Origin of the sequence: Massilia sp. CCM 8734, assembly GCF_011682155.1 — a bacterium.
Lineage (GTDB): Bacteria > Pseudomonadota > Gammaproteobacteria > Burkholderiales > Burkholderiaceae_D > Telluria_A > Telluria_A rubra.
Genome location: NZ_WHJI01000006.1, coordinates 56,788 through 113,421, shown reverse-complemented (window position 1 = coordinate 113,421; position 56,634 = coordinate 56,788). Strand labels below are relative to the sequence as shown.

Here is a 56,634-nt window from a genome sequence, read left to right as displayed (position 1 = left end):
ATCGTCGCCCGAGGCGCAGCCGATGTGCACGTGCTGCCCGAACACCGTGAACTGCTTGGCCAGGTAGCCGTACAGGGACGAGAGCTCCTGGAAGCGCTGCTTCGGATAGATTTTCTGCTCCGACCAGTGCTGGAACGGATGCGTGCCGCCGCCGCACAAGCCGATATTGAGCCGGTCGCCGGCAGCGACCAGGATGTCGCGGATCTCCAGCAGTTCGGCCAGCAGCGGCAGGTGGCTCGAATGCACGCTCGAATTAATCTCGATCATGCTCTCGGCGATTTCGGGCGTCACATTGCCGGGGAAGGGTTTTTGCGCGAGCAGGTGCAGCAGGTCGGGACTGGCGGCGGTCAGGTCGAAGTCCGACAGGCTGACCAATTGCAGCTCCAGTTCCACGCCAAAGGTCAGTGCCTTGGAAGTGGCAAACGGTTCAAGCGCCATCTCAGGCCTCCGTGGTTTCGCGGGCCCAGATCAGGGCGCGCTGGATGATAATGGGGCCGAATACTTCGAGCATCATGGTCACCGCGGCCATCGAGCGCAGTTCCTGCACGTCGATCCCGCGCGAACGCGCATGCTCGAGCAGCAAAATGACGAACACCGACACCGGCGCGAGCGCAAGGCCGGTCAGCACGCCCTTGCGCCACGATATGCCGGACAGCTGCGAGAAGACCGTCACGCCCAGCGTCTTGGTGAGCAGGCGCACGATCACCACCGTCACCGCCAGGGCGCCGCCGGCCATCAGTTCGCGCCATTCCAGGGTCGAGGCGGCGTACACGAACAGCAGCACGGTCAGCAACTCGCCGAGCGCGCCGAAATTGCGCTGCGCGCCGCTGAAGGCCACGCGCCGGTGGCGCGCCGTCAGTCCGAAGGCCAGGGTGGCCATTACCGGCGAGAGGTGCATGGTGTAGGTGATCGAGACAATCAAGATGACGGCCAGTGCAAAGGCCACCGTGGCGTCCTGCGCCAGGTTGCCGAGGTGGCGCAGCATGGCCGGCACCACCACCCCGAATACGGCGCCGATGACGCCCGAGATCAACAGCGCAACCAGGCTGTTGATGGTGGCGTCGCCGATGTCCGACGAACTGTGGAACAGCCAGAAGCCGACGATCACGTTAAACGTAAACACCGACAGCACGCAGTTGATCGCCGACAGGTGTAGCACCCGTTCGGTCACCTGGCCGGAGCTGCGCTGTTCATTGATGATGCGTACCACCGTGGCGGGCGAGGTGGACATGGCGAGCGAGGCGAGCATCAGCGCGGTCATGGTGGTCACGCCGAACCACAGGGCGACGAAATACACGGCCACAAAGGTGCCCAGCGCTTCGACCAGCGAGGCCATGGCGAACCAGGGATTCATGCGCAGCCAGCGCAGGTTGATGCGGTAGCCAAGTTCGAACAAAATCAGGCCGAAGGCCACGTCGGCCATGAACAGGACCGTGCCCGTTCCGGAGGTCGATGCGGGCAGCACGCCGATCTGGGTGCTGGCCAGCGCAAAACCGACAATGCCGTAGAAGCTGATGCGCGGCAGGCCGGTCCAGCGCTTGCCGAATTCGCCGGCCATCCAGGCGATACAGATCGCGAAGGGCCAGGCGAGATTGGTGAGGATCGTCAGCAGATCGGGCATGAATTCCTTTCGTTCCACCGGTCGATGGGTGCGCCAAGATTCTACAAGACGAGGCCGTGCGCACGATTCCGCATAACGAAAAATATTGCCCAAAGTGCAAGCGGGCGCCCCAGGCGGCGTCGCAAAAAGCTATTTGCTCAAGGTGCGCATGGCGCGCTCGAGGCCGTCGATCGTCAGCGGGAACATGCGGTTGCTCACAATCTGGCGGATCACCGAAATCGACTGGCGGTACTGCCACACGCCTTCCTGCTCGGGATTGAGCCAGGCGAATTTGGGGAAGGCATGGCAAAAACGCGCCAGCCAGGCGGCGCCGGCTTCTTCGTTGTTGTATTCGACCGAGCCGCCCGGATGCAGCACTTCGTAGGGACTCATGGTGGCGTCGCCGACGAAAATGAGCTTGGTGTCGGCCGGGTACTTGCGCAGGATGTCCCAGGTCGGAAAGCGCTCGGCGTTGCGGCGCCGGTTGTTCTTCCACAGGTAGTCGTAGACGCAGTTATGGAAGTAGAAGAACTCCATGTTCTTGAATTCCGTCTTCGCCGCCGAAAACAGTTCTTCGGTGCGTTCGATATGGTCGTCCATTGAGCCGCCCACGTCGAGCAGCATCAATACCTTCACCTTGTTGCGGCGCTCGGGCCGCATCTTGATGTCCAGGAAGCCGGCGTTGTTGGCGGTGGCGTGGATGGTGGCGTCGAGCGCCAGTTCATCTTCGGCGCCTTCGCGCGCGAACTTGCGCAGGCGGCGCAGCGCTACCTTGATGTTACGCGTGCCCAGTTCGCGTTCGGCGTCGTAGTCGCGGTAGGCGCGCTGTTCCCACACCTTGACGGCGGTGCGGTTGCCGCCCTTGCCGCCGATGCGCACGCCTTCCGGATTGGTGCCGCCGTTCCCGAACGGGGAGGTGCCGCCGGTGCCGATCCATTTGCTGCCGCCTTCGTGGCGCTCTTTTTGTTCCTTGAGCAGTTCGTTCAGACGGTCCATCAACTTGTCGTAGCCGAATTTTTCGAGCTGGCGTTTCTGCTCGTCCGACAGTTCGCGCTCCATGCGCTTGACCAGCCAGTCGAGCGGAATGGCGGCATTGGTCTCGAAGGCGGCGTTGATGCCCTTGAAGTACTGGGCAAAGGCGCGGTCGAATTTGTCGTAGTGCGCCTCGTCCTTGACCAGGGTCAGGCGCGATACATAATAGAAGTCGTCCATCGATGCGCCGACCACGTTGCGCTGCATCGCTTCAAGGAGCGTGAGGAACTCCTTGATCGTAACCGGGATTTTGGCGTCCTTGAGGGTAAAGAAGAAGTCGATCAGCACCTTATGTTTCCCCCCTCGTCCCCGCCCCCGCGCGTTGCAGCTGGTAGTGCAGGTGCGACTTGATTTCGGGCCATTCGCCGCGCGCGATGCTGTACATGACCGTGTCGCGCACGGTGCCGTCGCGGCGCACGGCGTTGTGGCGGATCACGCCATCTTTTTTGGCGCCGAGGCGCTCGATGGCCGCCTGCGAAGCGTGGTTGAAGTTATCGGTGCGCAGGCCGACCACCGCGCAGCCGAGCGTGTCGAAGGCGTGCGAGAGCAGCAGCAGTTTGCAGCTGGTGTTGACATGGCTGCGCTGGCGGCTCTTGGCGTACCAGGTCCAGCCGATGTCGAGCCGGTCGACCTTGGGCAAGATGTCGTGGTAGCTGGTCGAACCGACAACGTGCCCGCTGCCGATGTCGATCACGGCGAAGGCCAGCCGGTCGTGCGTCTCGAGCGCATGGCCGATGTACTGCTCCACGTTGTGCAGCTCCGGCACCGAGGTGACGCGGATGTTCCACAGTTCGCCGTCGGCGGCGGCCGCGCGCAGGCCCTCGGCGTGCGCCAGCGACAGCGGTTCCAGGCGAACCCCGTTGAACTCGAGGGTGAGGGCGTCGACCTGGATCATCAGCGGTTGGTCCGCGACATGTAGACCAGGCGCTCGAACAGGTGCACGTCCTGCTCGTTTTTCAGCAGGGCGCCGTGCAGCGGCGGCACGATGGCCTTGGCGTCATTGCTGCGCAGCGCTTCGGCCGGGATGTCTTCGGCCAGCAGCAGCTTGAGCCAGTCGAGGAATTCCGAGGTCGAGGGCTTTTTCTTCAGGCCCGGCACGTCGCGCACTTCGTAGAAGCTTTGCAGCGCCTGCGCCAGCAGGTCTTGTTTCAAGGTCGGGTAATGCACCTTGACGATCTGCTCCATCGTGTCCTTGTCGGGGAATTTGATGTAGTGGAAGAAGCAGCGGCGCAAGAACGCGTCCGGCAGTTCTTTTTCATTGTTCGAGGTGATGATCACCAGCGGGCGGTGCTTGGCCACGACCATTTCGCGCGTCTCGTAGACGTAGAATTCCATGCGGTCAAGTTCGCGCAGCAGGTCGTTGGGGAACTCGATGTCGGCCTTGTCGATTTCGTCGATCAGCAGCACCACCGGCTCGGGCGCGGTGAAGGCCTGCCACAGCACGCCCTTGACGATGTAGTTGTGGATGTCGCGCACGCGCTCGTCGCCGAGCTGCGAATCGCGCAAACGCGACACCGCGTCGTACTCGTACAGGCCTTGCTGGGCCTTGGTGGTGGACTTGATATGCCACTGCATCAGCGGCATGTTCAGGGCGGCCGCGACTTCTTCGGCCAGCATGGTTTTGCCGGTACCCGGCTCGCCCTTGATCAGCAAGGGACGCTGCAAGGTGAGGGCGGCGTTGACCGCCAGTTTCAGGTCGGCGGTGGCGACGTAACTGCTTGAGCCCTGGAAGCGGTGCGCCTGCGAAGTCGATGCGTGCATGTGCGTGTATGGTCAAAAGTGGAATTATTTCGAGTATATGCCAGAACCGGAAGGGCGGCACTGCAACACCGTGGAAGTGGACGCGTCACGTCAGTTCGGTTAAACTCTCAGGTTGATAGTGCAAAACATAATAAGTTTGCACGTGCGATACCCGATTATCACTTACCCTCGCCACCATGAAAAAACTCATCGCACTCCTCGTGCTCGCCTGCGTCGCGAACGTGTCCGCCGCAGCGGACATCGTTGGAAACGCCAAGGCTGCCAAAGTTGAACAATGTATCGGCTGCCACGGCATCCCCGGTTACAAAGCGACTTTCCCCGAAGTCTATCCGGTGCCGATGATTGGCGGCCAGTCGGCCAAGTACATCGAAAACGCGTTGAACGCCTATAAAAAGGGCGACCGCAAACATCCTTCGATGCGCGGTGTGGCCGGCAGCATGACCGACCAGGATATCGCCGACGTCGCTGCCTACTACTCGCAGCAAGTGAAAAAATAAGGACAGAGCCATGAAAAAACTGATGATCGCCCTGTTCTGCGGCGCTGTATCCCTGAGCGCAAGCGCCGGCGGCAATATCGCCAATGGCGAAGCCCTGGCCAAGAAATACAACTGCGCGTCCTGCCACGGCGCCGACTACACCAAGGCGACCGACCCGAGCTACCCCAAGCTGGCCGGCCAGCACGCCGAATACCTGAAGCACGCTTTGACCGCCTACAAGCGCGGCGACGGCCCGAACGGCCGTAACAACGCCATCATGGGCGGCTTCGCCAAGCCATTGTCCGGTAAAGATGTCGAAGACCTGGCAGCCTACCTGCACAGCCTTCCTTCGGGACTGGTGCTGCAGCGCTAAGCGGCACCCACCCGCAGCACCCCGGGCGCCTTCCACCTTCTCTTTATCGGGAAGGGGAGGGCGTTTTGTATTGGTACCCCGCTTACGGAGCCGCGTTTGCCTGCCTTGTCGCCCCACTACCTCAAATCGAACCTGCTCAGCGGCCTGACCGTGGCGCTGGCCATGGTGCCGGAGGCGATCGCCTTTGCGCTGGTGGCGCATGTGTCGCCGCTGACCGGCCTGTACGCCGCCTTCATGGTGTCCTTGATTACGTCGGCCATCGGCGGGCGGCCGGGCATGATTTCGGGCGCGACCGGTGCGCTGGCGGTGGTGATGGTGGCGCTGGTGGTCTCGCACGGGGTCGAATATTTGTTCGCCACGGTGGTGCTGATGGGGTTTTTGCAGCTGCTGTTCGCCGCCGCGCGGCTGGGTAAATTCATCCGCATGGTGCCGTATCCGGTCATGCTCGGCTTTGTGAACGGGCTGGCGATGGTGATCTTCATGGCGCAGTTCGGGCACTTCAAGGTGCTTGGTGCCGACGGCGCGCGGCACTGGATGGTTGGCGCGCCGCTGTATACCATGCTCGCCCTGGCGGCGCTGACCATGGCCGTGATCTACCTGCTGCCGCGCGTAACGCGCGCGATTCCCTCGACCCTGGCCGCCATCCTGCTGGTGTCGGTGCTGGTGGCGACCTTGGGTATCGATACCAGGACGGTGGGCGACCTGGCCTCGATCAAGGGCGGCCTGCCAGCCTTTCACCTGCCCGACGTGCCGCTCAATTGGGCGACCCTGCGCATCATCTTCCCGTACGCGCTGGTGCTGGCCGCGGTGGGGCTGATCGAGTCGCTGCTCACGCTCACCTTAATCGATGACATGACCGACACGCGCGGCCAGCCGAACCGCGAAAGCATGGCGCAGGGCGTGGCCAACGTGGTCACTGGCCTGTTCGGCGGCATGGGCGGCTGCGCCATGATCGGCCAGAGCATGATCAACGTCAACAACGGCGCCACCGGGCGCCTGTCGGGCATCGCCACCGCCGTGTTCCTGCTCTCGTTCATCCTGTTCGCGTCCGCATGGATCGAGCGCATTCCGCTGGCCGCCCTGATCGGCGTGATGTTCGTGGTGTGCCAGAAAACCTTCGCCTGGGGCAGCTTTCGCCTGTTCGGCAAGGTGCCGCGCGCCGATATCGCGGTCGGCCTGCTGGTCGCCGTGCTGACCTTGATCTTCGACCTGGCCATTGCGGTGGTCGCCGGCGTGATCGTCTCGGCGCTGGCGTTCGCGTGGCAGCACGCCAAGCGCATCCGGGTCGGCATCCATCCGGACCAGCAGGGGGCCAAAGTGTATGCACTGGAGGGAACGCTGTTTTTCGCCTCGGTGGCGCAATTCAACCAGCTGTTCGCCCCCAAGGACGACCCGCAGGACGTGGTGGTCGATTTTGCCCGCGCGCGCGTGGTCGATCATTCGGCGATCCAGGCCATCGACGCGCTGGCGTTGCGCTACCGCCAGGCCGGCAAGCGCCTGCACCTGCGCCACCTGAGCCCCGATTGCCGCGAACTGCTGGAAAATGCGCGCGACATGATCGAGGTGAACCTGGCCGAGGACCCGCGCTACCGCGTCGCCGACGACAAGCTGGCCTGAGCATCATGACGCAAAGCGCGCTCTCCGTACTCCTGCTGCTGGCGATGGGGCAGGGCGTGTTCCTGGCGATCGCCTTGCTGGCGGCGCGCCAGGCCGAGCTGCGCGGGGCCAACCGCCTGCTGGCGGCGCTGCTGCTGGGGAGCGTGGCGGTCATCGGGCACGCCTGGCTGGGCATCAACCATTTATATACGACCTATCCGCACAGCGCCCTGGCGATTGCCACCATTGGCTTGCTGAGCGGACCGCTGTTGTATTTATATCTGCGCAGCGCGCTGACCGAACGGCGCCTGGCCGCGCGCGACTGGCTCCACGGCGCGCCGTTTCTGCTGGCGACAGTGGCCATGCTGCCGTTTTACCTGCAAAGCGCCGCGGCCAAGCTGGCCTGGATGCAGCACCGCCCGGTGCTGCCCTGGTATATCGGGCTGTCGGTGCTGGTCAAGACGGCGATGTTTGTCTGTTATGTCGTCGCCAGCTACCGCCTGATGCGCGGCGCCGCCGGCGGTCCGCTGGCCGGCGGCCTGGCGCGCCTGGCCAAGATCTGGGTGATCGGCGCCGCTGGCAGTGTGGCCGCCTTCGGCATCGAATTTTTCGACGTGGCGCTGCCGCTGTCGTCGGACGCGCTCGGCGCCATTGCGCTGGCCTGTTTTGTCTACGCCACCGCGTTCCTGGCGATTCGCCTGCCGCTCGGGTATCGCGCGCAGGTGCCGATACCTGCGCCGTTGCCGGAACCGGAACCGGAACCGGAACCGGAACCGGAACCGGAACCGGAACCGGAACCGGAACCGGAACCGGCGCCGCGCTACGCCAACAAACGGCTGTCGGAACCGGACCGCGCCAGCTTTCTCGATGCACTGAAACGGTGCATGGAAGTCGACCAGGTGTATCGCAACGGCGAACTGACGCTCGACGAACTGGCCGCGCTGCTGGCCATGACGCCGCACGAACTGTCGCAGCTGATCAACGATGCCTGTGGCGTCAACTTGCAGGAATACCTGAACCGCTACCGGGTCGATGCGCTCAAAGTGGTTTTGCTGGCGCCCGGGCAGGCCAATGCCAGCATCCTCGAGCTGGCGCTGGCGTGTGGCTTTAATAGCAAGACCACCCTGAACCGCGCATTCAAAAAGCAGACCGGCCTGACCCCGTCCGAATTTCGCCGCGGCGGCGCCAGGACAGGTACCGAATCATCATCTGGGACGACTGCCGCGGGCTAAAGCGTGAAAATGGGTCCATTCGCCCCTTTACTTAACGCCACGGAGATTTGATGAAACCTACCCTGTTGCCGGCCTTTCTGGCCACCCTGCTGCTGTGCACCCCGGCCGTTGGCGCCGGCAAGATCTGGATTTCGAACGTCAAACTGGTCTCGCCCGAAAAGCTCGACCGCGTCGAAACGGGCGCTGTGCTGATCGAGGACGGGCGCATCGCCCGGGTCGAGCGCGGCCCGTCCAGCCCCGCCCCGGCCGGCGCCAGCGTGGTCGATGGCAAAGGCTACTACCTCACCCCCGGCCTGATCGACTCGCACGTGCACCTGCACGCCGTGCCGGGCATGAGCATGGAGCAGGGCGCGTCCGGCGACAGCATGGCCCAGGCTTACTTCCGCCAGCTGCCGCGCTCCTTCCTGTATTACGGCTTTACCACCGTGATCGACCTGGCCGTGTCGGATTACGGCGTGATCGAGCGCTTGCGCAAGGCGCCGCTGCATCCCGACGTATTCCATTGCGGCGAGCCGCTGGTGCTGGCCAACGGCTACCCGATGTCGTTCTACGCGCCCGATAAACGCTTCCAGAGCTTCGGCAACTACCTGTTCGATCCGGCCATGCCGAGCGCGGTGCCGGAGCAGTTTGCGCCCTCGGCGCACACCGTGGCGGCGGGGGTGGCGCGGGTGGCCAAGGCCGGCGGCATCTGCGTGAAAACCCACTTCGAGCGCGGTTTCGGGGCCGACCGCAACCTGCCGGTGATGAGCCCCGCCAAATTTGCTGAAGTGCGGGCCGCGACCACGCAGGCCGGCAAGGTGCTCGTCACGCACGCCAATTCGTTCGAAGCGCAGTCGTTCGCGGTGGCCGGGCGGGCGGACGTGCTGGCGCACGGTATGTGGCACTGGGGAGCGCTGAACGGGCGGGCCGGCCTGCCGCCGGAGATCAAGGCGCTGCTCGACAAGATCGTCGACCAGCGCACCGGCTACCAGCCGACCATGCAGGTGCTGTATGGCTTGCGCGCGTATGTGGAGCCGGATTATCTGAACGATCCCGCCTTGCGCAAGGTGGTGCCGGCCTCGCTGCTGGCCTGGTTTTCAACGCCGCAAGGGCAGTGGTTCAAGCCGGAAGTGACCGAAGGCGAGATTGACGCCTCCGTGATGCAGTCGATGGAAGGGCCGCTGCGGCGCCAGCGCGCGGTGGTGGCCTACCTGGCCGGGCGCGACGCCAACTTCGTGTTCGGGTCGGATACGCCATCGTCGCCGACCTATGGCAATTTACCGGGCTTGAATGGCTATCGCGAGATGCGGCAACTGCATGCGGCGGGCATGTCGCTGGCGCAGATTTTCAAGGCGGCGACCATCAACAATGCACGCACCTTCAAGCTCGATGGGGAACTGGGATCGATCGAAGTGGGCAAGGCCGCCAACCTGCTCTTGATGAAAACCTCGCCGCTGGAGGATGTGAGCGCGTATGACAGCGTGCTGACGGTGTGGGTGCGGGGCGAGCAGACGGCGCGCGAGGCGCTGGCGGCGGATAATACATAGCGTTAGCGCGGACCGGATCAAGCGCAGCGCGCACGCACGCACTCGACGTACGCCACGCTGTCGGGCGGCACGCCGTTGCGCTGCGAAGTCCAGATCATCTGGCCCAGACATTCCATGATTTCGTGATGGGCGTCATGCGCCCCCAAACGCTGGGTCAGCGCGTTGCAGGCCGCCCGGATGCCCGGCGGCTGGTCGATCGACACCTGCTCGGCGATCGACAGATGCATCGACAAGTGCAGGAACGGATTGGCCTGCCCGCCCTCGACCGAATAATCGCGCGCCAGCGCCGCTTCGGCGTCGGACAGCACGTCGGCATACTCGGGATGCTGGACGATCCAGTCGGCGGCGATGGCGTCCATCGGGCTGAGAATGTCGCCGCTGCGCTGCTTGCGGTAGGCTTCGCAGAAAAAGCGGCGAACGTCGTCGGAGGATGGGGTAAACATGATTGGCGGGGCGGGCAAATGAGGTAGGCCACATTGTACCGCCATCGCCGCGCCCTCGTCGCTGCGGCTAGCAGCCTGTCGGACTTGGGATCGTCGGCTGCAAAAATACCTGGGACGGTCCATATTTCGCCACTTTCTCGGCCAATAGCTCGCTATTGGCACTGCGAAATCGTCAAAATCTGGCCTCGCCCAGCTATTTTTTCGCTTCGACTCCCCAAGTCCGACAGGCTGCTAGTTTTTCCTCGGCTTGCAGGCGTCGCTGATGCTTTCCATGGTCTGGTGCGCGAGCGCCAGCTCGCCCGAGCCGCGCTGCAGCGACGCGATGTAGCCACCGGCCTGGCAGACGCGCGCCCGCTCCTGGGTGCTGCCGTCGCGGGCGGCGGCCATCAGCGCGGCGGCGTCGATCCGGCCCAGGTAGAAGGCGGCCACCGGCGCCGGCCAGCGCGTGTCGGTGGCCGCCGCCAGCTCGCGTTTCGCGGCCTCGCGCTCGCCGGCCTCGAGCTGGGCCAGGAATAGTTCCAGGTCCAGCTCGATCTTGTCGGGCTTGCCGGCCAGGACGGCGCGCAGGCGCGTAACCGCCTCCTGCGGCTTGCCGGCTTCGCGCAGCAGGCGTGCCGTGAGCAGCAGCGCGGCCGGATGGTTCTGCGCGGCCGCCTTGTCGAGCCACGCACGGGCCTCGATCTGGTCTTTGGGCAGGCGCGCGCCATTGTAGTAGTCGCGCGCCAGGATGTACTGGGCGTCGGCGTTGCCGCCGTCGGCCTCCTTGCGCACCAGGGCCAGGTTGCCGCTGCCCGGCTTGGCGAACACCTCGCCGCCCAGGTAGCTCAGGTAAACGCGGCGCTGGCTGTTGGCAAACAAGACCCGGTGCGCGCGCAGGAAGTCGGTGCCGAGGATGACATCGACCTGCCCGTACTCGCGGTTGAGCGATTCGGCGATGGCGATATCGGCATTGCGCACTGTCTCGTCGCCGATGGTGAAGGTCTTGAAGACGGCGTTCCAGCGCGCCGCCCTGCCGCCGCCGGCGCCGATGAAAAAGCCGTTGCGCTTCACGTCCGCCATGTCGGTGGTGACGCCGGCGCGGCGCGCCGCGCTCTGGGTAATTGAGCTGACACCCGCGCCGGTGTCGAGAATCGCCGAGAGCGTCACGCCGTTGACCTGTACGTCCACCTGCGGCGTGCCCGCCTTGCGGCTGGCGCCCGTCATCGGCACCATCATGGCCTGCGCGTCCCAGTACGACAGCAGATTGTCGTCGTTGCAGTTGTCGCTACGGTGAAAACGCAGCACCTTGTCGGCCAGGGCCACTTCGAGATCGGACTGCATCAGGAAGTCGGCGCCGACGATCGCGTCGTACCAGGGCGTGGTGCCCATCTCGCCGAGGACCGGCAGGGTGATCTTGCCGCCGCCGCTCGGGCCGACAGTGAAGTCGTCCAGGCTCGCCAGGTAGAGCGCGCTGCTGCCGCCCGTTCCCAGCACTTTACGGCCGCCGCCCGAGCGCAGCGCCAGTTTGCGGTTCTCGGCGCCGGTGCGGGTCAGCATGGTCATGAAGGCGCCGGTATCGAGCAGCATGAGCGCCGGCTTGCCGTTGATGCTGCCTTGCACGGCCGGCTGCAGCGCCAGGCCGCGCAAGCTGATGGGCACCTGCTGCTGCTGGACGAAGGTGCAGGTGGTGGACGGGGCGGCAAGGGCGCTGGCGGGCGCCGCCAGGCACAGGGCCGACAGCAGCAGGGCGCGGCCGGAGGAGCGGAAAATAGGCATGGGACGGATTGTACTCTGCCCACTTGTGGAAAATGCAAGGTGACAGACGAAAAAACGGCGCCGTGAAGCGCCGTTTTGGGTCGGTTGCTAGTCCTTGCTCGGCACCAGCACCAGTTGCGGTTCCGGGGTGCAAGGCTGTTCCGGAGAGGGCTGGCGTGGCGCGTGCGGCTGGCGCAGGTAGCGCGCCGTGTGGCGCCGTTCGTGCGTATGGCCGCCGTTGGCCGGCCAGGTCAGGAAACGCGACAACTCCTGCAAGGCACGCTGGTACACATCACGCTTGAACTCGATGACCACATCGAGCGGCACCCAGTAATCGTGCCAGCGCCAGGCGTCGAACTCGGGATGGTCGGTCAGGCGCAGGTTGACGTCGTTATCACGGGCACACATGCGCAGCAGGAACCAGATCTGCTTTTGCCCGCGGTAATGACCGCGAATCTCGCGCTTGATAAAATGGTCGGGTACTTCATAGCGCAGCCAGTCGCGGGTACGTCCCACAATCTTCACATGCTCCTGACGCAACCCTATTTCTTCCTCCAGTTCGCGATACATTGCCTGTTCCGGTGTCTCACCGTATTTAATGCCCCCTTGCGGGAACTGCCACGAGTGCTCGCGCACCCGCTTGCCCCACCACACCTCGTTATGGGCGTTTAGCAGGATGATGCCGACGTTGGGCCGGAACCCTTCACGATCGAGCATAGTGCACCTCGAAACTTTCTGCCAGCGCGCGCCTTCTTTACATATTTACCCACAAATTCTGGTCCCCGCCCGGCTTTCGGGGTACGAAAACGGCAGGAACCGCGTCAAACGGGTCCATTTGTATAAGATTTGGACGCATCAGCCAGCTAATCCTTTAAAATTAGGTTGATTATAACCCTCTCTTTTTAAAAAGAATTCACCGATATGCGTGCCTCCCGTTTTTTTATTTCAACTTTAAAAGATGCACCTTCCGACGCTGAAATCGTCAGTCACCAGCTGATGATGCGCGCAGGAATGATCAAGCGCCTCGGCTCCGGTATCTACACCTACATGCCGACCGGCTTACGCGTGATCCGCAAGGTCGAAGCGATTATCCGTGACGAAATGAACAAGGCGGGCGGCATCGAATTGCTGATGCCGCTGGTGCAGCCAGCCGAGCTGTGGCAGGAAACCGGCCGCTGGGAAAAGATGGGTCCGGAACTGATGCGCGTGAAAGACCGCCACGGCCGCGAATACGCGATCCAGCCGACCTCGGAAGAAGTCATCACCGACGTGGTGCGCTCCGAGATCAAGTCCTATCGCCAGTTGCCGCTCAATTTTTATCACATCCAGACCAAGTTCCGCGACGAGCGCCGTCCGCGTTTCGGCCTGATGCGCGGCCGTGAATTCACCATGAAAGATGCGTACTCGTTCGACCGCGACGAAGCGAGCATGAAGGCTTCGTACAAGATCATGTACGACGCCTACACCGCCATTTTCAACCGCTTCGGCTTGACATTCCGCGCGGTGGCGGCCGACAACGGCGCCATCGGCGGCTCCGGCTCGCACGAATTCCACGTCATTGCCAGCACCGGCGAAGACGCCATCGTCTACTGCCCGACGTCCGACTACGCGGCCAACATGGAAGCGGCCGAAGCGCTGCCGCTGGCCGCCGCGCGCGCCGCCGCCACTGCGCCCCTGACCAAGACCGCCACGCCTGGCGCGACCAAATGCGAAGCCGTGGCCGAGATGCTCAAGCTGCCGTTGAACCAGACCGTCAAGACCATCGCCCTGACGGTCGAAAAAGAAGTCGCCGGCAAACCGGTGCTGGAAAACTGGATGCTGCTGCTGCGCGGCGACCATGATCTGAACGAAATCAAGGTCGGCAAGGTACCTGGCCTGGCCGGGCACCGCTTCGCCACCGAAGCCGAGATCCTGGCCTGCTACGGCAGCATTCCCGGCTACCTGGGGCCGATCGGCACCAAACAGCCGGTCACCATCGTGGCCGACCGCACTGTTGCCAACATGGCCGATTTCGTCTGCGGCGCCAATGAAGAAGGCTTCCACTACACGGGCGCCAACTGGGTGCGCGACCTGCCCGAAGGCTTGGTGGCCGACCTGCGCAACGTGGTTGAAGGCGACGCCTCGCCGGACGGCAAAGGCGTGCTGGCGATCGAGCGCGGCATCGAAGTCGGTCACGTGTTCCAGCTCGGGACTTCCTACTCCGAGAGCATGAAAGCGACGTTCCTGGACGAAAACGGCAAGCCTGCGCCGCTGCAGATGGGTTGCTACGGGATTGGCGTCACGCGCATCCTGGGCGCGGCGATCGAGCAGAATTTCGACGACAAGGGCATCATCTGGCCGGCCGCGATCGCGCCGTTCGAAGTAGTCCTGTGCCCGATGGGGATGGACCGCAGCGAGATGGTCAAGACCGAAGTCGAGAGCCTGTACGCGGCGCTGCAAGCGGCGGGCGTGGACGTCATCGTCGACGACCGCGGCCTGCGTCCGGGCGCCATGTTCGCCGACTGGGAACTGATCGGCGTGCCGCACCGCGTGGTGATTGGCGAGCGTGGCCTGAAGGAAGGCAACCTCGAATACCAGGGCCGGCGCGATGCCGAGGCGACCGCCGTGCCGGTGGCCGGCATGGCCCTGTTCATCAAAGGCAAATTGAGCCAGTGAGCGCTTCGGTCATGGTGAATGGACTGGCGCAGGCGGTGCTGGTGGCCGGCCTGCTCTGGTCCTGGGCCGCGTGGGCCGGCAACCAGAAAGAGGAGGCGATGGCCGACTCGGTGCGGGTGGCCTTGTCGAACGCGATCAAGGACACGCGTCCGCCGCAGCCGGTGTTTCGCGACGAGGCGGGGCGGGTGCGCTACCAGCAATGGCTCTCGACCATGTCGGACCGGCTCAAGCGCAAGCTGCCGGACGACCAGGTGCGGCTCGAATTCCTGCAATCGGTCTGGTACGAATCGAACCGTGCCGGTCTCGATACGGGCATGGTGCTGGGGCTGATCCAGGTCGAATCGGCGTACCGCAAGTACGCGGTATCGATGGTGGGCGCGCGCGGCTACATGCAGGTGATGCCGTTCTGGACCAACGCGATCGGCGACAGCGACCGCAGCAAGCTGTTCAATATGCAGACCAACCTGCGTTACGGCTGCTCGATCCTGCGCATGTACCTCGACATCGAAAACGGCAACCTGTACCTGGCGCTGGGCCGCTACAACGGCAGCCGAGGCAAGCCCGCCTACCCCAACGCGGTACTCGCCGCCTGGGAAAAGTGGAAATTTCCTACCTAAAAACTCAGACCCCACCTACAACCGGGGTCTGACCTCTGATTCGAAATATTTCCCAGCCTCACAACCGGGGTCAGAGCTTTAATCTGAAACTAATTGCCAGGCTAGCGCATCGCAAGGATGCCAATTGAAACGAAAAACCGTCTTTCTCCTTGGGAGAGGGGCGGTTTTGACCTTTACGGCCGTATTCGTTCGCCTCAAACGCGAGCTTGCATGAAATCTTTCGAATTAAAGCTCTGACCCCGGTTGTAGGAAGTTTGGAGGGCGGTTGTAGGCGCTTTAGCCGAAAGTTTCGAATCAGAGGTCAGACCCCGGTTCGGGACTAGACGATCAGCTAGCTATCAAATTTTGCAGGTGAGTACCTGCTGAAGTCCGGCACCACGGCGGCGGTCGGGGGTGTAGACTGCCTTTTTTCTCAGAGCTCACGAAAGTGCACATGCGATTGACTCTTCTTGCCGCAGCGTCCGCGCTGGCGGTCTTGTCGGGATGCGCCAGCGTCCAGCCGACGTCCCAGGCCAGCACCGACGCCCACGCCCCAGCCAAAAACATCATCTTCTTCCTCGGCGATGGCATGGGCATCAATACCCTGACCGCCGCCCGCATCTACGCCGTCGGCGAAGAGGGCGAGCTGACCCTCGATACCCTGCCCGAATCGGCGTTCGTCAAGACGTTCTCGAACGACGCCCAGGTCACCGACAGCGCCGCGTCCATGTCGGCCTATATGACCGGGGTGAAGGTCAATAACAATGTGCTGTCGATGAGCTCCGATACGCCGGCCCGCGCTCCCGCGCTTGACGCCTCCGGTAACAAGCTGGCCGGCCGCTGCGGCGCCGGGCGCCCGGTCGCCACCCTGGCCGAACTGGCCAAGCAGCGCGGCATGTCGGTCGGCGTGGTCACCACCACCCGCGTTACCGATGCCACCCCGGGCGCGGTGTTCGCGCACGTGTGCCATCGCGCCATGGAGAACGATATCGCCGCCGCCCTCGTTCCCGGCGGCGCCGGCTACAACGCGGCCCTGGGCGCGCGCGGCCTCGATGTGCTGCTCGGCGGCGGCAGCGACTACTTCACCAGCACCGCCAAAGGCGGCAAGCGCAGCGACGGGCGCGACCTGCTGGCCGAACTGGCCGCGCAGGGCGTGCGCACCGTTTCCGACAGCGCCCAGTTGAACGCCGTCGATACCAGCGCCAGCGCTCCGCTGGTCGGCCTGTTCGCCCCGCACGACCTGAGTTTCGATTCGATGCGCGATGCGGCCAAACAGCCATCCCTGCCCCAGATGGCCGGCAAAGCCATCGGCATCCTGGCGAATAATCCGAAGGGGTTCTTGCTGGTCGTCGAGGGCGGCATGATCGACCTGGCGCTGCATAACTCGAACGCGCGCCGCGCCCTGCAGGAGACGGTCGTCTTCGACAATACCCTCAAGGCGGCCATCGCGCAGATGCGCGCCATCGATCCGGACTTGAAGAACACGCTGATCGTGGCCACCGCCGACCATGATCATTCGCTGCTCCTGAACGGTTATGCGCGCCGCACCGGCAAGACCACGCCGACCGAACCGGGCGTGCTGGGATTGATGCGCCGGGTCGATAACAACGAGATCAAGCTCGATGCCGATGGCGCGCCATTTACCATCATCGGCTTCGGTAATGGCGAGCACCGGGTGCAGGGCAGCCGCGGCGCGGTCCCGCACCTGACCAGCGCCCAGGTCAGCGCCGACGACTACCGCCAGGAGGCGGTGGTGCGCACCGAGCCCGGTTACGAGACGCACAGCGGCACCGATGTGTACCTGGGGGCGATCGGCGCGGGCGCCGCGCGCTTCGGCGGCACCATCGACAACACCCGCGTGTTTGAACTGATCAAGGCGGCCGCCGGCTGGTAAGCGGCGCCCCCTTTGTAAAGTCACCATAATGAGAGTCACCATGACGCCTTCCCGCTTTCCCTTGCTCCTGCTGGCCGCTGCATGCGCGCTGGCGCCATCCCTGGCCGGCGCGGCCCCCCAGCCTGCCGCCAAGAACATCATCTTCTTCCTCGGCGACGGCATGGGCCCGACCACCATCACCGCCGCGCGCATCTATCGCTACAAGGAGGAGGGCTTGCTCCACTTCGAGCGCATGCCGCATTCGGCGCGCATCAAGACCTATTCGAACGATGCCCAGACCACCGACAGCGCACCGTCGATGGGTTCTTACATGACCGGCATTAAGATCAATAACGATGTGATCTCGATGGCCGACGCCAAGCCGTTCGCCCCACGCAAGGATGCCAACGGCAACGCCACCATCGACGCCTGCCCCGCCGGGAACGGGCGCGCGGCGGCCACCATCCTCGAACTGGCCAAGGCGGCCGGCAAGTCGGTGGGCTCGATCACGACCACGGAGCTGACCCATGCCACGCCGGCATCGACTTTTTCGCACGTGTGCGAGCGCGACATGGCTTACCAGATCGCCGCGCAGGTGGTGCCGGGCGGCGCCGGCTTCAATCCGGCCTTGAAAGACGGCGTCGATGTGCTGATGGGCGGCGGGCGCAATCACTTCACGCCGTTCGACGCGGCGCGCAATGCGCTGGGCCGCGCCGACGGGCGCGACCTGATGGCCGAACTGGCGGCGCAGGGCTACACGGTGGCGGCGAATGCGGATCAGATGCAAGCTGCGCCAGTCGGTAAGAAATTCGTCGGCATCTACAGCGACGTGAGCCACCTCGATTACGCGCTGGCGCGGCGCGCCGGCCAGCCGCCGCTGGCGCAGATGACGGCCAAGGCGATCGATCTGCTGGCGCCCAATCCGAAGGGCTTTTTCCTGATGGTCGAAGGCGGCAAGATCGACCATGCGCTGCACGATACCAACGTCAAGAACGCGCTGGCCGAAACGGTCGATTTCGACGACGCCATCAAGACCGCGCTCGAGAAGATGGAGGCGCTCGACCCTGGCCTGCGCAATACGCTGCTGGTGGTCACGGCGGACCATGATCACACGATCGTGATGAACGGCTACGCCAAACGCGGCAACCCGATCCTCGACCTGGTGCGCAATGTGGACGATGGCGCGCCGGCGCGCGATGCCGATGGCAAGACCTTTACCACCTTGGTGTTCGGCAATGGCCCGAACCGCCCGCATCAACGGCTTGACGTCGACAGCGCCACGGCGCTGGGCGACGCCTATCACCAGGAGACCGGCGTGCGCCTCAAGGGCGAGACCCATGGCGGCGGCGATGTGAAGCTGTTCGCCACCGGCGCCGGGGCGGGCCTGTTCAAGGGGACCATGGAAAATACCAAGGTGTTCCACCTGATGAAGGCGGCCTTCGGTTTCTGATGTGTTGACGCGACCCGCAAACAAAAAGCCCCGTTCGAAAGAACGGGGCTTTTTGTAATCCGGCTTGGACAGGCGAACTGTTTTTATTTCAGATGGTCGGAAATGAGTTTGGTCATTTCGAACATCGATACCTGCGCTTTGCCGCCGAAGACTGCTTTGAGCTTGTCGTCAGCATTGATCATGCGGCGGTTGGCCGCGTCTTGCAGATCGAGCTTCTTGATATAGTCCCAGACTTTCTTGGTCACTTCGGTGCGTGGCAGCGGCGTTGCGCCAACCACGGCTGCCAGGACGGCGGACGGAGTCATCGCCTTCATGAACGCGGCGTTCGGCTTGCGTGGGGCTGCTGCCGGTTTTTTTGCGGCTGCTGCTTTTGGTGCTGCCGCAGCTTTTGCTGGAGCGGCTTTCTTCGCTGCTGCTGGCTTTGCCGCTGCGGCTGGCTTAGCTGCGGCGGCCTTTTTTGCTGGCGCTGCTGCTGGGGTTTTTTTGGCTGTTGCCATCTTCAAGCCTCCTTAACGAACACATGGGAAATTGCGCAATTCATCGCACGGCTTATATTGGTGGGGATTTACCGATGACGCAAGTGTTTTTCAAGAATTTTTCGGCGTTTTCATAGGGAAAAGGCAGAACGATGGCCCGAGAAGGGCGATTTTGACGGATCGGGGAGAAGAACCGTTGAACCGTCGCCCCCGCGCAGGCGGGGGCCCAAGTTCTTCGCTGCGCAGCCAACTTGGGCCCCCGCCGTCGCGGGGGCGACGGCTTGACGGTCCGGGGCTGGCGGGAACAGTCCTGGATGCAGATTGCTTAGCGCATCCCGCCCGGCATCATGCCCTTCATCGAGCGCATCATTTTCATCATGCCGCCGCCTTTGAATTTCTTCATCATGGCCTGCATCTGGTCGTATTGCGCCAGCATGCGGTTCACTTCCTGCACCTGCACGCCGGCGCCGGCGGCGATGCGGCGCTTGCGCGTGGCCTTGATCAGTTCCGGCTTGGCGCGCTCGGCCGGCGTCATCGAGTCGATGATGCCGACCATGCGCCGCACCTGCTTGTCGGCCTGGTCCATGTTGGCGCCGCCGGCCGCTTGCTGGAACTGCGCCGGCAATTTGTCGATCAGGCTCGACATGCCGCCCATCTTCTTCATCTGGCCCAGCTGCGACTTGAAGTCGTTCATGTCGAAGCGGCCGCCCACCTTGATCTTGTTGGCCAGGTCGGCCGCGGCCTTGCTGTCGACGCCCTTGCGCGCTTCTTCCACCAGCGCCAGGATGTCGCCCATGCCCAGGATGCGGTTGGCCATGCGCTGGGCGTCGAACGCTTCCAGGCCGTCGAGTTTTTCGGATACGCCGGCAAACTTGATCGGTTTGCCGGTAATGTGACGCACCGACAGCGCCGCGCCGCCGCGCGAGTCGCCATCGAGCTTGGTGAGCACGATGCCGGTCAGCGGCAGCGCGTCGTTAAAGGCCTTGGCGGTGTTGATCGCATCCTGCCCCAGCATGGCGTCGACCACGAACAGGGTTTCGATCGGGTTGACCGCGGCGTGCACGGCCGAGATTTCCTGCATCATCGCTTCGTCGATGCCCAGGCGGCCGGCGGTGTCGATGATCAGCACGTCGTGGTAGTGCTTCCTGGCCCAGTCGAGCGCGGCCAGGGCGATGTCGACCGGCTTGTCGGTGGCGGCGGACGGGAAGAAGTCGGCGCCGACCTGCTTGGTCACCGATTCGAGCTGGGCGATCGCGGCCGGACGGTAGACGTCGGCCGAGACGGTCAGAACCTTTTTCTTTTTCTCTTCCTTGAGGTACTTGGCCAGTTTGCCGACGGTGGTGGTTTTACCCACACCCTGCAAACCGGCCATCAGGATGATCGCCGGCGGCTGCTGGGCAAAGCTCAGCTGCGACGCTTCGGGACCGAGGTCGGCCCCCATCAGCGCGCCCAGCTCGCGCTGGACCACGCCGACCAAGGCCTGGCCCGGGCTGAGCGAGGCCAGCACTTCTTCGCCGAGGGCCTTTTCCTTGACCCGGCTGATGAACTCGCGCACGGCGGGCAGCGCCACGTCGGCTTCGAGCAGGGCCAGGCGCACTTCGCGCAGCATCTCGGCGGTATTCGATTCGGTCAGACGCGCCTCACCGCGCATGGTCTTGACGACCTTGGCAAGGCGTTGGGTTAAGTTATCTAGCATGGCAGACCTGACTAATATATAGGGCGATGCCGGCACGCGCCGGTTGTGGCGTCATTTTACCCTATGTCCGAAGGAAAAAAGACCGGCGCCGGGCCGCTCCGGGGAAGGCTGCGCGCGCGCCGTTTTACGGCAAGGTCAGCTTGACGATGGCGTTGCCCGAGATAAGCGCGTAGCTGTTGGCGCCGATCCGCACGATGCCGCGGGGATTATCCAGGGTGACGGGGGCGGCGCCGGGGATGGCGAGCGCCGGTCCGGCCTTGCCGGCCACGATGGTCGATACGCCCGCCGGCGTGATGCGGGTGACCGTGTTGGCGGCGGCGTCGGTCACATAGCGGTTGCCGGCCTCGTCGAACGCCGCGCCGACCTCGGGCGGTACCCCGGTTTTGACGGGGATGACATAGCGTTGCGGCGTGACGCGGTGCAAGACCTTGTGCGCATCCCGGACATACAAGTCGCCCTCCTTGTCGAAGCCGAGAATATAGGGCGCCTGGAAGATGGCGCCCCTGCTGGCGCCGTTAGCGGTCGTGCCGACATACGCACGCCATTCGCCTTCCGGGCTGAGCATGACGATTTCTTGGCCGGACGGCGACGCTTCGAGGTAGCTGGCCACGGTCGAGATATAGATATTGCCGGCTTTGTCGGCGGCGATCCCGCTGGCGATGCCGCCGGCCCGGAACAGGGTGGTGACGCTGCCGTCGGGCGCGATCTTGCGCAGGTGGATGCCGCTGACGGGAAACGCGCCGAGGGTGTCGTGGCGCAGCACGGGACGCTCGATGGCGTACAGGGTGCCGGACGGCGTGAGCGCCAGCCCATGCGGGCCGCGCAGGCGGGCCGCCGCGCCGATGCCGTCGACCGCGGTCTCCGACAGGTTCGGTTTGCCGGCAAACAAGGTCAACTTGCCGTCCGCGCCGAGGATGGAGATATGCTGGTTGAACACCACGAACAGCGTTCCCTCGCGATCGGCCAGCAGGGCGCGTGCCTCCGGCAAGGCGATCGCGCTGGTGGTAACGACGCCGTCCAGGCTGACCCGGCGCAGCACGAAATGATCGATCACCAGCAACTGGCCGTCGTGGTAGGCCATGCTGGCCGGATTGGCGAAGCGCGCGGCGCCGCCTTGCCCGTCGCGCGCGCTTTGCCGCTCGGGCGTCCAGTCGACGCCGGCCACGGTACTGATCATGCCTTGCGGCGTCATCTTGCGGATCCGCGTCTCATCGGCAAAGTACAGGTTGCCGGCGGGGTCGAGCGTGACGGTGTCGACGCGGATCCACTCGACGCCCACGCCCACGCCCGGGCCTTCCGTCGCGCACGGGCGCGGTGGCGGCGTGACGTCGTTGGCGTCCGGGGCGGAATAGGGCGAGCACCCGGCCAGCAGGGTTTCCTTGCCGTCGGCCTCGACGCGCAGGATTTCATGCGTGGTAATGCGGTAGCCGATGCCGCTGGCGCTGGTGACGCGGCGCCCGCCGCCGCGCCCGAATGGCAGGGGCGTCGCCGTGCCATCCTTGCCCAGCGCGAGCGTCTGGCTCAGGACCGTGCAATAGACCTGGTCGCGCGCGTCGATGGACAACCGGGGGCCGTCATAGTCGTGCCAGGGGTCGTGTTGATCGTCGACAGGGTCGGCATACATGGTGCGCACCATGCCGCCGCGCTCGACGCTGCGCACCGCATAGCCCGAGTAATAGTCCGCGCCGCTGCCAAGGCGCCTTGGCTCGCTGACGTAGATCGTGCCCTTGCTGTCGATGTCGGCGTCGAAGATGCGGCTGAAACGCGCGTCCGCTCCGGCGCCGTCGGCGCGGCCGGTGTTGCCGTGCTCGCCGGCAATCAGGCTCAACGTGGGCACCGGGGCCGGCGCTGGCGGTGGGACGGGGGGCGTGGGCGTCGGCGCAGGGGCGGGCGCGGCGGCGGGGTCGCTACCGCCGCCGCAGGCGGCCAGCAATGTGGCGGCACCCATCTGGAGCGTCATCCGGCGTAATTTGAAGGTGCGTACAGTCATGACGAAATCCTCGTGGGCAAGTTCGTTCATTATATTCAGTTAATATTTATCGATACGTAATATTTCTGAGGAACTGTTGTAGCGCCTGTCCTTTGCTGATGCGCGGGCGACATGGGCGCCCCTGTCTCATTCCCATGCGTGTGCGTGGGTTCTCGGCAGCAAGCTTGCGCCAGTCGTTGGAGCGCGATGGCTTGTCGCGATATATTTCCACAGGGAAATCAAACCCGCTTCCATCGACCCTGCACTATTGACCGGAGATTGGCATGACAGGCAAGCTGATTTGCAACATCGTTCGCACGACCCTGGCACTGGCGGCGCTGTGCGTCGCCGCCGGCAGCCAGGCGCAGGAGGTGGTCCGGCTCGGCAACCTCAAACTTGCGCATTTCGGCGCCGTTTCGTACATCAAGGAAATCGCGCCCACCTGCGGCATCCGGGTCGAAGAGAAAATCTTCGCCAAGGGGCTCGACGTGATGCAGGCCATCATCGCCGGCGAGCTCGACGTGGGCGCGACGGCGTCCGAGGCCGCTATTTCGGGGCGCGCCAGCGGGGCGCCGATTATGGTGGTGGCCGGTTTCGCCAGGGGCGGCGCGCGCCTGGGGGCGCGCGCCGGGCTGGGCGTGAAGGGCATGCGCGACCTGAAAGGCAAGAAGGTGGGCGTGACGCGCGGCGCCATCCAGGAAGTGCTGCTGATGGCCAAGCTGCAACAGCACGGCATGAGCGCCGACAGCGCCCCCGGCAAGGATGTGCAGCTGATCTACCTGCCGTTCGCCGACCTGAACCAGGCGCTGATGGGCGGCAATATCGACGCCATGATGCAGTCCGAACCGCAATCCTCGCAAGCGATCAACAAGGGTTTCGGGGTGGAAGTGCTGAAACCCTACGATACCCCGATCGGCGAGCCGGTGCGCACCATGGTGATGACCGAAGCTTTCTATGGCGGCAAGCGGGCGCTGGCCGGCAAATTCATGCGCTGCTTCGTGCAGGCCACCCGCACCTTCATCGGCGAGCCGGCGCTGGCCGAAAAGTATGTGCGCGAAACGATGTTCAAGGGCCAGATCAGCAAGGACGACTTCGCGGACGCGATCGCCAATTCGCCGTATGCGTTCGATGTGACGGCCGCCCACATCCAGGTCACCACCGACACCATGCTCAAGACCGGGGTGGGACGCATGGCGCGCCCGCCGCTGGCGACCGACTGGGTGCGCACCGACCTGCTCGAGGCGGCCAAGAAAAGCGCGGGCATGAAGTAGCGGCCCAACGCAGGCGTCCAAGGTCGGCGTCCAAGGCCGGCGTCCAAGGCCGGCGTCCAAGGCCGGCGTCCAAGGTCGGCGTCCAAGGTCGGCGCCCGACGCCGCGTTACGCATGGCCGCCATCGATTCAAACGCCGTCCCCGCCGGCAGGCGCCGATAGTGTAAACTTGCACAATGCAGACTTACTTACTTATCGCAGCGGCGCTGCTGTACGCGGTGTGCGCCCTTCTTCCCTCGCCCCGGGGTTCGCTCATCTCCGCCGTCACGGCCGTGGCCTGGCTGCTGCATGGCGCCGCCCTCTGGCTCGACATGATGGCGCCCGGCAGCGTGCGGATCGGCTTCGCGCTCATGATCTCGGCCGCGCTGTGGATCTCGGTGGCGGCCTACTGGATCGAAAACCGCAATTTCGCGCTCGACGGCTTGCGCCGCCTGGTGATGCCGTGCGCCGCCGCCGCCGCGCTGCTGCCGGCCGTGTTCCCGGGCAGCGTGCTGCTGCTCGAAGGGCGCGCGCCGGCGTTCGGCTGGCATATCGCGGTCGCCATCCTGGCCTATAGCACCTTGACCATCGCCGCCTTCCACGCGGTCCTGATGGCGCTGCAGGAAACGCGCCTGCATGCGCGCAACCCGCAAGCCGGCTGGCTGGCCAGCGCGCTCGACCAGCTGCCGGCCCTGCTGACCATGGAAAAATTGCTGTTCCGCCTGATCTGGATCGGTTTCGTGCTGCTCAGCCTGACCGTGCTGTCGGGGATCGTGTTCTCGGAACAGTTGTTCGGCACCGTGCTCAAGTGGGATCACAAGAGCGTCTTTGCGCTGCTGTCGTGGTTCCTGTTCGCCGCGCTGCTGGCCGGGCGGCGCTGGCGCGGCTGGCGCGGCAAGACCGCGCTGCGCTTTACCCTGGCCGGTTTCGCCACCTTGGTGCTGGCCTATGTCGGCAGCCGTTTCGTTCTTGAAGTAATTTTGCACCGGGGCCTGGCATGATGCGCATTCTGTTCTGGATCGGCTTGATCGTGCTGGTCATCGCGGCCATTCGCAGCAAGATTCGCGGCAAGCTGCGCGAGATGACGCCGCCGCCCGGGCACCCCGGCTACCCCGGCGCCGGCCCGCAGGCGCCTTTGATGCGCGAACTGGGCGCCACCGTCGAGTGCGCGCACTGCCATGTGTATTTCCCGGAGTCGGAAGCGGTCACGGCCAACGGCCGCGCGTACTGCAGCCCCGAGCACGCCAACCTGCCGCCGGCCTGACCGATGTCGTTCTGGAGCGGCTTGTCGGCCGAGTCGCGCGAGACATTCTGGCGCTCGCTGCAGGCGCTCTCCGCCACCCGCATCGTCATTTCGCTGGTGCTGCTGGCCTACCTGATGTTCGAGCGCCGCGATGCGCCGACGGCCGGCCACTATCTGTATACCGAAACCTGCATCGCCTACCTGGTCATGTCCGGCGCCTTTGCGCTGGCTTGCCTGTACGTGCGCACCCGCTTCCTGGCGCAGGTGGTGGTGCAGATCGCGGTCGACATCGCGGTCATCTCGGTACTGTACATGGCCGGCCAGGAGGGCCGCGGCAGCCTGGTGATCCTGTACCTGTTCCCGCTGGCCGGGGCCGCGATCCTGGCGCCGCGCGTGCTGGCCCTGTTTTCGGCCGCGCTGGTCACCATGTTCCTGCTGCTCGACTCGGTGTACCAGATGTTCATGGGCACGAACGGCATGCCGGTCACCCAGGCCGGCCTGTACGGCGGCGCCTTCTTCGCCATCGTGATGGTGGTCAGCCGCCTCGCCGCCAAGCTGATCCGGCAGGAAGAACTGGCCGCGCGCCACGGCGCCGATCTGCAGATCCAGCTGGCGATCAACCAGATCGTCATCGCCGACGTCGCCGACGGCATTCTCGTGGTCGACCGCGACGGCCACATCTTTGCCGGCAACCCGGCCGCCCAGCAGATGCTGGGGCTGGCCAACGGCGACAGCGGTTTTTCCCTGTCCGAGGTGGCGGCGCTGGAACCGGTCGCGTTTGCGTTTTCCGAGTGGCAGCAGCAAGTCGGGCCGGCTACCGTGAGCGGGGCTCCGCGCGCCGCCTTCGTGACGGTCAAGCCGTATCGCGACAGCGGCGGCGGCCACGCCGGCACGGCCGCCTGGAGCGGGCGGCGCGACCTGGCGGCCCACCTCAAGCTGCGCTTTGCCCGCGTCGACACGGTCGAGGAGGCCTCCGAGCGCTGCGTGATCTTCCTGCAGGATGTCACCGCCATCGAAAACCAGGCCCAGGAACTGAAACTGGCCTCGATGGGACGGCTCACCGCCAGCATCGCGCACGAGGTGCGTAATCCGCTCTCGGCCATCGGCCACGCCACCGCCCTGCTGGCCGAAGACTTGCACGAGCCGGGCCAGGCGCGCCTGCTCAAGATCGTCGGCGACAATGTGGCGCGGGTCAACCGCATGGTGGAAGACATACTCCAACTGTCGCGCAAGGTCCAGCCCAATAGCGAACCGTTGTTGCTTGGCCCGTTTTTGAGTGAGTTGAAGACCGAATTTGATGAAACCCAAGGGGTTGCCAATGATATAGTGTGGCTAGGCAACACCGGAGCCGTGCCAGTGCGTTTCGACGCGCTGCACCTGCGCGAAGTGGTGATCAACCTGCTGACCAATGCGCTGCGCTACGCCAGTGGCGGGGTGGGCAGTATCCGGGTGTACGTCGTCACCGATGCGGCCGGCGGCATGGAGCTGCACGTGCAGGACGACGGTCCCGGCATCACGCCGGACGTGCGGGCGCACCTGTTCGAGCCGTTTTATACGACCTCGAGCAAGGGGACCGGGCTGGGGTTATATCTGGCGCGCGAGCTGTGCCTGAACAACGCGGCGATGCTCGATTACGAATACCGCTTCGATGCCAGCGGCGCCGGCGTACGGGCGGCCAGCGGCCGCTTTGTGATTTCGTTCGCGCAGCCGCTGGGCGCGCGCGGCGCTACTGCTAACAGAAAGGCAACAACATGACATCACCCCGCGTACTGGTCGTCGATGACGAGGCCGATTTACGCGAACTGCTGGAAATCACGCTGGTCAGGATGGGGCTCGATGTGGACAGCGCCGAAACGCTGCGCGAGGCGCGCGCCTTCCTGGCGCAGAACGATTACGCCCTCATCCTGACCGACATGCGCCTGCCCGACGGCCTGGGCCTGGAACTGGTGCAGGAAGTGGGCGCCTCCAACAAGTCGACCCCGATCGCGGTCGTCACCGCTTACGGCAGCGCCGAAAACGCGGTGGTGGCGCTCAAGGCGGGCGCCTTCGATTACGTTTCCAAGCCGGTGGTGCTGGACGACTTGCGGGTGATGGTGCAGTCGGCCTTGCGCCTGTCGGCGCCGGCCAGCCAGGCCGGCAGCCCGGCGGCGGCCGGCACCGCCTCGCGCCTGATCGGCGAATCGGCCGTGATGCAGTCGCTGCGCAAGCAGATCGAGCGGCTGGCGCGTTCGATGGCGCCGATCGCCATTACCGGCGAGTCGGGCAGCGGCAAGGAACTGGTGGCGCGCGAAATCCACGCGCGCAGCTCGCGCGCGGGCAAGCCTTTTATCGCGGTCAACTGCGGCGCGATTCCCGAAGCGCTGATGGAAGCGGAGTTTTTCGGCTACCGCAAGGGCGCGTTTACCGGCGCGGCCGACGAGCGCGACGGATTTTTCCATGCGGCCAACGGCGGCACCCTGATGCTCGACGAAGTGGCCGACCTGCCGTTGGCGATGCAGGTCAAGCTGCTGCGCGCGATCCAGGAGCGGCGCGTGCGCAAGATCGGCGCCACCAGCGAGGAGCCGGTCGACGTGCGCATCATCAGCGCCACGCACCAGAACCTGGCGCAGTGCGTCGAGACCGGCAAATTCCGGCAGGATCTGTTTTACCGCTTGAATGTGATCGAACTGAGCGTGCCGCCGTTGCGCGAGCGGCTCGACGACCTGGGCGTGCTGGTCGGCGGCATGCTGGCGCGCCTGGCGGGCGCGGGGCAGCCGGCCGCGCTCGGGCCGCAGGTGCTCGACACCTTGCGCACGTATTCGTTTCCGGGCAATGTGCGCGAACTGGAAAATGTGCTGGAACGGGCGCTGGCGTTTGCCAATGACGGCGTGATCGAGGTGGGCGACTTGTCGCTCAAGGGCGCGCGGGTGGCCGAGCAGGCGCCGGCGGCCGAGGCGCTGGCCGCGCCTGTGGCGCAGGTGGCGCCGGCGCCGCCGGAAGGCGCCGCGCCGCTGGCCCGGTTCAGCCCTGGCGCCCCGGCCGAGCTGCCCAGCAGCCTGCCCGATTACCTGGAACAGGTCGAACGCGAGATCATCTTGCGCGCGCTGACCCAGACCCAGTTCAACCGCACCCAGGCGGCCATGCTGCTGGGGATCAGTTTCCGGCAGCTGCGCTACCAGATGCAGAAGCTCGATATCCAGGAGCCGGAGGGGTAGGCGGCTCGGCCCCGAATTGCCTTGTTTGCAGGTGCATCGCTGTTCGCGCCTCACCAGTTCAACTTTACCTGGCGAACTCGGAGCCGTCTCCCCCGCGCAGGCGGGGGCCTATACCACATATGAGCAGAGGTGCTATGGACCCCCGCCTGCGCGGGGGAGACGGTGAATGTGCCGGTGAAGCGCTCGCGAGCGACAAACTTGGGTTCCCGCCGATTCCGACGCCCGCTCCCCCCCACGGTTTATAATACTGCCCCGCGACCCGAAAACGGCAAGCGTGCGGGCGTGCGGCTGCCGCAAAAAATGGCAGCCGTTAGTACCTGCTAACCGGGCAGTCCTTCCTGTGGCCTGACTCAAAAAAGTCAAGCGAAGCACAGGAAAATATTGCTACTTAATTCTATTGCCACTCCCGGAGTGAGGTACTACAATTAGTCCCAGAATCGAGCAATCGACTAGATATAGTGGTTTTTAGCGCTCTGCCACCGATTGGTCGGCCCCTTAATACAGTACGGCACGCAGCACGGCAAGTCTAGTTCTTAACGCACTCAACCCACCATCGCGCGTCACGACGCCGGCCTCGGATTCCAGGCCGGCGGGGTAGTTTTTTTGTTTTTACATTTGTTGGGGACGGTTGATCGACGCCGTCCACTTGATAACAACCGGCGGCAGACCAAAGCCCGCCGCTCCAGGAGGTCCCACATGCAAACATCCCAAGATTCTTCGATTAACCAATTGCACGTCACACCTGGAGCAGCCGCTCCGGCCTCGGCCACCAGCGCCGCCGCTGTCGCCTCCCGCGGCGACTATCGCATCATCCGCCGCAACGGCGCCGTCGTCGCATTTGAACCATCGAAGATCTCGATCGCCGTCACCAAGGCCTTTTTGGCCGTGAACGGCGGCCAGAGCGCCGGTTCGGCGCGCGTGCGCGAACTGGTCGAGCAACTGACCGAGAACGTGGTGTCGGCCCTGATCCGCCGCCAGCCATCGGGCGGCACGTTCCACATCGAAGACGTGCAGGACCAGGTCGAACTGTCGCTGATGCGTTCGGGCGAGCATGACGTGGCGCGTGCCTACGTGCTGTACCGCGCCAAGCACATGGAAGAGCGCCGCCTGCAGAAGGAGGCGCAAGGCGGTTCGGCCGACGTGGCCGCCCCGCAAATCCACGTGCTTGAAAACGGCCAGCGCCGCCTGCTCGACATGAACCAGGTGCGCGACCTGATCGCCGCCGCCTGCGTCGGCCTGGAAAAACACGTCGACGCCGACGCCATCCTGGCCGAAACGGTCAAGAACCTATACGACGGCGTGCCGGTCGAAGAGCTGCACAAGTCCGCCATCCTGGCTGCGCGCGCGCTGATGGAAAAGGACCCGGCTTACTCGCAGGTCACCGCCCGCATTTTGCTGCACACCATCCGCAAGGAAGTGTTCTGCGAAGAAGTGCCGCAAGCCAAAGCGGCGGCGCACTATATCGAGTACTTCCCGAAATACATCGCCAAGGGTATCGAAAACGAGCTGCTGGACCCGGTGCTGGCCACTTTCGACCTGGCCAAGCTGGCCAAAGCCCTGGTCGCCGACCGTGACTTGCAGTTCGGTTACATCGGCCTGCAAACCCTGTACGACCGCTACTTCCTGCACGTGCGCGACGTGCGCATCGAAATGCCGCAGGCGTTTTACATGCGTGTCGCCATGGGCCTGTCGCTGCGCGAAGAAAACCGCGAAGCGCGCGCCGTCGAGTTCTACAACCTGCTGTCGTCGTTCGACTTCATGAGCTCGACCCCGACCCTGTTCAACTCCGGCACCCTGCGCTCGCAACTGTCGTCGTGCTACCTGACCACCGTCTCGGACGACCTGGAAGGCATCTACGACGCGATCAAGGAAAACGCGCTGCTGGCCAAGTTCGCCGGCGGCCTGGGTAACGACTGGACCCCGGTGCGCGCGCTCGGCGCCCACATCAAGGGCACCAACGGCAAGTCGCAAGGCGTGGTGCCGTTCCTGAAAGTGGTCAACGACACCGCCGTGGCGGTCAACCAGGGCGGCAAGCGCAAGGGCGCGGTATGCGCCTACCTGGAAACCTGGCACATGGATGTGGAAGAATTCCTCGACCTGCGCAAGAACACCGGCGACGACCGCCGCCGCACCCACGACATGAACACGGCCAACTGGATTCCCGACCTGTTCATGAAGCGCGTGATGGAAAAGGGCGACTGGACCCTGTTCTCGCCATCCGAAACGCCCGACCTGCACGACAAGGTCGGCAAGGCTTTTGAGGCGGCCTACACCGGCTACGAAGCGAAAGCGGCCGCCGGCGAGATTCGCGTGTTCAAGAAGATCGCCGCGCTCGACCTGTGGCGCAAAATGCTGTCGATGCTGTTCGAAACCGGCCACCCATGGATCACGTTCAAAGACCCATGCAACATCCGTTCGCCACAGCAACACGTGGGCGTGGTGCACAGCTCGAACCTGTGCACCGAGATTACCTTGAACACCAACGAGTCCGAAATCGCGGTCTGCAACCTGGGTTCCGTGAACTTGCCGGCGCACATGAAAGAAGGCAAGCTCGATCCGGTCAAGCTGCAGAAAACTGTGCGCACCGCGATGCGCATGCTCGACAACGTCATCGATATCAACTACTACGCCGTCGAAAAAGCGCGTAATTCGAACATGCGCCACCGTCCGGTGGGCATGGGGATCATGGGCTTCCAGGATTGCCTGCACATGATGCGCGTGCCTTACTCGTCGAACCAGGCCGTGGAATTTGCCGATTCGTCGATGGAAGCGGTGTGCTACTACGCCTACCTGGCCTCGACCGAGCTGGCCGAAGAGCGCGGCCGCTACGAGTCGTACAGCGGCTCGCTGTGGGACCGTGGCATCCTGCCGCAGGATTCGGTCAAGCTGCTGGCCGACGAGCGCGGCGGCTACCTGGAAGTGGACATGTCCTCGGCCATGGACTGGACCGTGGTGCGCGAGCGCATCAAGCAGTTCGGCATGCGCAACTCGAACTGCGTGGCGATCGCCCCGACCGCGACCATTTCGAACATCATCGGCGTGTCGGCCTGCATCGAACCGACCTTCCAGAACCTGTATGTGAAGTCGAACCTGTCCGGCGAATTTACCGAGATCAACTCGTACCTGGTGCGCGACCTCAAGGCCCGCGACCTGTGGGATGAAGTCATGATCGCCGACCTGAAGTACTTCGACGGCTCGCTGGCCAAGATCGACCGCATCCCGCAAGACTTGCGCGACATCTACGCCACCGCGTTCGAAGTCTCGCCGAGCTGGCTGGTGGAAGCGGCCTCGCGTCGCCAGAAGTGGATCGACCAGGCCCAGTCGCTGAACATCTACATGGCTGGCGCCTCGGGCAAGAAGCTGGACGAAACCTACAAGCTGGCCTGGCTGCGCGGCCTGAAAACCACGTATTACCTGCGCACCATCGCGGCGACCCACATGGAAAAGTCGACCTCCAAGACCGGCGCGCTGAACGCGGTGGCGGTGGACGGCGGCATGTCGGCCCACGCCATGGGTGCGGCGGCCGATACGGCGGCCAAGGCGGCGGCGGCGACGGCGGCATCGGTAGCCGCCGCGGCGGCCGAGGAAGAGGGCGCGGCGTGCTACCTGCGTCCGGGCGACGATGGCTTCGAGGAATGCGAAGCCTGCCAGTAACAGCTAATAGCGGGAAGGAGCGCTGCGGCGCTCCGGCAAGACCGAATTGAACACAGACGAATTGACGAAAAGAGGAATCCACCATGTTGTCCTGGGACGATGAAACAGCCAGCGCGCCAGCCGCGCGCCCCGTGCCGCCGAATGGCGCCCAACCCGCCGCAGAACCGGTCGCCGACGCCGCATTGGTCGCCAAGCGCGTCCACGCCGACGACAAGCGCATCATCAACGGCAAGACCGATGTGAACCAGCTGGTCCCGTTCAAGTACAAATGGGCGTGGGACAAGTACCTGGCCGGTTGCGCCAATCACTGGATGCCGCAAGAGGTCAACATGCAGCGCGACATCGAGTTGTGGAAAAATCCCAACGGCCTGACCGACGACGAGCGCCGTTTGGTAAAACGCAACCTGGGCTTCTTCGTGACCGCCGATTCGCTGGCCGCCAACAACATCGTGCTCGGCACCTACCGCCACATCACGGCGCCGGAATGCCGCCAGTACCTGCTGCGCCAGGCCTTCGAAGAGGCGATCCACACCCACGCCTACCAGTACATCGTCGAGTCGCTGGGCCTGGACGAAGGCGAGATCTTCAACGCCTACAACGAAGTCAAGTCGATCCGCGACAAGGATGAATTCCTGATTCCCTTCATCAACACGCTGACCGATCCGGCGTTCACCACCGGCACCGTGGAAAACGACCAGAAGCTGCTCAAGTCGCTGATCGTGTTCGCCTGCCTGATGGAAGGGCTGTTCTTCTACGTCGGCTTCACCCAGATCCTGGCGCTGGGCCGCCAGAACAAGATGATGGGCGCGGCCGAGCAGTACCAGTACATCCTGCGCGACGAGTCGATGCACTGCAATTTTGGCATCGACCTGATCAACACGATCAAGATGGAAAACCCGCTGCTGTGGACGCCTGCCTTCCGCGAAGAGATCAAGGTGCTGTTCCTGCAAGCGGTCGACCTGGAGTATGCGTACGCCGAAGACACCATGCCGCGCGGCGTGCTGGGCCTGAACGCGACCATGTTCAAGGGTTACCTGCGCTTCATCGCCAACCGTCGTGCCCAGCAGATCGGCCTGGACGCGCTGTTCGCGCACGAGGAAAACCCGTTCCCGTGGATGAGCGAGATGATCGACCTGAAGAAGGAACGCAACTTCTTCGAGACGCGCGTGACCGAGTACCAGACCGGCGGCGCGCTGAACTGGGAATAACACCGGGAACGCGGCGCACGCCGCCAGGCGGGCGAGACTCCCGTACGCCCAGTAAAAAAGCTCCCCTCGGGGAGCTTTTTGCATTTGCGCGCCCTCGCCTCAGGACTTGCCGGCCTTGTACACGCCGCAAGCGAAGTACACATCGTCGACCCGCTCGATATAGGTGCTCTTCGATTCCAGCGCGCCGCTCTTGGCGTTGGGCCACTTGTACTCGACCCAGCCCTTGCCGTCCTTGGCGGCCACTTCGCGGAAGCTGCGCGTGAAATACACGCCGTTGACGTCGCGCAGGTCGCCCAGCTCCTTGCCGACCAGCTTGGCGTTGGCGCCATGCGCCGTCACCGGTCCCGGTGGGACGGGCGCGACGAACAGATACAAGTCCTTGCTTTCAAACATGCCGGTCTTGCCGTTGATCTCGGCGGCGGTCTTGTCCATGCCATTCGCCTGGTAATAGGCGATCGCCTTTTCACGAGGGCCACCGCTTCCTCGCTGGTGCCGCTTGCGCCGCTCCCGCCGCCGCCATCAGCGTTGCCATGCCGGCGATGGCGAGCCACCTGACTAGTTCGTTCATCGATCTTCGCCCGTCTTGGTATGCGCGCCGGGGCGCGCCACGGCGCGCGCCAAATCGTTTACATCAAGCGACACGGTGCGTGCGCGTGCGCGGTCATCGCGTGTGCGTTTGCGCGAATACGTCTCGCAGTAGCAACGAACAGCGTGTGCTGCGCGCGTCGCGGCGCGCCTGCCGCATTCGCGCGCGTGCGCCGCCGCGCAGCGCGCATTGGTGCGCGCCGCATGGCGCCGGCGGCCTCGGCGCGATCCGCGCCGGCGTCGCCGCGCATCGCATAGCGCCTTTAGGTACGGCATGTCTGCGTTGCGCGGTGGTGCGCGAGCGCAGCCCTCGGGCTGCATCGACAGGCGATGCCGCGCGCACCGGCGCGCCGGCGCGCGGCATGATGATGCGCAGACGCGTGCGCCACGCGAAAAAAAAAGTCAAACAAATGCTGTGTGCCAGTTGCGCACTGACAAGGTTTTCGTGTACTTTACGTGATTGAATTTGTCAAAACGTGAACGCGACGATGCAAGCCGCGCGTGACGACAAAATCATCGATCAAAATGGGACGCTGATTCAAACAGATATGCGCTTAAACTTCTGCAAAAGACAAAGCCGCACTGCCTGATCCGGTTCAGGCATGGCGGCTTTTTCTTTTACGGTTGTGGGCTCTTGATGCGGACAGCGAACCATGAACACCGTATCCGTCGTCTCTGTTTTCAGAAACGACCATAGCTGAAGCGCTGCAAACTTGAGGAGTTGCAGCAGTTCAGCTGGTGCCGAATTCATTAGCATAAACACCGAACACGTTTGTGCCGATGAATAATTCGCCTGACCTCCAGTTACGGGTCGGACGGGTTTTACATCTTGTAGCGTGATTTTTTCCCATCGCAGATGAAGGAGAACCCAAATGGCAACAGCCGCTAAGAAACCCGCAGTAAAGAAACCAGTCGCGAAAGCCACTGCCGAGAAACCAGCGAAGAAAGTCGCAGCGAAAGCAGTTGCAGCGAAAGCAGTCGCAGCCAAGCCAGCCGCGAAAGCCGCAGCGAAACCTGCAGCCAAGCCGGCAGCGAAAAAGGTTGCAGCGAAAGCCGCAGCCAAGCCAGCAGCGAAGCCAGCAGCTAAAAAAGCCGCAGCCAAGCCAGCAGCGAAGCCAGTAGCGAAAAAAGCCGTGGCAAAAACTGCAGCCAAGCCAGCAGCCAAGTCGGCCGCCAAGCCGGTAGCGAAGAAAGCCGCAGCCAAGTCGGCAGCCAAGCCAGTCGCTAAAAAAGCGGCCGCCAAGCCAGTCGCCAAAAAAGCGGCAGCCAAGCCAGCAGCAAGCAAGGCAGCAGCCAAGCCGGCAGCCAAGGCAAAAGCCACGGCCAAGCCAGTAGCGAAAAAGGCAGCAGCCAAGCCAGCAGCGAAAAAAGCCGTAGCGAAATCGTCGGCCAAGCCAGCAGCCAAGTCGGCAGCGAAGCCAGCGGCCAAGCCGGTAGCGAAGAAGGCCGCCGCTAAATCGGCCGCCAAACCTGTCGCCAAGAAAGCAGCAGCAAAGCCAGCAGCCACCAAAGCCGCAGCCAAGCCAGCCGCCAAAAAAGCAGCAGCGACGTCGACCGCCAAGAAACCAGCAGTAACTAAAGCAGCAGCAAAGCCAGCAGCGAAAGCAGCAGCAAAGCCAGCAGCAAAAAAGGTGGCGGCTAAGCCAGCAGCAAAAAAGCCGGTTAAGGCTGCGGCAACGCCAGCAGCCAAGCCAGCGGCAGCGCCAGCGGCAATTCCTGCCGTGCCAGCAGCCAAGCCGGTCGTAAAGAAAGCAGCAGCGCCTAAGAAGGCAGTTGCACCGAAAGCCGACGCAGCATCGAAGCCAGCGGCAGCTCCTGCACCAGCAGCGGCGGCACCGGCTCCGGCGCCAGCGGCGAAAACTGTGTTGGCTCCGGCAGCAGCATGGCCTTTCCCGACCAGCAGCCGTCCGTAACAGGTTGTTGGGCCTGGATCAGGCAAAATACCGCTGTGTGACTTGATTCACACAGCGGTTTTTTTTTAAGGAGAGCACGTGTACAGTATTGTTCAGTTGATCGTCGACACCATCGCCACCATCCTTGGTGGGGTCCTGTTACTCCGGTTCTGGATGCAGGCGATCCGCGTGCGTCCGCCGCCGCAGATCGGGCAATTTATCTTTACCCTGACCGATTGGATGGTGCTGCCGATGCGGCGCATCATTCCTGGCGTGGGCGGCTATGACTGGGCCAGCCTGATCGGCGCTTTCCTGGTGGTGGCGCTGGCGACGTCGGTGATCCTGTTTTTTGGCGCCTCGTTCGAGCTGGTGGCCATCATGTCCCTGTACACCTTCCTGACCTGGATACTGTACGGCTTCATGGGGACGCTGTTGATCGAGGTGGTGCTGAGCTGGGTCAACCCGCAGGCGCCGATGGCGCCCTTCGTCCAGGCCCTCAACGACCCGCTGCTGCGCCCCTTGCGCAAGGTGGTGCCGCCGATCGGCGGGATCGACCTGTCGGTGATGGTGGCGTTGATCCTGATCAAGATCGTGCATCTTCTGGTGCAGATGCTGTTCGGGCTGCGATGAGCCGTGCGTGGTGCTCGGCGCTGCCGGGCGCGCTGCGGCTGGCGGTGCAGATCACGCCGAACGCCAAGAAGACCGAGGTGATCGGCGTGCACGACGACGCGCTCAAGCTCAAGTTGCAGGCGCAGCCGATCGAAGGCAAGGCCAACGAGGCCTTGATCAAATATTTATCGGGAGAATTGGGCGTGCCGAAAAGCGCGCTCACGATCACGCACGGCCTGAGCAACAAGCGCAAGCTGATCGAAGTGGTGTCAAGCAAGCTCACGCCCGAGCAAGTCGCGCAGATCCTGTTGAAATGAAGCCAGCAATTTCTTCACCGGGGTCTGAGCTAAAGCCGTTAAGTTAGCAGGCTTTATGACCACAAACTTCAAAACCGTCATTCCTGCCATTGGCAGAAATGCCTTACCGCGCAGGCGGCTGTCTCAAAACGCTAAAATCACCGCTAGGCGGTAGACTCTTATCCGTCATTCCCGCGCAGGCGGGAATCCGATTCCGTGGCATAGCAGCGAACTTGGATTCCCGCCTGCGCGGGAATGACGGAGCTTAGGTTAACGGGATTAGTCATTCCGGGTCTGACCTCTGATTCGAAAGATTTCGAATCAGAGGTCAGACCCCGGTGAAGCGACTTAGAAGCGGTAGCCGAACTCGGCTTCGAACTTGTCGGCGATCTGGGCGGCTGTGACGACGTGGTTCTGGCCACCCTGGTGCGCGATCTTGATCGCGCCCATCAGGCTTGCCAGGCGCCCTGTGGTAGGCCAGTCGAGCTCGTTCGTGATGCCGAACAGCAGGCCGGCACGGTAGGCGTCGCCGCAACCGGTCGGATCGACCACCGCCGCCGCTTGTACGCAGGCAATCTCGTGGCGCTTGCCGCCGGTGTGGATCTCCGACCCTTTTTCGCCGCGCGTGATGATCAGCGCTTCCAGGCGCCCGGCAATGTCGGCCAGGCTCAGGCCCGTGCGGTCCATCAACATTTCGAATTCGTAGTCGTTGGCGGCCACATAGGTCGCCTGGTTGATGAATTCGATCAATTCGTCGCCGCTGAACATCGGCAATTGCTGGCCCGGGTCGAACATGAACGGCACCTTCAGCGCCGCGCAGTCGCGCGCGTGCTTGATCATGCCGCCACGACCGTCCGGCGCGATGATCGCCACGCGCAGCGCGCCCTGGTCGCCGACATTGTTTTCATGCGCGAATTCCATCGCGCCCGGATGGAAGGCGTTGATCTGGTTGTTGTCGAGGTCGGCCGTGACGAAGCATTGCGCGGTGTACGAGTGGGCAATCTTGCGGATCGCGCGCGTCTCGATGCCGAGCTTGTCGAAGCGTTCGAGGTATTCGCCGCCATCCTGGCCGATCGTGGCCATGATCAGCGGCTGGCCGCCCAGCATCTTGAGATTGTAGGCAATGTTGGCCGAGCAGCCGCCGTATTCGGTGCGCAAGGTCGGCACCAGGAAGGAGACGTTGACCTTGTGCAGTTGGTCGGCCAGCAGCGTTTCGCCGAAACGGCCGTTGTATTGCATGATCTTGTCGAAGGCGAGCGATCCGCAGATCAGGGTGGTCTTGGTCATGATGGTGCCTTATGGATAGAAGATGGCGATGCGGTAGCCGGACGCCTTGATCTGTTTTACTTCAAAAGTCAGTTTGATGGCTTGTTCGGATCGCGCGCTGAAGCCTTTGGCGATGACCGTGCCTTTGGGCAGGTATTCGGCCGGCACGACCACGCGCCGCAGCAAGGTCTTGTCGTTGCCATCGGTCAGCGCCAGTTCGATGTTCGGCCAGCCCTGGGTCAGGTCGCTCTGGTTGCGCAGCAGGGTCGAGAGGTTGAAGGCATTGGCGCCGAGCGATTGCAGTTCGCCCGTTTCGATGCTCAGGCTGTCGATCTGGGCCGGCAGTTCGAGCTTGCAGCCAAGCGTGGCGCAGGCCATGACCAGCACCGGTTCGATGGCCGGAAACTTGGCCACCAGGATGTTGCGGAAGGTGGTGACACCTTGGGCCACGAGCAGGATTGCCAGTATGAGCGAGCCGATCAGCAACGCAATCCGGCGCGAGCCTTGCTTTTCTTCAAATTCGCGGCTGCGGCGCAGGAAATCGGGCTCGTCGTTCTCGGGCTCGGGGATGACGGGCGCCGGCGGCGGCGGTGGCGCGACCGGCGCGCTGGCCGGCTTGTCGCCCGAGGACTGGCGCAGCAGCGGCAGCGGCGCATGCTCCAGGTCGCGCACCAGCGGTTCGGTGTTCGGGTTGAGCAAGGCGTCGCTGCGCGCGTGGTCGTCCGTTTCTTCGGCGTAGGACAGCACCATCACGGTGTGACCCGGCTCGTCATACGCATGCTCGACCAGCATCGGCTCGATGCGGGCCGGCTTGGTCGTGGCTGGCTCGACGCGCACTGGTGCGTCGAAGGATGGCTCGGTCGTCCGCGTGTCGAACACAGGTTCGACCAGCGGCGGCAGGAATGGATCTGGCTCGGCAACGGCGGGCGCAACCTGGACCGGTTCGTCGAACACGGGTTCGACCAGCGGCGGCAGGAATGGGGCGGCCTCGGCAACGGCCGGCGCAACCTGGACCGGCTCGTCGATTACAGGCTCGACCAGCGGCGGCAGGAATGGATCTGACTCGGCCACGGCCAGGGCCAGCGCGTCCTGGACCGGCTCTTCGAACACGGGTTCAACCGGTGACAGGAATTGATCTGGCTCGGCCACGGCCGGCGCAACCTCGACCGGCTCGTCGAACACAGGCTCGACCAGCGGCGGCAGGAATTGATCTGGCTCGGCCACGACCGGCTCGACATGGACTGGCTCGTCGAACTCGGGCTCGAGCGGCGGCAGTTCATCCTCGGTCGGCGCGGGCGCGGCAACTATCGGCGCCGGCCCCGGTTCCTGCGCTGCTTCGGCAGGGACGTCTTCCGGGAAAACCGGTTCGGCAAAGCTCGGCTCCGCGAAGGCCGGCTCGGCAAAGCGCGGTTCTTCCAACAGCGGCTCGACAAACGCCGGCTCCTTGCGCTCCAGCTCGAAGAACACCGGCTCGATGCGCGCGTTCGCATCGCGCACCGGGGCCGATGGATAGTTCAGATCGAGCAAGGGCTCGTTAAAACTCAGTTCGCCAAAGTCAGGCTCGGACGAATCTTCCGGAGGAGCGATCGCGACGATTTCTTCATCGATCGGCATGTCGATCGAAAATGGCGCCGGGCTCGATCCAGGCGTTGCGTCGCCGCGCTCGCCGATATCGATCGTCGGCCAGGGCGTCTTGGACTTGCCGCGCCAGGCGGCCGCTTGCGGTTCGGGCTCGACGTAGGGAGCCGCGTACGGCTCGTCATACATATCCTCGGGCTCGACGAACATCGCGATCGAGAGCGGGATGAATGGTTTCGTGGGCGGCGGCTCGGGTTCCGGCGCGGGCTCGATCTCTTGGACATGCTCGATCTCTAGAGCAGGCTCGGCTTCGGGCGCGGGCGCGGGCGCGGGCACAGGATCAGGCTCCGCCTCCGCCACAAACACTGGCTCGGGAAGCGGTTCGGGTTCAGGCTCGGGAACCGGCTGCGGCCTGAGCCACACCGGAACGAAAGCCGGCTCGAACGAGCTCTCCATCTGCAGCGTGGAGACGGCATTGCCGTTGTCCACGGGCGCACCCGTCGCCGCGGCGGCAGGTGGCGGTGCAACAGGGGAGGGGATGGCTGGCGGCAGCGCGTCGAGTTCGACCAGGGCCGCGTTGCCGTCGAAGATTTCATTACAGGCGCCGCAGCGCACTATGCCCCCACGTAACTTCAACTGGTCTGAAGCGACCCGGAAAGTCGTGCTGCAATGGGGGCATCGAGTGGCGAGCGCCATGCCTTTATTGACCGCGAGGGGTAGGTGGAACGTTGCTGCCAAGCTGGCCGTGGAGTGCTACCCAGCCATCTTGCTCCGCCCACACGCCGAGCGTGATGAACGGCGCATACGCCTCGGCCACTTCTTCCGCCTGGCGCGCCAGCACGCCGGACAACACCAGCGAACCACCCGGGGCAACCCGGCCGGCCAGCATCGGCGCCATCAGCTTCAATGGGCTCGACAAAATATTGGCGACGACCGTGTTGAACTTGCCGCTGGCGTGATGCGGCTTGGCCGAGGTGGCGAAGTTGTCCGGCAGGTAGTAGTCGATCTCGCACTGGTTACGCGCGGCATTGTCGCGCGCCGATTCGATCGCTTGCGGATCGATATCGACACCGGCCACGTCGCCCGCGCCCATTTTCTTGGCCACCATGGCCAGAATGCCCGAGCCGCAACCGTAGTCGAGCACGGTCTTGCCGGGGGCCGGATGCGCCTCCAGCCATTCCATGCACAAGCGCGTGGTCGGATGGCTGCCGGTGCCGAAGGCCAGGCCCGGATCGAGTTCGAGGATCAGGGCGTCCGGGTCCGGCGCTTCGTGCCAGCTCGGAACCACCCAGATGTTCTTGCCGATATGAATAGGCGCGAACTGCGATTGCGTCAGGCGCACCCAGTCTTCGTCGGCTACGGCGCGCGTAGTGAACGTTGGTGTGGTGTCGATGCCAATGGCGGCAGCCGCTTCGGCCACGATGGCGGCCTGGTCGGCGTCAACGTCGGTCAGGGCCACCACGCGGCTGTGATCCCACGCCGCTTCGGTCGGTTCCATGCCGGGTTCGCCGAACAGCGGCTTTTCCTGGTCGGTGCCTTCGTCGGCGTCTTCCACCGACACCGACAGGGCGCCCGCTTCCATCAGCGCGTCGGACAAGGCTTCGGCGTGTTCACGTGCAATTTCAATGACAACTTCTGTCCAACTCATGCGTCTGCCTTCGTTTCCGATTTATTAGGGCTGGTCGGGCCTTTCGGCAGGTCCGGCTTGTCGGCCAGTTTCTGCTCGAGGTAGTGAATATTGGTGCCGCCTTCGATAAAGCGCGCATCGATCATCAATTCGCGATGCAGCGGGATATTCGTCAGGATACCCTCAACCACCATTTCCGACAGCGCGATTTGCATGCGGCGGATGGCTTGCTCGCGCGTGGCGCCGTAAGCGATGACCTTGCCGATCATCGAATCGTAATGCGGCGGCACATAATAACCGGCGTAAGCGTGCGAATCGACGCGGATGCCAGGCCCGCCCGGCGCGTGCCAGGACACGATGCGTCCCGGCGATGGCGTAAACTTGAACGGGTCTTCGGCATTGATGCGGCATTCGACGGCGTGGCCCGACAGCATGATGTCGCGCTGGCGGAAACGCAGTTTTTCGCCGCAGGCGATGCGGATCTGTTCCTGCACGATGTCGATGCCGGTGATCATTTCGGTGACCGGGTGCTCGACCTGCACGCGCGTGTTCATTTCGATGAAATAGAACTCGTTGTTCTCGTACAGGAATTCGAAGGTGCCCGCGCCACGGTAGCCGATCTTGCGGCAGGCTTCCGCGCAGCGGTCGCCGATTTTTTCGATGAGCTTGCGCGGAATGCCCGGCGCCGGCGCTTCTTCGATCACTTTCTGGTGGCGGCGCTGCATCGAGCAGTCGCGCTCGCCCAGCCAGACAGCGTTCTTGTGTTCATCGGCGAGGATCTGGATTTCCACGTGACGCGGATTTTCCAGGTACTTCTCCATATACACTTCCGGATTGCCGAACGCGGCGCCGGCTTCGGTCTTGGTCATCGACACGGCGTTGAGCAAGGCCGCTTCGGTGTGCACCACGCGCATGCCGCGTCCGCCGCCACCGCCGGCTGCCTTGATGATCACCGGATAGCCCACGCGCCGCGCGGTCTGGATGATTTCTTTCGGGTCGTCCGGAAGTGCGCCGTCCGAGCCTGGCACGCACGGCACGCCGGCGCGGATCATGGCTTGCTTGGCCGAGACCTTGTCGCCCATCAGGCGGATCGAGTCGGAACGGGGACCAATGAAGACGAAGCCGGATTTTTCGACTCGTTCGGCGAAGTCGGCGTTTTCGGACAGGAAACCGTAGCCGGGGTGAATCGCTTCGGCATCGGTGACTTCGGCCGCGCTGATGATCGCCGGCATGTTCAGATAGCTCAGCGCCGAGGGCGCCGGTCCGATACACACCGATTCGTCGGCCAACTTCACGTATTTGGCGTCTTTGTCGGCTTCCGAGTGAACCACCACGGTCTTGATGCCCATCTCGCGGCAGGCGCGCTGGATACGTAGCGCGATCTCTCCACGATTGGCAATGAGAATTTTTTCAAACATAGTGGTCGATCAGCCAATCACAAACAGCGGTTGGCCGAACTCGACAGGCTGGCCGTTCTCGACCAGGATCTTGGTCACGACGCCGGAGAAGTCGGAGTCGATTTCATTGAGCAGTTTCATCGCTTCGATGATGCACAGGGTTTCGCCTTCCTTGATGTTCGAGCCGACGTCGACGTAGGCCGGGGAGCCCGGGGCCGAGGAGCGGTAGAAGGTGCCGACCATCGGCGACTTGACGATGTGGCCGGTCGGCTCGGCTGGCACGACCACAGGCGGGGCGACCGGGGCCGGCATCGGGGCCTGGCCACCGGCGTAGTGCTGCTGCATGCCTTGCGGCTGCATCATGACCATCTGATTCTGCGGGATTGCGGATGACTTGACGATGCGGACCTTGCTCTCGCCTTCGGTTACTTCGAGTTCAGCGATGTCCGACTCGGCGACGAGATCGATCAAGGTCTTGAGTTTTCGTAAATCCATGTGAAACCCCTTGGAATTATTGTGTTTTAAGAGTATGCGGCGTGCTTATCATAAAAGCAAAACCGCGCATAATGCTTGAAGATGCCAGTAGATTAACGCTTTTTAAGCGCAAAGTCGATGGCAAAGCGATATCCATCAATGCCGAGCCCGCAAATGGTGCCCTGCGCAATGGCGGACAAAAAAGAGTGATGGCGGAACGCTTCACGCTGGTAAACATTGGAAATATGGACTTCCACAAACGGAATCGCCACTCCGGCCAGCGCATCGCGCAAAGCCACGCTGGTGTGCGTCAGCCCGCCCGGATTGATGACAATCGCGTCCACGCCCTCGCCGCGGGCGGCATGGATGGCATCGATCAGGGCGCCTTCGTGATTGCTCTGAAAGCAAGATAGCGTGGCGCCCGCCGCAGCAGCCTGGGCCGTCGCAGCGTTCTCGATGTCGGCCAATGTTGCTGTGCCGTACACCTCAGGCTCCCGTGTCCCCAGCAGATTCAGGTTGGGGCCGTTCAGCAGAAGGAGCTTTTTTGCCATGGTTGAAGGGTCGTTATCACGCGAAAGTCACGCATTTTGCCGCCAACTGCGGGCATTGGCAAGCGAAAAAAATTGCTAAAAGTTACTGACTGGTGCATTCCGTACCGTGAAGCACGGTCTTGACAAGGGTTTGTGCCTCAGAGCTTGAGCGTTTTTCTGGCGTGATGAGCGGGCATGATCGAAAGACTCTCAGCCTCTCAGGACTTGAGTGCGGCCAGGTCGGCCTTGAGCTCGTCGAACTTGATGCGTCCCAGATAGGTTTTCTTGACCTGGCCATCGGCGCCGATCAGCACGGTGTAGGGCAGGCCGCCGGCGCTGTTGCCCAGCTTGCGCGACAGTTCGGTGCCGCTGATGCCGGCCACATATATCGGGTAGCTGATGTTGAATTTGCTCGTAAATTCGGCGATGTTGGTCGGCGAATCGATGCCGATGCCAATGATATTGATGTTTTTGGCGCTGTGTTCGCGCGCCACTTCGGCCAGTTCAGGCATTTCTTCCACGCAGGGCGGGCACCACGGCGCCCAGAAATTGACCACCAGCGGCTTGCCCTTCCATTGCGCCAGGGCTTGCGGGGTGCCAGCCGGGTTGTTCAGGGTTTCGGCGAACAGCGCCTCGACCGGGGCCGGGCCGTGGCCGGCCGGGTGCTGTTCGGCGGCCGGGGTGCTCGAGGCCACCGTGGGCGCTTGTTTGTTGCGGGTGCCGGCCCAGGCGCCCAGCGCGCCGGCCAGCACGGCGATGCCGGCGAAAGTGAAAATGGTTTGCTTGTTCATGTCGGGTCCTGAAGGGGTGTCGGCGTCGTTGCGGAAGAGGTCATCATGCTGCGCAGGGCGGCGGCGTCGGCGCGCTGGGGGCGGCCGTCGGCGCGTGCCTTGAGGGCGCCGCGCAGGTCGTGCTTTTCATACAGTTCGGCGTGCACGCCTTCACCATGCCACAAAAAGCTGACCGTCTCGACCGGGTCGAAACGCGCACCCTTGAAGTGCGGCGTTTCGGAAATGTCGATCGCGACGTTGCGGTTCAAAAGGTAAATCTGCACTTCCTTGGCGCTGTCGGCGAACAGTTGCAGCTCGATGTCGTCGTGCTCGCCGGCGGTGCCGTTCAATACCGCGCCGGTGATGTAGGGCGAAAATTCGGCCAGCGCATCCATCACTTGCAGGGCGGCCGTGCGCAGCGCGAGCAGGCGCGCCGGCTGGCTGTCGGCCAAGAACAGCGCCTGGTAATCGCGCACGGCCGCCTCGATCTGCGCGTTGTCGGGCAGCAGGTTGGCGCTGTCGGCGCGCTCGCCGAGCACCTGCAGCGCGGCCTTGCGCTTGGCGCTGGCGTAGTCGGCGCCGTCCCGGGCAATCAGGCGCGCGGCGACGGCGGCGATTTCCGTGCGCAGCAGGGAGAGATCGTCAATCGGGGTAGGCATCATGAGCGAGATAATACTCTGGAACGGCAAATCCCATGGGATAGCTCGAAAAACCTACTGCGCGGCGCGATTTTGGCGCGCGACACGAAAGTCCTGCGATGCTCACCGTACCTTCGTACGGCTGCGCTTCTTGCACCAAACTCGCACCGCTCGCTACGGTTTTTCGAGCCATCCCATTGGGTCGGGTAAAATCGCGTATTCATTCATTTGGCCACGACACCATGCATATTCACATCCTCGGCATTTGCGGCACCTTCATGGGCGGCCTCGCGGTCCTGGCGAAAGAAGCCGGCCACAAGGTCACCGGCTGCGACGCCAACGTCTACCCGCCGATGAGCACCCAGCTCGAAGCCCAGGGCATCGAACTGATCCAGGGCTTCAGCCCGGACCAGATCAAGCTCAACCCCGATCTGTATGTGATCGGTAATGTGGTGGCGCGCGGCAATCCGTTGGTCGAGGAAATCCTGAACCGCAGCCTGCCGTTCATGTCCGGTCCCCAGTGGATCGGCGAACACATCCTGCACGATAAATGGGTGCTGGCCGTGGCCGGTACGCACGGCAAGACCACCACCTCGGCCATGCTGGCCTGGATACTGGAAGACGCCGGCTATTCGCCGGGCTTCCTGATCGGCGGCGTACCGCTGAATTTCGGCATTTCGGCGCGCCTGGCCGGCAGCGAGCCGTCCGGCTACTTCGTGATCGAAGCGGACGAATACGACACCGCGTTTTTCGACAAGCGCAGCAAGTTCGTTCATTACCACGCGAAAACCGCCGTGATGAACAACCTCGAATACGATCATGCCGACATCTTCCCCGATATCGGCGCCATCGAGACCCAATTCCATCACCTGGTGCGCACCGTGCCCGGCGTTGGCCGCCTGATCGTGAACGGCGACGAAGCGTCCCTGGGCCGCGTGCTCAAGCGCGGCTGCTGGAGCGAGAAAGAAATGTTCGGCGCCAGCGACGGGGTCGACTGGACCATGACGGAACACGCCGGCGGCGACTTCGATGTGGTCTTCAAGGGCGCCGTCGTGGCGACCGTGGCCTGGGGCCTGACCGGCAAGCACAACCGCCTGAACGCGCTGGCGGCCATCGCCGCGGCGCGCCACGTGGGGGTGCCGGTGGCGCAGGCGGCCGCAGCGCTGGCCCGTTTCGAGAGCGTCAAGCGGCGCATGGAAGTGCGCGGCGTGGTGCGCAACATGACCGTGTACGACGATTTTGCCCATCATCCGACCGCGATCGCCACCACCGTCAACGGCCTGCGCCAGAAGATTGGCAGCGGCGACAAGGCCCAGGGCCGCATTCTGGCCGTGCTCGAGCCACGCTCGAACACCATGAAACTCGGCTCGATGAAAGACGCCTTGCCGGGCAGCCTGCGCGAAGCGGACCTGGTGTTCGGCTTCGGCAGCCAGCAAGCGCTGGGCTGGAGCCTGGCCGACGCGCTCGCTCCGCTGGGGGCGATCGCGCACAGCTTCGACCATCTCGATTTCCTGGTCAAGGCCGTGGTCGACGCGGCCCAGCCGGGCGACCATATCCTGGTCATGAGCAACGGCGGCTTCGGCGGGGTGCACCAGAAACTGCTTGAGGCGCTGGCCCAATGATTCTTTACCTGCACGGTTTCCGTTCCTCGCCCCGTTCGTACAAGGCGCGCGTGGTGGGCGAGAAAATGGCGGCGCTGGGGCGTGCGCGTGAACTGATCTGCCCGCAACTGCCGGCCTCGCCGAAAGAGGCGATGGCGCTGGCCCTGACCCTGGTCGAGCGCTACGACGCGGCCGACCTGGCGATCATCGGTTCCTCGCTGGGCGGTTACTACGCCACCTGGCTGGCCGAGCATCTGGGCTGCCGCGCGGCGCTGCTCAATCCGGCGGTGTACCCCCTGAAAGACCTCGACAAGCATGTCGGCGTCACGACCGAGTATCATTCCGACAAAGTTTTCGAATTCAAGCGCGAATATATCGAGGAACTGGGCGCGCTGGCCGTGCCCGCCATTACGCGTCCCGAGCGCTATTTCCTGTTAGCTGCGACCGGCGACGAAGTGCTCGACTACCGCGACATGACGGCGCACTACGCCGGCGCGCGCCAGCATGTGATCGATGGCAGCGACCACGCCATCGCCGAATTCGGGCACTACGTGGACGAAGTCCTGGCGTTTTGCCTGGACGGCGCCGCGAGCCCGGCGCGGTGAGGGGCGCCTCGCTGCGCCAGGCCTTGTGGCATCGGCATGTGAACCGGGTCAACGCGCCGCCGGCGCTGCGCGACTGGCTCGCCAGCGGCGGTTCGCTGACGGCGCGCCTGCTCGCGCACAGCGCGGCGTTTCGGGTGCAGCGCCTGCACCAGCGGCGCGCCCCGTGCCTGACCGACGAAGCCGGCGCGCTGGGCTTGCCGCGCCCGGTCCAGGTGCTGGAGCGCGAAGTGTTGCTGCGCTGCGACGATACGCCGGTGGTGTTCGCGCACACGGTGGTGCCGTTGTCGGCCAACGCCAGCGACTGGCCGCTGTTCGGCGGCCTGGGCGAACGCTCGCTCGGCAGCACCTTGTTTTACGACCCGCAAGTGGCGCGCGGCGAGCTGGAATTTGCGCGCATCCGCGCCGGCCACCCCCTGATGACGCGCGTCCGCGCGGCGCTCGGCATGGACGGCGACCCTGTTTTATATGCGCGGCGCTGCCTGTATCGCCGCCACCGGGGCATCTTGCTCGTGACCGAGGTGTTTCTGCCCCCGGTCCTGGCACTTGCCAGGCGCGACCTGACCCCTGCGCCAACGAACAATACCAAGTAAACATAGTAAGTAAAAATATCAAAGCAAAGACAAAGCGTTCACATGAATCTATTTTTTGAAGAATCCGGCGATTTCAAGGTTGGCACCGTGTTGTCGCAAGCGGGCGAAGCCTATCAAGTTGAAATGCCAAGCGGCAAGCGCACCAAGGTCAAGGTCAAGGACGTCCTGTTGCAGTACGAAAAGCCGTCCGCGGCCGACCTGCTGGAAGCGGCCAAGGCGGTTGCCGCCGACGTCGATTTCGAGTTCCTGTGGGAAGTCGCCGGCCAGGACGAGTTCGGATTCGCCGAGCTGGGCGCCGAGTATTTCGGCCACGCCCCGCTGCCATCCGAAGCGGCCGGGCTGGTCCTGGCGCTGCATGGCGCGCCGATCTACTTCTATAAGAAGGGACGCGGGCGCTACAAGGCCGCGCCCGAAGCGTCGCTGCGCGCGGCCCAGGCCGGCATCGAGAAAAAGAAACAGCAGGGCCTGATCCAGGCCGGCTATGTGGACCAGCTCAAGGCCAACACGCTGCCCGAGTCCATGCGTCCGCTGGTGCAGCAACTGTTGTTCAAACCGGACAAGAACAGCATCGAATTCAAGGCGCTCGACGCCGCTTGCAACGAACTGCACACCACGCCGCAGCGCCTGATGCTGGCCGCCGGCGGCATCGGCTCGCCCAGGCAATTGCACATGGCGCGCTTTTTGTTCGAGAACTTCCCGCGCGGCGCTGGTTTCCCGGCCGTGACGGTGCCGTCGATGCCGGCCAATCTGCCGGTGGCGAACGTGGCCGCGTTCTCGATCGATGACGTGACCACCACCGAAATCGACGATGCTTTCTCGGTCGTGACCCTGGCCGACGGCATGCTGCAGGTCGGCATTCACATCGCCGCGCCGGGCCTGGGCATCCGCCCCGACGACGCGATCGACAAAATGGCGCGTGCGCGCATGTCCACCGTCTACATGCCGGGCGACAAAATCACCATGCTGCCGGACGAGCTGGTCGCCGCCTTCACCCTGGCCGAAGGCAAGACCTGCCCGGCGGTGTCGCTGTACGCCACCATCGATCCGGCCGACTGGAGCGTGAAGTCGACCGTCACCCGCGCCGAACTGGTGCCGATCAAGAGCAACCTGCGCAACAACGACCTGGATGACGTGGTCAGCGAAGAAGCCCTGGCCGCCGGCACCGGCGAGTATCCGCACAAGGCTGAGATGGCCGTGCTGTGGCAGTGGGCGCTCACCCTGGAAGCGGCGCGCATGGTCAAGCGCGAAGGTTTCGGCCTGAAACCGGAGCAAAACAACCGGGTCGATTTCAATTTCTACGTCGAAGACGACGTCGTGACGGTGCTGCGCCGCAAGCGTGGCGCGCCGCTCGACAAGATCGTGGCCGAGCTGATGATTTTTGCCAACAGCACCTGGGGCAAGCTGATGCACGACTCGGGCGTGCCGGGCATTTACCGTTCGCAAGGTGCCGGCAGCGGCGCCGGCTGGGCCGCCAAGATGCAGGTGCGCATGGTCACCCATGCCGCGCCGCACCAGGGCCTCGGCGTGGACCAGTACGCATGGAGCACCTCGCCGCTGCGCCGGTATACCGACCTGGTCAACCAGTGGCAGATCCTGGCCTGTGCCGAGCACGGCGTCACGGCCCCGCTGGTGGCGCCGTTCAAGCCGCGCGACGCCAACCTGTTCGCCATCGTCTCGGCCTTCGACGCCGCGTATGCCGCCTACAACGACCATCAGCAAAATATGGAGCGCTACTGGTGCCTGCGCTGGCTCGGCCAGCAGGAGCAGCGCCAGGTCGAAGCGGTCGTGCTCAAGGATGAAGTGTTGCGCCTGGCCGACATTCCGCTGATCATTCGCCTGCCCGGCATGCCGCAGGTGGCGCGCGGGGCGCAGGTCAAACTCGACATCCTGCGTTGGGACGAGCTCGATCTGACGATCGAAGCGCGCTTGCTCGAACTGCCTTCCAACAACGAGATCGCCGCCGATGCCGACCTCGATTACGAGGAAGAAGAGGCGACCGCGACTGCAGCGCCGGCCGACACTGGCGAAGCGGCCGCCACCGAAGCGGTGGAAGCCGAAGGTTCGGTGACGGTGGTGACCAGCGAACCGACAGCCGGCTGAGCTTGCCAGCATCGCCACGGCGGCCATTAGAATGTAGAATGGCCGTTCCCTAATTCAACAAAATTCTTCCCGGTATCGTGTGAAGCACTTGCAAAATATAAGCTCCCTGTCCATCGCCGTGGCCGTTTCGGTCGCGGTGCACGCGGCCCTGCTGGCGGTCCGTTTCGTCGCGCCCGAGGCATTCAACCTGACCCCGACCGATCCCGGCCTTGAAGTCATCCTGGTCAATGCCAAGCACGCCAATAAACCGTTGAAAGCGGACGCGCTGGCCCAGGCCAATCTCGATGGAGGCGGCAATGCCGAGGACGGCCGCGCCGCCTCGCCCCTGCCCGACATGCGCAAGGACGAGACCGGCGAAAGCGTCAAATCGACCCTGCGCCGCATCACCGAACTGGAGCAGATGCAGAAAAACCTGCTGACCAAGGCCAACGATTCGTCCTTGCACGCTTCTCCGGTGACGGACAAGGAAGCGCCCGATCCCGAGCGCGACGGCAACGACCTGATCGAGAGCACCAAGCCGCTCTCGCGCCAGAAGGCCGAGATCGCCCAGCGCATCGAAGACCAGAACAAGCGTCCGCGCAAGACCTTCTTCACGCCGAGCACGCAGGAAGTCGGTTACGCCGTTTACTACAAATCGACGCAGAAGAAGATCGAAGATGTCGGTACGTTGAACTTTCCACAGAAAGACGGCAAGAAACTGTACGGCGAGCTGATCGTGTACATCCCGATCTTCCAGGACGGCACCATTTACACCAAGGAAGGCGGCGTGCGCATCGAAAAGAGTTCGGGCAATCCCGCGCTCGACAAGGCGGCGCTGGCCATCGTGCGCCGTGCCGCGCCGTTCAGCCACTTCCCGAAAAACATGCGTTCCAATGACCGCGATGACTTGTGGGTCATGATCACGAGCTTCAAGTTCACCCGTGAAGACAAGCTCGAAGCCGAGCTGCGCGGCCAGACCAAATGAGCGAGCGTTACTGCGTCATCGGGAATCCGATTGCCCACAGCAAGTCGCCCGAGATCCACGCCGCCTTTGCCCTGCAGACCGGGCAAGAGCTGGTGTACGAACGCTGCCTGGCGCCGCTGGACGAATTCGACGCCACCGTGCGCGCCCTCATTGCCGCCGGCTACCAGGGCGCCAACGTCACCGTGCCGTTCAAGCTGCAGGCCGCCGACCTGGCCGACCGCCTGACCGAACGCGCGCGCGCCGCCGGCGCCGTCAACACCCTGGTATTTAACAGCAGCGGCGGCATCATCGGCGACAACACCGACGGCGCCGGGCTGGTGGGCGACATCACCCGCAACGCCGGCGTCGAACTCGCAGGCAAGCGCGTGCTGCTGCTCGGCGCGGGCGGGGCCGCGCGCGGCGCCGTGCTGCCGCTGCTGGCCGCCTTGCCGGCCGAACTGATGATCGCCAACCGCACCCTGGCCACGGCCGACGCCCTGGTCGAGCGCTTCGCATCGCAGCTGGCCCAGGATCAGCGCCTGGCCGCCTGCGCCTTCGACGCCATTGGCGGCCGGTACGACGTCGTCGTCAACGCCACCTCGGCCAGCCTGCTTGATGCGATGCCGCCGGTGCCGGCCGGCGCCTTCGGTCCCGGCACCCTGGCGCTGGACATGATGTACGGCAAGGCTCCGACCCGCTTCATGGTCTTTGCCGCCGCCCAGGGCGCGCTCGCGCGCGACGGCCTCGGCATGCTGGTCGAGCAAGCCGCCGAAGCCTTTTTGCTGTGGCGTGGCGCCCGTCCCGACACCGCGGCCATCCTGGACCGCCTGCGCCTGGCGCTATGAGCAAGGCCGCCAAGCCAGCCAGGAATGGCGGCGCGCGCCGGCGCTGGATCAAGTGGCTGTTCCTCGGCCCCTTGCTGATTTTCATCGCGGTCCAGCTGTATTTCTTCCTGATGGTGTGCTGGTACGCCCAGTTCAATCCGTCGAGCACGAACATGATGGACGACCAACTGTCCCTGATGCGCGAAAAGAAACCCACGGCCGTGCTGCAGCATCAGTGGGTGCCGTACGAGCGCATATCCGACAAGCTGAAACGGGCTGTGATCGCCTCGGAAGACGCCAATTTTTCCGAGCATGACGGGGTCGACTGGGAAGCGCTGCAAAAAGCCTACGAACGCAACAACCGGCGCCACAAGGTGGTCGGCGGCGGCTCCACCATCACCCAGCAACTGGCCAAGAACCTGTTCCTGACCGGCTCGCGCAGCTATCTGCGCAAGGGCCAGGAAATGATCATCGCCTTCATGCTCGAAACGGTCATGAGCAAGCAGCGCATCCTGGAAATTTACCTGAACGTGGCCGAATTCGGGCGCGGCATCTTCGGCGCCGAGGCGGCCGCGCGCTATTATTACCGCACCACCGCGGCCAACCTGGGCGTGGCCCAGGCCGCCAAGCTGGCCGTGATGCTGCCCAATCCGCGGTATTACGACCGCAACCGCAGCTCGAGCTACCTGGCGCGCCGCACCACCCTCATCGTCAACCGTATGAGTTCGGCAGACTTGCCCTGATTGTTTACTGGAATATTCCTATGCTCTATCGTCGCCAGCAAGGCGCCATTTCGCTGTTCTGGGTCGCCACCGGATCGGTCGCCCTGGCGGCGCTGGCCATGGCCGCCTTGTTTTCCATGCGCTACGAGCGCAATCTGTTCGCCGAAGGGGCGTCCAAACTCGGCAAGACAGTCACCGACAGCGGGGCCGGCAAGGTGATCGACTCGGCCAAGGAGTCGGTCGGCGGCGCGCTCGGCAAGGGCGACGGCGCCATGCGCAAGTGCGTCATCAACGGCAAGACGGTCATTTCCAACACGGATTGCACGCCTGACAACCGCACCAGCAAGCTCATCCAGATACATGACACCAAGGGCTTCGAAGCGCCGAAAAAGCCGCCGGTGGAGAAGGCCGCGCCGGGCTCGAACCCGATGCTCGACAAAATGATCGAAAAACAGCTGCGCTGAGCCAATTTAAGTGTTTCGGGGTGGCCGGCCTCAGGGCTAACGGGTACACTTGCGCTGTTTTGAATCCGGCCGAGAAAGCGCATGATCAACGTATTTGTCCTACAAAATGGCCGACTCAATCAGGTACCGATCGAGTCGCGGGCGGATCTCGAAAACGTGGACCCGGTCTGGGTCGACCTGACCGATCCGAACGACGACGAGCGGGCCTGGGTCAAGACCATCTACGGCGTGATTTTGCCGGGCGAAGACGAAGTCAAGGATATCGAAGCGTCGGCCCGCTATTACGAAGCGGAAAACGGCGATTTGCATCTGCGCACAGACTTTTTGCTGGAAGAAGACGACGGCCCCTCGCGCGTGGTCACGGTCGCCTTCATTCTCGCGCGCAAAATGCTGTTTTCGGTGCACACCGACGACTTGCCGGTATTTCGCCTGGTGCGCATGCGCGCGCGCTCGCGGCCGGGCTCGATTGCCGATTACATGGATGTGCTGCTCGACCTGTACGCCACCGACGCCGAGTATTCGGCCGATGCGCTCGAAGGGATTTACCAGCATCTGGAAGAAGTCAGCGGGCTGGTGCTGCAAAAAGAATTCACCGATAAAGACGCGGCCGACGCGCTGAACGCGATCGCGCGCGAGGAAGACTTGAACGGACGGATCCGGCGCAACATGATGGATACACGGCGCGCGGTGAGTTTTTTGATGCGCGGGCGCTTGCTCAACGCCGAGCAGTTCGAAGAAGCGCGCCAGATCCTGCGCGACATCGAATCGCTGGACGGCCACACATCGTTCCTGTTCGACAAAATCAACTTCCTGATGGACGCCACGGTCGGTTTCATCAACATTAACCAGAACAAGATCATCAAGATCTTCTCGGTGGCTTCGGTGGCGTTTTTGCCGCCGACCCTGATCGCCAGTATTTACGGGATGAACTTCAAGGCCTTCCCGGAGCTGGAGTGGCATTACGGCTACCCGTTTGCCTTGGGCTTGATGGTGGCCTCGATGATTACGCCGGTGTGGGTGTTCTTGCGCAGAGGGTGGTTGAAGTAAAGTTCACTAGTTCCGACCTTGTTTCGCATGTTTGACTGGAGTCAGTCATGGCGTGGTCAGGTCTGAACGCAGCCATTGGCAGGGGTAGACTGGGCTTGACCTCAATCAAGCCGGATCGACGATCATGCCTTCGCTGCCCATGTTGTCTGCGATTGTTCTTTCGCCCCTTTTCACCGAGCTGCGACGCAACGATATTTTCATCGTTGTGGTCGCTTCTGGCCGGTTCCCAATATATTCAATCGAGCGGACAGCGATGATGGCGGGCTTGCGTGTCCCGCATCTCAATACTAAGATCAAGTATTGTCCGAGTGCGCTGCCATGATCCTTGGCGACCGGATACTACGGCAACTTGCGGATCGCGGTTGGACCGAACAAGAGGTGGTCGATGTGATCGAGACCGAGCCAATTGGCCGCTCAATCGATCATCGGACGCCTCAAAAAACCGGAGATCGGCAGGCGCGGCGGGACACCGCTACAGTGTATGGCTCCAAAGATGGTGGACATGTCGTCGTGAACGATCGCACTGGGGAAGTGGTCCATGTTAGCGATAAGAACGATCCGTACTGGAAGCCTGATAGCCGCATCATTTGGGAGTCATAAGGACATTGCCATGAACATCGACAAAAGCCATCTTTACGCATCGCCGGATGCCTTCTTTGATTTGAACGGCAGCGTCAATATGCGCCTGTCGCCGCTTGCCGCGATGCAAGTGTGCGCCGAGTCCGCCCACAGGGGCTTGGTCATCGCGCGGGTGGAAGGCGGAATCTGGCATGCGCCGGGATTTGAATCCCGGCTCGACTGTATCTGGGATGGGCAAGACCCGCCGCTTGATCAGGATCAGGCCAGCGGCAACAATCAAGAAGCGGCGCGGTTTATCGCCTCGCAAACGCCGGCGCACGGCGTCTTCATTCTAACGGCGTCCCCGCTCGCCGGCTCGCCGGCTGGCCGCACCGGGCCAGCAAGCTGCAGTCCGGCTGACTGATCAAGCCAGTTTGGCAAACACCCGGCGCGCCGCTGCGATGGTTTCTTCGATCACCGCATCATCGTGCTGCGCCGACACGAACCCCGCCTCGAACGCCGCCGGTGCAAAGTACACGCCTTCGTCCAGCATCGCGTGGAAAAACGCATTGAAACGCGTCTTGTCGCCCGCCATCATCTCGGCATAGCTGCCCGGCACTTCTTCGCTGAAGTAAATCCCGAACATCCCGCCCACCGAATCGGCGCAGAACGTCACGCCCGCCTCTTTGGCCGCTTGCGCCAGTCCGGCCGCCAGCTTTGCCGTCTGCGCCGTCAGCTTCTCGTAGAAACCCGGCTGCTGGATCAATTTGAGGGTCGTCATGCCCGCCGCCACCGCCACCGGATTGCCCGACAAGGTTCCGGCCTGGTACACCGCCCCGATCGGCGCCATGTTCTGCATCAGTTCGGCGCGACCGCCGAAGGCCGCCACCGGCATTCCACCGCCGATGACCTTGCCCAGCGCGGTCAGGTCCGGCACGATGTCGTACAGTGCCTGCGCCCCGCCCAGCCCGACGCGGAAGCCGCACATGACTTCGTCGAAAATCAAGACCGCGCCATGCTTGGTGCACAGCGCGCGCATGGCCCGCAGGAATTCCGGCGTGGCCTTGATCAGGTTCATGTTGCCGGCCACCGGTTCCACGATCACGCAGGCGATGGTGTCGCCCATCGAGGCGAACGCGTCTTCCAGCTGGGCCACATTGTTATAGTCGAGCACCAGGGTGTGCTTCACAAAATCTTCCGGCACGCCGGCCGAGGTCGGGTTACCGAAAGTCAGCAAGCCGCTGCCGGCCTTGACCAGCAGCGAGTCGGCGTGGCCGTGGTAGCAGCCTTCGAACTTGACGATCTTGTCGCGCCCGGTGGCGCCGCGCGCCAGGCGCAGCGCGCTCATGGTCGCCTCGGTGCCGGACGAGACCAGCCGCACCTGCTCGATCGACGGCACCAGGCGGCAGATTTCTTCGGCCATCAGGATTTCGCCTTCGGTCGGAGCGCCGAACGACAGGCCGCGCGCGGCCGCGTCCTGCACCGCTTTGACCACTTCCGGATGGGCGTGGCCGACGATGGCCGGCCCCCACGAGCCGATGTAGTCGATATAGCGCTTGCCGTCCGCGTCCCAGAAGTAGGGACCTTCGGCGCGGGTGATGAAGCGCGGCGTGCCGCCCACCGATTTAAAGGCGCGCACCGGCGAATTGACGCCGCCCGGGGTGGTTTTCTGGGCGCGCGCGAACAGCGTGTTATTCAGGGAGTCTGTGGTCATGGCTTGCTCGATAAGGAAATAGGGTGGGCGAAAAATTTGTTGGGCACCAGCTTGCCCATGCCGAAGCGCTGCGCGTTGGCCAGCGCGCCGACGGTGAACTCCTGGGCCGCCTGGATGGCGTCGATGGGTTCGAGCTGGCGCGCCAGGAACGCGGCCAGCGCGCCCGACAAGGTGCTGCCGGCGCCGACAAATGGGCCGGGAAAATGCTGCCAGTTGAAGGTGCCGATCACGCCGTTCTCGTCGAACAGGGTGTTGGCCAGCTGCGCCCCGGCGCCCGTGCCGCGGGTAGCGGTGCACTTGACCAGCACGTACTGGCAGCCCATGCCGGTCAGTTCAAGCACGTCTTCCTTGAGCATGTCGCCGCCGCCGTCGCGCCAGGTCTCGGCCATGCGCGCCAGTTCCACCTGGGTGAGCAGCAGCACGGTCGCCTGCGGCACCAGGATCTGGCGGATCGCGCCGAGCATGTCGTCGTCGGCCAGGCCCGAATCGGGCAGGCTCGATAAGAACGGGTCGAGGATCAGCGGCACGTCCGGATAGTCGGAGACGATTTCGGCAATCGCCGAGGCTTGCTCGATGCTGGTCAGCGCGCCCACCTTGAAGGCCGCCACCGGCATGTCTTCGAGCACCACGCGGGCCTGGTCGCAGACCCAGTCGGCGTCGACTTCCTGCACGTCTTCGACCCTCGCGGTGTCGGAAATGAGAATGCCGGTCATGACCGACAGGCCGTGGCAGCCGAGGGCCGAAAAACACGCCAGGTCGGCCTGGATGC

Annotated in this window: 53 protein-coding genes (2 of these 53 cut by a window edge); 29 read left to right on the top strand and 24 right to left on the bottom strand. The window is 63.7% G+C overall.

The features are described 5' to 3' along the window. The 5 genes from F2P46_RS08045 to F2P46_RS08025 form a co-directional block, all read right to left on the bottom strand. Positions 1-438: the 5' portion of a YbdK family carboxylate-amine ligase gene (locus tag F2P46_RS08045; protein ID WP_166887281.1), read on the bottom strand. It extends 684 nt beyond the left edge of the window; 438 of the gene's 1,122 nt are visible here — the first part of the coding sequence; its start codon is at positions 436-438; its stop codon lies beyond the left edge, outside the window. Position 439: 1 nt separating this feature from the next. Beyond that, positions 440-1,621 carry a cation:proton antiporter gene (locus F2P46_RS08040; protein WP_166887278.1) on the bottom strand — a complete coding sequence of 394 codons (1,182 nt, stop codon included), beginning with the start codon at positions 1,619-1,621 and terminating at the stop codon, positions 440-442. A gap of 129 nt (positions 1,622-1,750) precedes the next feature. Then, positions 1,751-2,920, bottom strand: a complete 1,170-nt coding sequence (locus F2P46_RS08035; protein ID WP_166887275.1) for a VWA domain-containing protein — start codon at positions 2,918-2,920, stop codon at positions 1,751-1,753. A 1-nt stretch (position 2,921) separates the two neighbouring features. Next, a complete protein-coding gene (locus F2P46_RS08030; protein ID WP_166887272.1) occupies positions 2,922-3,527 on the bottom strand; it encodes a GNAT family N-acetyltransferase in 606 nt (201 codons plus the stop codon). Continuing rightward, positions 3,527-4,393, bottom strand: coding sequence for a MoxR family ATPase (locus F2P46_RS08025; RefSeq protein WP_166887269.1), 867 nt, complete (start codon positions 4,391-4,393; stop codon positions 3,527-3,529). Before F2P46_RS08025 ends, F2P46_RS08030 begins: the two co-directional genes overlap by 1 nt. Positions 4,394-4,569: 176 nt before the next feature. Here F2P46_RS08025 and F2P46_RS08020 point away from each other — a divergent pair, with 176 nt between their 5' ends. The 5 genes from F2P46_RS08020 (at position 4,570) to F2P46_RS08000 (ending at position 9,596) form a co-directional block, all read left to right on the top strand. Next, entirely contained in the window at positions 4,570-4,890 is a 321-nt protein-coding gene (locus tag F2P46_RS08020; protein WP_126076226.1) for a cytochrome c, read from the top strand. 10 nt (positions 4,891-4,900) lie between these two features. Further along, positions 4,901-5,242: a cytochrome c gene (locus F2P46_RS08015; protein ID WP_166887267.1), complete on the top strand. Its 342-nt coding sequence runs from the start codon at positions 4,901-4,903 to the stop codon at positions 5,240-5,242. Positions 5,243-5,338: 96 nt separating this feature from the next. Then, on the top strand, positions 5,339-6,859 hold the full coding sequence (locus F2P46_RS08010; RefSeq protein ID WP_166887264.1) for a SulP family inorganic anion transporter: 1,521 nt from the start codon (positions 5,339-5,341) through the stop codon (positions 6,857-6,859). A 5-nt stretch (positions 6,860-6,864) separates the two neighbouring features. After that, positions 6,865-8,070 (top strand): helix-turn-helix transcriptional regulator, encoded by a 1,206-nt coding sequence (locus F2P46_RS08005; protein ID WP_166887261.1) that lies wholly within the window; start codon positions 6,865-6,867, stop codon positions 8,068-8,070. A gap of 50 nt (positions 8,071-8,120) precedes the next feature. Next, positions 8,121-9,596, top strand: a complete 1,476-nt coding sequence (locus tag F2P46_RS08000; protein ID WP_166887239.1) for an amidohydrolase family protein — start codon at positions 8,121-8,123, stop codon at positions 9,594-9,596. Positions 9,597-9,613: 17 nt separating this feature from the next. On the opposite strand, the gene F2P46_RS07995 is transcribed toward F2P46_RS08000, so the two are convergent. From F2P46_RS07995 to F2P46_RS07985, 3 genes are all read right to left on the bottom strand, one after another. Further along, positions 9,614-10,039: a DUF1841 family protein gene (locus F2P46_RS07995; protein ID WP_166887236.1), complete on the bottom strand. Its 426-nt coding sequence runs from the start codon at positions 10,037-10,039 to the stop codon at positions 9,614-9,616. A gap of 231 nt (positions 10,040-10,270) precedes the next feature. Beyond that, on the bottom strand, positions 10,271-11,794 hold the full coding sequence (locus tag F2P46_RS07990) for an aspartyl protease family protein (protein WP_166887233.1): 1,524 nt from the start codon (positions 11,792-11,794) through the stop codon (positions 10,271-10,273). An 87-nt stretch (positions 11,795-11,881) separates the two neighbouring features. Next, positions 11,882-12,490, bottom strand: a complete 609-nt coding sequence (locus tag F2P46_RS07985) for an RNA pyrophosphohydrolase (protein WP_166887230.1) — start codon at positions 12,488-12,490, stop codon at positions 11,882-11,884. Positions 12,491-12,694: 204 nt separating this feature from the next. On the opposite strand from F2P46_RS07985, the gene F2P46_RS07980 reads away from it, so the two are divergent. From F2P46_RS07980 to F2P46_RS07965, 4 genes are all read left to right on the top strand, one after another. After that, positions 12,695-14,428, top strand: coding sequence for a proline--tRNA ligase (locus F2P46_RS07980; protein WP_166887227.1), 1,734 nt, complete (start codon positions 12,695-12,697; stop codon positions 14,426-14,428). A gap of 11 nt (positions 14,429-14,439) precedes the next feature. Beyond that, positions 14,440-15,045 (top strand): lytic transglycosylase domain-containing protein, encoded by a 606-nt coding sequence (locus tag F2P46_RS07975; RefSeq protein WP_166887583.1) that lies wholly within the window; start codon positions 14,440-14,442, stop codon positions 15,043-15,045. A gap of 433 nt (positions 15,046-15,478) precedes the next feature. Continuing rightward, positions 15,479-16,918, top strand: a complete 1,440-nt coding sequence (locus F2P46_RS07970) for an alkaline phosphatase (RefSeq protein ID WP_166887224.1) — start codon at positions 15,479-15,481, stop codon at positions 16,916-16,918. Between the two features lie 40 nt (positions 16,919-16,958). Then, positions 16,959-18,347 carry an alkaline phosphatase gene (locus F2P46_RS07965; RefSeq protein WP_166887221.1) on the top strand — a complete coding sequence of 463 codons (1,389 nt, stop codon included), beginning with the start codon at positions 16,959-16,961 and terminating at the stop codon, positions 18,345-18,347. A gap of 83 nt (positions 18,348-18,430) precedes the next feature. Here the strand turns inward: F2P46_RS07965 and F2P46_RS07960 are convergent, their stop codons facing one another. From F2P46_RS07960 to F2P46_RS07950, 3 genes are all read right to left on the bottom strand, one after another. Then, a complete protein-coding gene (locus F2P46_RS07960; RefSeq protein ID WP_099875175.1) occupies positions 18,431-18,844 on the bottom strand; it encodes an SWIB/MDM2 domain-containing protein in 414 nt (137 codons plus the stop codon). 304 nt (positions 18,845-19,148) lie between these two features. Further along, positions 19,149-20,519: a signal recognition particle protein gene (gene ffh / locus F2P46_RS07955; protein ID WP_166887218.1), complete on the bottom strand. Its 1,371-nt coding sequence runs from the start codon at positions 20,517-20,519 to the stop codon at positions 19,149-19,151. Between the two features lie 124 nt (positions 20,520-20,643). Then, positions 20,644-22,509 carry a hypothetical protein gene (locus F2P46_RS07950; RefSeq protein WP_166887215.1) on the bottom strand — a complete coding sequence of 622 codons (1,866 nt, stop codon included), beginning with the start codon at positions 22,507-22,509 and terminating at the stop codon, positions 20,644-20,646. 263 nt (positions 22,510-22,772) lie between these two features. Here F2P46_RS07950 and F2P46_RS07945 point away from each other — a divergent pair, with 263 nt between their 5' ends. The 7 genes from F2P46_RS07945 to F2P46_RS07915 all read left to right on the top strand — a co-directional run bounded on the left by F2P46_RS07945 (position 22,773) and on the right by F2P46_RS07915 (position 33,035). Then, positions 22,773-23,759: an ABC transporter substrate-binding protein gene (locus F2P46_RS07945; RefSeq protein ID WP_166887212.1), complete on the top strand. Its 987-nt coding sequence runs from the start codon at positions 22,773-22,775 to the stop codon at positions 23,757-23,759. Positions 23,760-23,933: 174 nt separating this feature from the next. Further along, positions 23,934-24,737: an inner membrane protein YpjD gene (locus F2P46_RS07940; RefSeq protein ID WP_166887209.1), complete on the top strand. Its 804-nt coding sequence runs from the start codon at positions 23,934-23,936 to the stop codon at positions 24,735-24,737. Next, on the top strand, positions 24,734-25,000 hold the full coding sequence (locus tag F2P46_RS07935; protein WP_166887195.1) for a PP0621 family protein: 267 nt from the start codon (positions 24,734-24,736) through the stop codon (positions 24,998-25,000). The genes F2P46_RS07940 and F2P46_RS07935 overlap by 4 nt, the downstream gene beginning before the upstream one ends. Positions 25,001-25,003: 3 nt before the next feature. Next, complete coding sequence (locus F2P46_RS07930) at positions 25,004-26,734, top strand: ATP-binding protein (RefSeq protein ID WP_166887192.1); 1,731 nt, start codon at positions 25,004-25,006, stop codon at positions 26,732-26,734. Then, positions 26,731-28,173 carry a sigma-54 dependent transcriptional regulator gene (locus F2P46_RS07925; protein ID WP_166887189.1) on the top strand — a complete coding sequence of 481 codons (1,443 nt, stop codon included), beginning with the start codon at positions 26,731-26,733 and terminating at the stop codon, positions 28,171-28,173. The genes F2P46_RS07930 and F2P46_RS07925 overlap by 4 nt, the downstream gene beginning before the upstream one ends. 696 nt (positions 28,174-28,869) lie before the next feature. Continuing rightward, complete coding sequence (locus F2P46_RS07920) at positions 28,870-31,827, top strand: ribonucleoside-diphosphate reductase subunit alpha (protein ID WP_166887186.1); 2,958 nt, start codon at positions 28,870-28,872, stop codon at positions 31,825-31,827. Positions 31,828-31,910: 83 nt separating this feature from the next. Further along, complete coding sequence (locus F2P46_RS07915; protein ID WP_166887184.1) at positions 31,911-33,035, top strand: ribonucleotide-diphosphate reductase subunit beta; 1,125 nt, start codon at positions 31,911-31,913, stop codon at positions 33,033-33,035. A 99-nt stretch (positions 33,036-33,134) separates the two neighbouring features. Here the strand turns inward: F2P46_RS07915 and F2P46_RS07910 are convergent, their stop codons facing one another. The 3 genes from F2P46_RS07910 to F2P46_RS38200 all read right to left on the bottom strand — a co-directional run bounded on the left by F2P46_RS07910 (position 33,135) and on the right by F2P46_RS38200 (position 35,504). After that, the gene (locus tag F2P46_RS07910; RefSeq protein ID WP_166887181.1) at positions 33,135-33,467 is read right to left on the bottom strand and encodes a cache domain-containing protein; all 333 of its coding nucleotides are present in this window, start codon (positions 33,465-33,467) and stop codon (positions 33,135-33,137) included. 691 nt (positions 33,468-34,158) lie between these two features. Next, entirely contained in the window at positions 34,159-35,355 is a 1,197-nt protein-coding gene (locus tag F2P46_RS07905; protein WP_166887178.1) for a hypothetical protein, read from the bottom strand. Positions 35,356-35,381: 26 nt separating this feature from the next. Next, complete coding sequence (locus F2P46_RS38200; protein WP_267875838.1) at positions 35,382-35,504, bottom strand: hypothetical protein; 123 nt, start codon at positions 35,502-35,504, stop codon at positions 35,382-35,384. Between the two features lie 107 nt (positions 35,505-35,611). Between F2P46_RS38200 and F2P46_RS07900 the strand changes: the two genes are divergently transcribed. Both F2P46_RS07900 and F2P46_RS07895 read left to right on the top strand, forming a co-directional pair. After that, complete coding sequence (locus F2P46_RS07900) at positions 35,612-36,142, top strand: YggT family protein (RefSeq protein ID WP_368737893.1); 531 nt, start codon at positions 35,612-35,614, stop codon at positions 36,140-36,142. After that, the gene (locus tag F2P46_RS07895) at positions 36,139-36,438 is read left to right on the top strand and encodes a DUF167 domain-containing protein (protein ID WP_166887176.1); all 300 of its coding nucleotides are present in this window, start codon (positions 36,139-36,141) and stop codon (positions 36,436-36,438) included. Before F2P46_RS07900 ends, F2P46_RS07895 begins: the two co-directional genes overlap by 4 nt. 327 nt (positions 36,439-36,765) lie before the next feature. On the opposite strand, the gene F2P46_RS07890 is transcribed toward F2P46_RS07895, so the two are convergent. The 8 genes from F2P46_RS07890 to F2P46_RS07855 all read right to left on the bottom strand — a co-directional run bounded on the left by F2P46_RS07890 (position 36,766) and on the right by F2P46_RS07855 (position 44,721). Continuing rightward, positions 36,766-37,704 (bottom strand): carbohydrate kinase family protein, encoded by a 939-nt coding sequence (locus F2P46_RS07890; RefSeq protein ID WP_166887173.1) that lies wholly within the window; start codon positions 37,702-37,704, stop codon positions 36,766-36,768. Positions 37,705-37,713: 9 nt separating this feature from the next. Further along, a complete protein-coding gene (locus F2P46_RS07885; RefSeq protein WP_166887171.1) occupies positions 37,714-39,957 on the bottom strand; it encodes a zinc-ribbon and DUF3426 domain-containing protein in 2,244 nt (747 codons plus the stop codon). Positions 39,958-39,961: 4 nt separating this feature from the next. After that, complete coding sequence (prmA, locus tag F2P46_RS07880; RefSeq protein ID WP_166887168.1) at positions 39,962-40,909, bottom strand: 50S ribosomal protein L11 methyltransferase; 948 nt, start codon at positions 40,907-40,909, stop codon at positions 39,962-39,964. Continuing rightward, on the bottom strand, positions 40,906-42,306 hold the full coding sequence (gene accC, locus F2P46_RS07875) for an acetyl-CoA carboxylase biotin carboxylase subunit (RefSeq protein ID WP_166887165.1): 1,401 nt from the start codon (positions 42,304-42,306) through the stop codon (positions 40,906-40,908). Before accC ends, prmA begins: the two co-directional genes overlap by 4 nt. Positions 42,307-42,315: 9 nt before the next feature. Next, positions 42,316-42,780, bottom strand: a complete 465-nt coding sequence (accB, locus tag F2P46_RS07870) for an acetyl-CoA carboxylase biotin carboxyl carrier protein (RefSeq protein WP_166887162.1) — start codon at positions 42,778-42,780, stop codon at positions 42,316-42,318. A 92-nt stretch (positions 42,781-42,872) separates the two neighbouring features. Next, positions 42,873-43,310 (bottom strand): type II 3-dehydroquinate dehydratase, encoded by a 438-nt coding sequence (aroQ, locus tag F2P46_RS07865; RefSeq protein ID WP_166887160.1) that lies wholly within the window; start codon positions 43,308-43,310, stop codon positions 42,873-42,875. Positions 43,311-43,507: 197 nt separating this feature from the next. Further along, positions 43,508-44,080 carry a TlpA family protein disulfide reductase gene (locus F2P46_RS07860; RefSeq protein ID WP_166887157.1) on the bottom strand — a complete coding sequence of 191 codons (573 nt, stop codon included), beginning with the start codon at positions 44,078-44,080 and terminating at the stop codon, positions 43,508-43,510. After that, positions 44,077-44,721 (bottom strand): hypothetical protein, encoded by a 645-nt coding sequence (locus tag F2P46_RS07855; RefSeq protein WP_166887154.1) that lies wholly within the window; start codon positions 44,719-44,721, stop codon positions 44,077-44,079. The genes F2P46_RS07860 and F2P46_RS07855 overlap by 4 nt, the downstream gene beginning before the upstream one ends. A 218-nt stretch (positions 44,722-44,939) precedes the next feature. On the opposite strand from F2P46_RS07855, the gene mpl reads away from it, so the two are divergent. From mpl to F2P46_RS07800, 11 genes are all read left to right on the top strand, one after another. Further along, positions 44,940-46,319: a UDP-N-acetylmuramate:L-alanyl-gamma-D-glutamyl-meso-diaminopimelate ligase gene (gene mpl / locus F2P46_RS07850; protein ID WP_166887152.1), complete on the top strand. Its 1,380-nt coding sequence runs from the start codon at positions 44,940-44,942 to the stop codon at positions 46,317-46,319. Next, complete coding sequence (locus tag F2P46_RS07845; RefSeq protein WP_166887148.1) at positions 46,316-46,903, top strand: YqiA/YcfP family alpha/beta fold hydrolase; 588 nt, start codon at positions 46,316-46,318, stop codon at positions 46,901-46,903. Before mpl ends, F2P46_RS07845 begins: the two co-directional genes overlap by 4 nt. After that, a complete protein-coding gene (locus F2P46_RS07840; protein WP_166887577.1) occupies positions 46,900-47,493 on the top strand; it encodes a chorismate lyase in 594 nt (197 codons plus the stop codon). Before F2P46_RS07845 ends, F2P46_RS07840 begins: the two co-directional genes overlap by 4 nt. Positions 47,494-47,535: 42 nt before the next feature. Next, positions 47,536-49,593, top strand: a complete 2,058-nt coding sequence (locus tag F2P46_RS07835) for a ribonuclease catalytic domain-containing protein (RefSeq protein ID WP_166887145.1) — start codon at positions 47,536-47,538, stop codon at positions 49,591-49,593. A 79-nt stretch (positions 49,594-49,672) separates the two neighbouring features. After that, the gene (locus F2P46_RS07830; protein WP_166887143.1) at positions 49,673-50,557 is read left to right on the top strand and encodes a TonB family protein; all 885 of its coding nucleotides are present in this window, start codon (positions 49,673-49,675) and stop codon (positions 50,555-50,557) included. Continuing rightward, entirely contained in the window at positions 50,554-51,381 is an 828-nt protein-coding gene (gene aroE / locus F2P46_RS07825) for a shikimate dehydrogenase (protein WP_166887140.1), read from the top strand. Before F2P46_RS07830 ends, aroE begins: the two co-directional genes overlap by 4 nt. Beyond that, the gene (mtgA, locus tag F2P46_RS07820; protein ID WP_166887137.1) at positions 51,378-52,103 is read left to right on the top strand and encodes a monofunctional biosynthetic peptidoglycan transglycosylase; all 726 of its coding nucleotides are present in this window, start codon (positions 51,378-51,380) and stop codon (positions 52,101-52,103) included. Before aroE ends, mtgA begins: the two co-directional genes overlap by 4 nt. A 20-nt stretch (positions 52,104-52,123) precedes the next feature. Then, on the top strand, positions 52,124-52,546 hold the full coding sequence (locus F2P46_RS07815; protein WP_166887134.1) for a DUF4124 domain-containing protein: 423 nt from the start codon (positions 52,124-52,126) through the stop codon (positions 52,544-52,546). Positions 52,547-52,627: 81 nt separating this feature from the next. After that, complete coding sequence (gene corA / locus F2P46_RS07810) at positions 52,628-53,593, top strand: magnesium/cobalt transporter CorA (RefSeq protein ID WP_166887131.1); 966 nt, start codon at positions 52,628-52,630, stop codon at positions 53,591-53,593. 318 nt (positions 53,594-53,911) lie between these two features. Beyond that, complete coding sequence (locus tag F2P46_RS07805; RefSeq protein WP_166887129.1) at positions 53,912-54,193, top strand: colicin E5-related ribonuclease; 282 nt, start codon at positions 53,912-53,914, stop codon at positions 54,191-54,193. Between the two features lie 10 nt (positions 54,194-54,203). Next, positions 54,204-54,575 carry a colicin immunity protein gene (locus tag F2P46_RS07800; RefSeq protein WP_166887126.1) on the top strand — a complete coding sequence of 124 codons (372 nt, stop codon included), beginning with the start codon at positions 54,204-54,206 and terminating at the stop codon, positions 54,573-54,575. Here F2P46_RS07800 and hemL read toward each other — a convergent pair whose 3' ends face one another. Both hemL and F2P46_RS07790 read right to left on the bottom strand, forming a co-directional pair. Beyond that, positions 54,576-55,865: a glutamate-1-semialdehyde 2,1-aminomutase gene (hemL, locus tag F2P46_RS07795; protein WP_166887123.1), complete on the bottom strand. Its 1,290-nt coding sequence runs from the start codon at positions 55,863-55,865 to the stop codon at positions 54,576-54,578. Beyond that, positions 55,862-56,634: the 3' portion of a hydroxymethylpyrimidine/phosphomethylpyrimidine kinase gene (locus F2P46_RS07790; protein WP_166887120.1), read on the bottom strand. 64 nt of this gene lie beyond the right edge of the window; the window shows 773 of its 837 coding nt (coding positions 65-837); the start codon falls outside the window, past its right edge; the stop codon is at positions 55,862-55,864. The genes hemL and F2P46_RS07790 overlap by 4 nt, the downstream gene beginning before the upstream one ends.

Bases quoted from the DNA above. Each gene is read 5' to 3' on its own strand.
- F2P46_RS08040 (WP_166887278.1), bottom strand. From the start codon at position 1,621: ATGCCCGATCTGCTGACGATCCTCACCAATCTCGCCTGGCCCTTCGCG.
- F2P46_RS08030 (WP_166887272.1), bottom strand. From the start codon at position 3,527: ATGATCCAGGTCGACGCCCTCACCCTCGAGTTCAACGGGGTTCGCCTG.
- F2P46_RS08025 (WP_166887269.1), bottom strand. From the start codon at position 4,393: ATGCACGCATCGACTTCGCAGGCGCACCGCTTCCAGGGCTCAAGCAGT.
- F2P46_RS08020 (WP_126076226.1), top strand. From the start codon at position 4,570: ATGAAAAAACTCATCGCACTCCTCGTGCTCGCCTGCGTCGCGAACGTG.
- F2P46_RS08015 (WP_166887267.1), top strand. From the start codon at position 4,901: ATGAAAAAACTGATGATCGCCCTGTTCTGCGGCGCTGTATCCCTGAGC.
- F2P46_RS08005 (WP_166887261.1), top strand. From the start codon at position 6,865: ATGACGCAAAGCGCGCTCTCCGTACTCCTGCTGCTGGCGATGGGGCAG.
- F2P46_RS08000 (WP_166887239.1), top strand. From the start codon at position 8,121: ATGAAACCTACCCTGTTGCCGGCCTTTCTGGCCACCCTGCTGCTGTGC.
- F2P46_RS07995 (WP_166887236.1), bottom strand. From the start codon at position 10,039: ATGTTTACCCCATCCTCCGACGACGTTCGCCGCTTTTTCTGCGAAGCC.
- F2P46_RS07990 (WP_166887233.1), bottom strand. From the start codon at position 11,794: ATGCCTATTTTCCGCTCCTCCGGCCGCGCCCTGCTGCTGTCGGCCCTG.
- F2P46_RS07985 (WP_166887230.1), bottom strand. From the start codon at position 12,490: ATGCTCGATCGTGAAGGGTTCCGGCCCAACGTCGGCATCATCCTGCTA.
- F2P46_RS07980 (WP_166887227.1), top strand. From the start codon at position 12,695: ATGCGTGCCTCCCGTTTTTTTATTTCAACTTTAAAAGATGCACCTTCC.
- F2P46_RS07975 (WP_166887583.1), top strand. From the start codon at position 14,440: ATGGTGAATGGACTGGCGCAGGCGGTGCTGGTGGCCGGCCTGCTCTGG.
- F2P46_RS07970 (WP_166887224.1), top strand. From the start codon at position 15,479: ATGCGATTGACTCTTCTTGCCGCAGCGTCCGCGCTGGCGGTCTTGTCG.
- F2P46_RS07965 (WP_166887221.1), top strand. From the start codon at position 16,959: ATGACGCCTTCCCGCTTTCCCTTGCTCCTGCTGGCCGCTGCATGCGCG.
- F2P46_RS07960 (WP_099875175.1), bottom strand. From the start codon at position 18,844: ATGGCAACAGCCAAAAAAACCCCAGCAGCAGCGCCAGCAAAAAAGGCC.
- ffh (WP_166887218.1), bottom strand. From the start codon at position 20,519: ATGCTAGATAACTTAACCCAACGCCTTGCCAAGGTCGTCAAGACCATG.
- F2P46_RS07950 (WP_166887215.1), bottom strand. From the start codon at position 22,509: ATGACTGTACGCACCTTCAAATTACGCCGGATGACGCTCCAGATGGGT.
- F2P46_RS07945 (WP_166887212.1), top strand. From the start codon at position 22,773: ATGACAGGCAAGCTGATTTGCAACATCGTTCGCACGACCCTGGCACTG.
- F2P46_RS07940 (WP_166887209.1), top strand. From the start codon at position 23,934: ATGCAGACTTACTTACTTATCGCAGCGGCGCTGCTGTACGCGGTGTGC.
- F2P46_RS07935 (WP_166887195.1), top strand. From the start codon at position 24,734: ATGATGCGCATTCTGTTCTGGATCGGCTTGATCGTGCTGGTCATCGCG.
- F2P46_RS07930 (WP_166887192.1), top strand. From the start codon at position 25,004: ATGTCGTTCTGGAGCGGCTTGTCGGCCGAGTCGCGCGAGACATTCTGG.
- F2P46_RS07925 (WP_166887189.1), top strand. From the start codon at position 26,731: ATGACATCACCCCGCGTACTGGTCGTCGATGACGAGGCCGATTTACGC.
- F2P46_RS07920 (WP_166887186.1), top strand. From the start codon at position 28,870: ATGCAAACATCCCAAGATTCTTCGATTAACCAATTGCACGTCACACCT.
- F2P46_RS07915 (WP_166887184.1), top strand. From the start codon at position 31,911: ATGTTGTCCTGGGACGATGAAACAGCCAGCGCGCCAGCCGCGCGCCCC.
- F2P46_RS07910 (WP_166887181.1), bottom strand. From the start codon at position 33,467: ATGGACAAGACCGCCGCCGAGATCAACGGCAAGACCGGCATGTTTGAA.
- F2P46_RS38200 (WP_267875838.1), bottom strand. From the start codon at position 35,504: ATGCTGCTGCCGGAGCCAACACAGTTTTCGCCGCTGGCGCCGGAGCCG.
- F2P46_RS07895 (WP_166887176.1), top strand. From the start codon at position 36,139: ATGAGCCGTGCGTGGTGCTCGGCGCTGCCGGGCGCGCTGCGGCTGGCG.
- F2P46_RS07890 (WP_166887173.1), bottom strand. From the start codon at position 37,704: ATGACCAAGACCACCCTGATCTGCGGATCGCTCGCCTTCGACAAGATC.
- F2P46_RS07885 (WP_166887171.1), bottom strand. From the start codon at position 39,957: ATGGCGCTCGCCACTCGATGCCCCCATTGCAGCACGACTTTCCGGGTC.
- prmA (WP_166887168.1), bottom strand. From the start codon at position 40,909: ATGAGTTGGACAGAAGTTGTCATTGAAATTGCACGTGAACACGCCGAA.
- accC (WP_166887165.1), bottom strand. From the start codon at position 42,306: ATGTTTGAAAAAATTCTCATTGCCAATCGTGGAGAGATCGCGCTACGT.
- accB (WP_166887162.1), bottom strand. From the start codon at position 42,780: ATGGATTTACGAAAACTCAAGACCTTGATCGATCTCGTCGCCGAGTCG.
- aroQ (WP_166887160.1), bottom strand. From the start codon at position 43,310: ATGGCAAAAAAGCTCCTTCTGCTGAACGGCCCCAACCTGAATCTGCTG.
- F2P46_RS07860 (WP_166887157.1), bottom strand. From the start codon at position 44,080: ATGAACAAGCAAACCATTTTCACTTTCGCCGGCATCGCCGTGCTGGCC.
- F2P46_RS07855 (WP_166887154.1), bottom strand. From the start codon at position 44,721: ATGATGCCTACCCCGATTGACGATCTCTCCCTGCTGCGCACGGAAATC.
- mpl (WP_166887152.1), top strand. From the start codon at position 44,940: ATGCATATTCACATCCTCGGCATTTGCGGCACCTTCATGGGCGGCCTC.
- F2P46_RS07845 (WP_166887148.1), top strand. From the start codon at position 46,316: ATGATTCTTTACCTGCACGGTTTCCGTTCCTCGCCCCGTTCGTACAAG.
- F2P46_RS07835 (WP_166887145.1), top strand. From the start codon at position 47,536: ATGAATCTATTTTTTGAAGAATCCGGCGATTTCAAGGTTGGCACCGTG.
- aroE (WP_166887140.1), top strand. From the start codon at position 50,554: ATGAGCGAGCGTTACTGCGTCATCGGGAATCCGATTGCCCACAGCAAG.
- mtgA (WP_166887137.1), top strand. From the start codon at position 51,378: ATGAGCAAGGCCGCCAAGCCAGCCAGGAATGGCGGCGCGCGCCGGCGC.
- F2P46_RS07815 (WP_166887134.1), top strand. From the start codon at position 52,124: ATGCTCTATCGTCGCCAGCAAGGCGCCATTTCGCTGTTCTGGGTCGCC.
- corA (WP_166887131.1), top strand. From the start codon at position 52,628: ATGATCAACGTATTTGTCCTACAAAATGGCCGACTCAATCAGGTACCG.
- F2P46_RS07805 (WP_166887129.1), top strand. From the start codon at position 53,912: ATGATCCTTGGCGACCGGATACTACGGCAACTTGCGGATCGCGGTTGG.
- F2P46_RS07800 (WP_166887126.1), top strand. From the start codon at position 54,204: ATGAACATCGACAAAAGCCATCTTTACGCATCGCCGGATGCCTTCTTT.
- hemL (WP_166887123.1), bottom strand. From the start codon at position 55,865: ATGACCACAGACTCCCTGAATAACACGCTGTTCGCGCGCGCCCAGAAA.